The organism is Paenibacillus xylanivorans (genome assembly GCF_001280595.1).
Taxonomy (GTDB): domain Bacteria; phylum Bacillota; class Bacilli; order Paenibacillales; family Paenibacillaceae; genus Paenibacillus; species Paenibacillus xylanivorans.
Window position 1 is genome coordinate 1 of sequence record NZ_LITU01000023.1, and the last position, 57,671, is coordinate 57,671.

51 protein-coding genes and 1 pseudogene (1 of these 52 running past the window's edge) are annotated in these 57,671 nt (G+C 45.8%); 14 read left to right on the forward strand and 38 right to left on the reverse strand.

All coding sequences use genetic code 11. The annotated features are described in order from the left end of the window. Positions 1 to 987: 987 nt before the first annotated feature. A complete protein-coding gene (locus AMS66_RS02190; RefSeq protein WP_053779237.1) occupies positions 988 to 2,754 on the forward strand; it encodes a methyl-accepting chemotaxis protein in 1,767 nt (588 codons plus the stop codon). Positions 2,755 to 2,982: 228 nt separating this feature from the next. Here the strand turns inward: AMS66_RS02190 and AMS66_RS31485 are convergent, their stop codons facing one another. Next, positions 2,983 to 3,150, reverse strand: coding sequence for a DUF3934 family protein (locus tag AMS66_RS31485; RefSeq protein WP_082350522.1), 168 nt, complete (start codon positions 3,148 to 3,150; stop codon positions 2,983 to 2,985). Positions 3,151 to 3,461: 311 nt separating this feature from the next. Here AMS66_RS31485 and licT point away from each other — a divergent pair, with 311 nt between their 5' ends. The 3 genes from licT to AMS66_RS02205 all read left to right on the forward strand — a co-directional run bounded on the left by licT (position 3,462) and on the right by AMS66_RS02205 (position 7,857). After that, positions 3,462 to 4,322: a BglG family transcription antiterminator LicT gene (gene licT / locus AMS66_RS02195; protein WP_053779238.1), complete on the forward strand. Its 861-nt coding sequence runs from the start codon at positions 3,462 to 3,464 to the stop codon at positions 4,320 to 4,322. A 184-nt stretch (positions 4,323 to 4,506) separates the two neighbouring features. Then, a complete protein-coding gene (locus AMS66_RS02200) occupies positions 4,507 to 6,405 on the forward strand; it encodes a beta-glucoside-specific PTS transporter subunit IIABC (protein WP_053779239.1) in 1,899 nt (632 codons plus the stop codon). 42 nt (positions 6,406 to 6,447) lie between these two features. Then, complete coding sequence (locus AMS66_RS02205; protein WP_053779240.1) at positions 6,448 to 7,857, forward strand: glycoside hydrolase family 1 protein; 1,410 nt, start codon at positions 6,448 to 6,450, stop codon at positions 7,855 to 7,857. A 94-nt stretch (positions 7,858 to 7,951) separates the two neighbouring features. On the opposite strand, the gene AMS66_RS02210 is transcribed toward AMS66_RS02205, so the two are convergent. The 5 genes from AMS66_RS02210 to AMS66_RS02230 form a co-directional block, all read right to left on the reverse strand. Continuing rightward, positions 7,952 to 9,187 carry an MFS transporter gene (locus AMS66_RS02210; RefSeq protein ID WP_053779241.1) on the reverse strand — a complete coding sequence of 412 codons (1,236 nt, stop codon included), beginning with the start codon at positions 9,185 to 9,187 and terminating at the stop codon, positions 7,952 to 7,954. Positions 9,188 to 9,220: 33 nt separating this feature from the next. Next, positions 9,221 to 9,820, reverse strand: a complete 600-nt coding sequence (locus AMS66_RS02215) for a TetR/AcrR family transcriptional regulator (RefSeq protein ID WP_053779313.1) — start codon at positions 9,818 to 9,820, stop codon at positions 9,221 to 9,223. Between the two features lie 122 nt (positions 9,821 to 9,942). Further along, entirely contained in the window at positions 9,943 to 11,091 is a 1,149-nt protein-coding gene (locus tag AMS66_RS02220) for a S1C family serine protease (RefSeq protein WP_053779242.1), read from the reverse strand. A 14-nt stretch (positions 11,092 to 11,105) separates the two neighbouring features. Next, entirely contained in the window at positions 11,106 to 12,101 is a 996-nt protein-coding gene (locus tag AMS66_RS02225; protein WP_236703087.1) for an FxLYD domain-containing protein, read from the reverse strand. Positions 12,102 to 12,567: 466 nt separating this feature from the next. Then, on the reverse strand, positions 12,568 to 12,987 hold the full coding sequence (locus AMS66_RS02230) for a VOC family protein (protein WP_053779314.1): 420 nt from the start codon (positions 12,985 to 12,987) through the stop codon (positions 12,568 to 12,570). 257 nt (positions 12,988 to 13,244) lie between these two features. Between AMS66_RS02230 and AMS66_RS02235 the strand changes: the two genes are divergently transcribed. Further along, a complete protein-coding gene (locus AMS66_RS02235) occupies positions 13,245 to 13,694 on the forward strand; it encodes a class I SAM-dependent methyltransferase (RefSeq protein ID WP_082350523.1) in 450 nt (149 codons plus the stop codon). Positions 13,695 to 13,800: 106 nt separating this feature from the next. Here AMS66_RS02235 and AMS66_RS02240 read toward each other — a convergent pair whose 3' ends face one another. Then, positions 13,801 to 15,933, reverse strand: coding sequence for a penicillin-binding transpeptidase domain-containing protein (locus AMS66_RS02240; protein ID WP_053779245.1), 2,133 nt, complete (start codon positions 15,931 to 15,933; stop codon positions 13,801 to 13,803). A 147-nt stretch (positions 15,934 to 16,080) separates the two neighbouring features. Between AMS66_RS02240 and AMS66_RS02245 the strand changes: the two genes are divergently transcribed. The 5 genes from AMS66_RS02245 to AMS66_RS02265 all read left to right on the forward strand — a co-directional run bounded on the left by AMS66_RS02245 (position 16,081) and on the right by AMS66_RS02265 (position 23,094). Further along, a complete protein-coding gene (locus AMS66_RS02245) occupies positions 16,081 to 16,485 on the forward strand; it encodes a CBS domain-containing protein (RefSeq protein ID WP_024631266.1) in 405 nt (134 codons plus the stop codon). Positions 16,486 to 16,876: 391 nt separating this feature from the next. Beyond that, on the forward strand, positions 16,877 to 19,156 hold the full coding sequence (locus AMS66_RS02250; protein ID WP_144424389.1) for a glycosyltransferase: 2,280 nt from the start codon (positions 16,877 to 16,879) through the stop codon (positions 19,154 to 19,156). An 18-nt stretch (positions 19,157 to 19,174) separates the two neighbouring features. Next, positions 19,175 to 20,326: a hypothetical protein gene (locus tag AMS66_RS02255; RefSeq protein WP_053779246.1), complete on the forward strand. Its 1,152-nt coding sequence runs from the start codon at positions 19,175 to 19,177 to the stop codon at positions 20,324 to 20,326. 114 nt (positions 20,327 to 20,440) lie between these two features. After that, positions 20,441 to 21,862 (forward strand): MBOAT family O-acyltransferase, encoded by a 1,422-nt coding sequence (locus AMS66_RS02260; RefSeq protein ID WP_053779247.1) that lies wholly within the window; start codon positions 20,441 to 20,443, stop codon positions 21,860 to 21,862. A gap of 20 nt (positions 21,863 to 21,882) precedes the next feature. Then, entirely contained in the window at positions 21,883 to 23,094 is a 1,212-nt protein-coding gene (locus AMS66_RS02265) for an alginate O-acetyltransferase AlgX-related protein (protein ID WP_053779248.1), read from the forward strand. A gap of 77 nt (positions 23,095 to 23,171) precedes the next feature. On the opposite strand, the gene AMS66_RS02270 is transcribed toward AMS66_RS02265, so the two are convergent. The 4 genes from AMS66_RS02270 to AMS66_RS02285 form a co-directional block, all read right to left on the reverse strand. Further along, positions 23,172 to 23,618 carry a hypothetical protein gene (locus AMS66_RS02270; RefSeq protein ID WP_053779249.1) on the reverse strand — a complete coding sequence of 149 codons (447 nt, stop codon included), beginning with the start codon at positions 23,616 to 23,618 and terminating at the stop codon, positions 23,172 to 23,174. Continuing rightward, positions 23,615 to 24,064 carry an SMI1/KNR4 family protein gene (locus AMS66_RS02275; RefSeq protein ID WP_053779250.1) on the reverse strand — a complete coding sequence of 150 codons (450 nt, stop codon included), beginning with the start codon at positions 24,062 to 24,064 and terminating at the stop codon, positions 23,615 to 23,617. Before AMS66_RS02275 ends, AMS66_RS02270 begins: the two co-directional genes overlap by 4 nt. A 109-nt stretch (positions 24,065 to 24,173) precedes the next feature. Further along, the gene (locus AMS66_RS02280) at positions 24,174 to 24,653 is read right to left on the reverse strand and encodes a GyrI-like domain-containing protein (protein ID WP_053779251.1); all 480 of its coding nucleotides are present in this window, start codon (positions 24,651 to 24,653) and stop codon (positions 24,174 to 24,176) included. Positions 24,654 to 24,694: 41 nt separating this feature from the next. Then, entirely contained in the window at positions 24,695 to 25,369 is a 675-nt protein-coding gene (locus AMS66_RS02285; RefSeq protein ID WP_053779252.1) for an Imm41 family immunity protein, read from the reverse strand. Positions 25,370 to 25,606: 237 nt separating this feature from the next. Here AMS66_RS02285 and AMS66_RS02290 point away from each other — a divergent pair, with 237 nt between their 5' ends. Beyond that, positions 25,607 to 26,176: a hypothetical protein gene (locus AMS66_RS02290; protein ID WP_236703089.1), complete on the forward strand. Its 570-nt coding sequence runs from the start codon at positions 25,607 to 25,609 to the stop codon at positions 26,174 to 26,176. A gap of 121 nt (positions 26,177 to 26,297) precedes the next feature. Then, on the forward strand, positions 26,298 to 26,510 hold the full coding sequence (locus tag AMS66_RS02295) for a DUF6366 family protein (RefSeq protein WP_053779254.1): 213 nt from the start codon (positions 26,298 to 26,300) through the stop codon (positions 26,508 to 26,510). A 101-nt stretch (positions 26,511 to 26,611) separates the two neighbouring features. Here AMS66_RS02295 and AMS66_RS02300 read toward each other — a convergent pair whose 3' ends face one another. The 18 genes and pseudogenes from AMS66_RS02300 to AMS66_RS02390 form a co-directional block, all read right to left on the reverse strand. Beyond that, positions 26,612 to 27,115: an MgtC/SapB family protein gene (locus AMS66_RS02300; protein ID WP_082350525.1), complete on the reverse strand. Its 504-nt coding sequence runs from the start codon at positions 27,113 to 27,115 to the stop codon at positions 26,612 to 26,614. Positions 27,116 to 27,148: 33 nt separating this feature from the next. Further along, complete coding sequence (locus AMS66_RS02305; protein WP_053779255.1) at positions 27,149 to 28,180, reverse strand: LacI family DNA-binding transcriptional regulator; 1,032 nt, start codon at positions 28,178 to 28,180, stop codon at positions 27,149 to 27,151. A gap of 87 nt (positions 28,181 to 28,267) precedes the next feature. Further along, entirely contained in the window at positions 28,268 to 29,314 is a 1,047-nt protein-coding gene (locus AMS66_RS02310; RefSeq protein WP_053779256.1) for an ABC transporter ATP-binding protein, read from the reverse strand. After that, a complete protein-coding gene (locus AMS66_RS02315) occupies positions 29,311 to 30,354 on the reverse strand; it encodes an ABC transporter ATP-binding protein (RefSeq protein ID WP_053779257.1) in 1,044 nt (347 codons plus the stop codon). Before AMS66_RS02315 ends, AMS66_RS02310 begins: the two co-directional genes overlap by 4 nt. A gap of 32 nt (positions 30,355 to 30,386) precedes the next feature. Continuing rightward, positions 30,387 to 31,532: an ABC transporter permease gene (locus AMS66_RS02320; protein WP_053779258.1), complete on the reverse strand. Its 1,146-nt coding sequence runs from the start codon at positions 31,530 to 31,532 to the stop codon at positions 30,387 to 30,389. A 2-nt stretch (positions 31,533 to 31,534) separates the two neighbouring features. Further along, on the reverse strand, positions 31,535 to 32,533 hold the full coding sequence (locus AMS66_RS02325) for an ABC transporter permease (protein WP_024631276.1): 999 nt from the start codon (positions 32,531 to 32,533) through the stop codon (positions 31,535 to 31,537). Positions 32,534 to 32,629: 96 nt separating this feature from the next. Beyond that, positions 32,630 to 34,576: an ABC transporter substrate-binding protein gene (locus tag AMS66_RS02330; RefSeq protein WP_053779259.1), complete on the reverse strand. Its 1,947-nt coding sequence runs from the start codon at positions 34,574 to 34,576 to the stop codon at positions 32,630 to 32,632. A gap of 406 nt (positions 34,577 to 34,982) precedes the next feature. Beyond that, on the reverse strand, positions 34,983 to 37,097 hold the full coding sequence (locus AMS66_RS02335; RefSeq protein ID WP_053779260.1) for a DUF5054 domain-containing protein: 2,115 nt from the start codon (positions 37,095 to 37,097) through the stop codon (positions 34,983 to 34,985). Between the two features lie 106 nt (positions 37,098 to 37,203). Then, positions 37,204 to 38,694, reverse strand: a complete 1,491-nt coding sequence (locus AMS66_RS02340) for a Vps62-related protein (protein WP_053779261.1) — start codon at positions 38,692 to 38,694, stop codon at positions 37,204 to 37,206. 387 nt (positions 38,695 to 39,081) lie between these two features. Beyond that, positions 39,082 to 40,257: a GntR family transcriptional regulator gene (locus tag AMS66_RS02345; protein WP_236703091.1), complete on the reverse strand. Its 1,176-nt coding sequence runs from the start codon at positions 40,255 to 40,257 to the stop codon at positions 39,082 to 39,084. Between the two features lie 100 nt (positions 40,258 to 40,357). Next, entirely contained in the window at positions 40,358 to 40,888 is a 531-nt protein-coding gene (locus AMS66_RS02350) for an HAD family hydrolase (protein WP_053779262.1), read from the reverse strand. Positions 40,889 to 41,122: 234 nt separating this feature from the next. Further along, the gene (locus tag AMS66_RS02355) at positions 41,123 to 42,103 is read right to left on the reverse strand and encodes a phosphotransferase enzyme family protein (protein ID WP_053779263.1); all 981 of its coding nucleotides are present in this window, start codon (positions 42,101 to 42,103) and stop codon (positions 41,123 to 41,125) included. A gap of 388 nt (positions 42,104 to 42,491) precedes the next feature. Continuing rightward, positions 42,492 to 43,058 carry a hypothetical protein gene (locus AMS66_RS02360; protein WP_053779264.1) on the reverse strand — a complete coding sequence of 189 codons (567 nt, stop codon included), beginning with the start codon at positions 43,056 to 43,058 and terminating at the stop codon, positions 42,492 to 42,494. Positions 43,059 to 43,063: 5 nt separating this feature from the next. After that, complete coding sequence (locus AMS66_RS02365; RefSeq protein WP_053779265.1) at positions 43,064 to 44,647, reverse strand: glycosyltransferase family 39 protein; 1,584 nt, start codon at positions 44,645 to 44,647, stop codon at positions 43,064 to 43,066. Positions 44,648 to 44,906: 259 nt separating this feature from the next. Next, a pseudogene (locus AMS66_RS02370) lies at positions 44,907 to 45,056 on the reverse strand (helix-turn-helix domain-containing protein); the annotation flags it as partial. An 85-nt stretch (positions 45,057 to 45,141) separates the two neighbouring features. Then, positions 45,142 to 45,351 (reverse strand): helix-turn-helix domain-containing protein, encoded by a 210-nt coding sequence (locus AMS66_RS02375; RefSeq protein WP_053779267.1) that lies wholly within the window; start codon positions 45,349 to 45,351, stop codon positions 45,142 to 45,144. A gap of 707 nt (positions 45,352 to 46,058) precedes the next feature. Then, positions 46,059 to 46,445, reverse strand: coding sequence for an iron chaperone (locus tag AMS66_RS02385; RefSeq protein ID WP_053779269.1), 387 nt, complete (start codon positions 46,443 to 46,445; stop codon positions 46,059 to 46,061). Between the two features lie 43 nt (positions 46,446 to 46,488). Continuing rightward, a complete protein-coding gene (locus AMS66_RS02390) occupies positions 46,489 to 47,151 on the reverse strand; it encodes a M48 family metallopeptidase (RefSeq protein WP_053779270.1) in 663 nt (220 codons plus the stop codon). A 169-nt stretch (positions 47,152 to 47,320) separates the two neighbouring features. Here AMS66_RS02390 and AMS66_RS02395 point away from each other — a divergent pair, with 169 nt between their 5' ends. Then, positions 47,321 to 48,085: a GNAT family N-acetyltransferase gene (locus AMS66_RS02395; protein WP_053779271.1), complete on the forward strand. Its 765-nt coding sequence runs from the start codon at positions 47,321 to 47,323 to the stop codon at positions 48,083 to 48,085. A 54-nt stretch (positions 48,086 to 48,139) separates the two neighbouring features. Here AMS66_RS02395 and AMS66_RS02400 read toward each other — a convergent pair whose 3' ends face one another. After that, positions 48,140 to 48,559, reverse strand: coding sequence for an ester cyclase (locus tag AMS66_RS02400; protein WP_053779318.1), 420 nt, complete (start codon positions 48,557 to 48,559; stop codon positions 48,140 to 48,142). 182 nt (positions 48,560 to 48,741) lie between these two features. After that, a complete protein-coding gene (locus AMS66_RS02405; protein WP_053779272.1) occupies positions 48,742 to 49,644 on the reverse strand; it encodes an SDR family oxidoreductase in 903 nt (300 codons plus the stop codon). Between the two features lie 178 nt (positions 49,645 to 49,822). Between AMS66_RS02405 and AMS66_RS02410 the strand changes: the two genes are divergently transcribed. Next, positions 49,823 to 50,806 carry a MerR family transcriptional regulator gene (locus AMS66_RS02410; protein ID WP_053779273.1) on the forward strand — a complete coding sequence of 328 codons (984 nt, stop codon included), beginning with the start codon at positions 49,823 to 49,825 and terminating at the stop codon, positions 50,804 to 50,806. 26 nt (positions 50,807 to 50,832) lie between these two features. On the opposite strand, the gene AMS66_RS02415 is transcribed toward AMS66_RS02410, so the two are convergent. The 7 genes from AMS66_RS02415 to AMS66_RS02445 all read right to left on the reverse strand — a co-directional run. Beyond that, positions 50,833 to 52,293, reverse strand: a complete 1,461-nt coding sequence (locus AMS66_RS02415) for an alpha/beta hydrolase family protein (RefSeq protein WP_053779274.1) — start codon at positions 52,291 to 52,293, stop codon at positions 50,833 to 50,835. 265 nt (positions 52,294 to 52,558) lie between these two features. Further along, entirely contained in the window at positions 52,559 to 53,938 is a 1,380-nt protein-coding gene (locus AMS66_RS02420) for an amino acid permease (RefSeq protein ID WP_053779275.1), read from the reverse strand. 150 nt (positions 53,939 to 54,088) lie between these two features. Continuing rightward, positions 54,089 to 54,610, reverse strand: a complete 522-nt coding sequence (locus AMS66_RS02425; RefSeq protein WP_053779276.1) for a GNAT family N-acetyltransferase — start codon at positions 54,608 to 54,610, stop codon at positions 54,089 to 54,091. Further along, positions 54,607 to 55,815, reverse strand: coding sequence for a Gfo/Idh/MocA family oxidoreductase (locus AMS66_RS02430; protein ID WP_053779277.1), 1,209 nt, complete (start codon positions 55,813 to 55,815; stop codon positions 54,607 to 54,609). Before AMS66_RS02430 ends, AMS66_RS02425 begins: the two co-directional genes overlap by 4 nt. Further along, positions 55,812 to 56,666: a metallophosphoesterase family protein gene (locus tag AMS66_RS02435; protein WP_053779278.1), complete on the reverse strand. Its 855-nt coding sequence runs from the start codon at positions 56,664 to 56,666 to the stop codon at positions 55,812 to 55,814. Before AMS66_RS02435 ends, AMS66_RS02430 begins: the two co-directional genes overlap by 4 nt. 14 nt (positions 56,667 to 56,680) lie before the next feature. Continuing rightward, the gene (locus tag AMS66_RS02440; protein WP_053779319.1) at positions 56,681 to 57,460 is read right to left on the reverse strand and encodes a carbohydrate ABC transporter permease; all 780 of its coding nucleotides are present in this window, start codon (positions 57,458 to 57,460) and stop codon (positions 56,681 to 56,683) included. 152 nt (positions 57,461 to 57,612) lie between these two features. Then, positions 57,613 to 57,671, reverse strand: the 3' end of a protein-coding gene (locus tag AMS66_RS02445; RefSeq protein WP_053779279.1) for a carbohydrate ABC transporter permease. It continues 832 nt past the right edge of the window; 59 of the gene's 891 nt are visible here — the last part of the coding sequence; its start codon lies beyond the right edge, outside the window — the gene reads right to left on this strand; it ends in the stop codon at positions 57,613 to 57,615.

The following is a 57,671-nucleotide window of genomic DNA, read 5'->3' on the forward strand; positions in this document are numbered from 1 at the left end:
GTTCAGTTTTCAAAGATCAAACTCGTTTCGTTGCCGCGGTTGTTTTCTTCAGCAACTCTTATATCTTATCAGATCCGAACCAACTTTGCAAGCACTTTTTTTAAGTTTCTTTCGAAGCTTATTTCATTCGCTTGCCGCACCGTATTTCTCGTGTTTTCTTGGCCGGATTAATAATATATCATGTTCTATTATTAATTACAAGCTATATTATAATTATTTTATTTCAATACAGGTAGTTGTCCTACTCTCCTTCTTAACCCAGAATTTAAGCCCTTGGCGCTGAAAGTCTAACTTCGCTTTGTTTTGATTCATTAATAAGGAAACCTCCTCAAGTATCCCTTTCTCTTCACTACAATGACTATTGATTATAAATGTACTCCAGTGATTATTACACTAACGGAATTTCGCGATATGCTCTAAGAGTTCTATGGGATAACCTTCATTGGCTGTAATCCCAACGCCTAAGCTCTAATGGATAGTTTAACTCAGAGGGCCGTAAAAACTTTTCTTCATTAATGTCACTACTTATTAAGTTAGCTTCATCTATATACTGCTCTCTTTCATAATAGTAATAGGATATCGTACAGTGATCTTGTCGCTTCACCAAAATCTCGCCTAGAGTCATTTTTGCGTGTTAATGTATTTCATATATGCGCATATCTTTATTTCAAAATAAATCCCTGTTCCCTTTATGTATATACATGTTAGGCAGCAATTCACTTCTCAAAATGAAGGAACTTATTCTTCTTGGCAATTAATTTCCCCAATCTTCAATGAAATTGCCGTTATAGTTTTGCGCATTTTTCTTTTATGAACACAATAATGAAAGAAATGAGAAATATTCTGAAAACCTTGGTCCTAAAGCATCATTTTCATTCCGAAAACTAACATTAGTCTAGCCCTATTACGATATATCACATGGATACATAGCACCAAACGCAGAGCAACACGCATCCAGATGCTCACAATTAGAAAAAGGAGTGAACTATGTTGTTAGATAAGATACGGTGGAGTACTCTTCCCTTCTTTGCTAAAAATCTCGTTATTTCATTCGGCAGCATTATGTTGATTGGGGTTATCCTGATTACAGCGGGATATCAACTGCAGAAGAATATTTTGAGTCAACAATTGTACGAGCAGGCTGAGGTTACGACTCAGAAATGGTTTGATGATCTGGATACAGACAAAGTACTTGAAGCAGTAAAAGAGAAAAGTTATTCCGGACCTGTTCAGAAAGAATTAAGAGAATACCTGGATTCCATCCACGAGCTATATCCCAATATTGCACAAACCTATATCTTCGGCACTGAACTGAAGGAAGGAAATCAGACGTCCATCATTGCGATTCCTACCAACCTGCTCGGGCCTTTTGAAGAAAGCAATATGGAAGCAGGTTCAATGTATCCATTACCACAGAAAAATGTTATAGCTCTTGAAGGTATGAAAATAGACGAGAATCCTGCATTAAGCAGCTTTTATACGGACGAATACGGTACTTGGACTACCATTATGTATCCTATTAAAAATGCCGAAGGAAAAATGTACGCTGCACTTTACTTCGACGTTGATGCAAATGCAGTTCCAAAAGGACTCCATAAGCTGATTACATACAGTAGTATTTTCCTTATCGGTTTCCTGATTCTGTTTATGGTACTGCAGTATATTCTATTAAAGAAAACACTCAAGCCAATTCGCGACCTCATGAAAGGTATTGAGGCTGCGAGCTCAGGTAATCTGGATGTAACGATCCAAACCGGACGAGATGATCTAGGAATTATCAATCAAAAATTCAATACGATGATTCAGCGATTCAATGACACGATGTTCAAAGTCCAAGCGACATCCTATCACCTCTCTGACTCATCCAAGAAATTATTAGATATTTCCGAGAAAAATAATGATAACATTCAGCTGATCAGCAGTAATATCCGGGACATTTCTCACGGCCTTCGCTCTCAGGATCAGGCCAGCGTGGAAAGTGCCCGAGCAATGACGGAGATGTCTACAGTTGTACAGACAATAGCTACCAGTTCTGCAGATGTAGCGGATGAAGCCCTAAGCATGGAACAACGTTCTAATTCAGGTCATGAGATTATGCAACAAGTGATTGAGCAGATGAGACTGATCTCCGGTGCGGTGAAGCACACGTCGGAATCTATACAGTCTTTGGAAAGCCGCTCCAACGAAATTAGTAGCATCGTAAATATGATTACGCAGATTGCAGAACAGACTAATTTGCTCGCCCTGAATGCTTCCATTGAGGCGGCTCGTGTTGGTGAGGAAGGAAAAGGGTTCGCTGTGGTCGCAGGGGAAGTACGCAAGCTCGCTGAACAGTCCCAAGACTCAGCCAAACAGATCCGTACCTTGATTGACGGAATTCAACGCGATATCCTCCAATCTGCCGAAGCTATGCAGCTTGGCTCTCAAGAAGTAGAGAAGGGATCTCATGTCACCCTGGAGACAGGTCAATTCTTTGAAGATATTCTGACAGCTACGAACAAAGTCGCCAACCAAATTCAGGATATATCCAGCTCTACCGAAGAAATATCCGCCAGCACACAGGAGATGTCGGCTACTGCGGATGAATTGTCTGCGAGCGTCAGCAAAGCAGCACATAGCAGCAAACAGATTGAGCAATCTATTGCCGAACAGGAATCGTCCATGGCTTCCATTGTCGCTGCTTCTGATGAACTCTCAGCTGTATCGGGGCAATTGCAAGAACTGATCTCATTTTTCAAAGTAAGGGCCAATTAGGTCTTTACACCAAATATCAATAAGATCATTAATAACGATGAACCAAGATGTTAGGGTAGTTCCTTGCGTCTTGGTTTTTTGATATTCGGGGATGGTATAACACGCTGCGAAAACTTACCTCTCTATTCTTATTTTCTTGGTCTCTCTTCAATATATAACTTGTGAAATAAAAAAGAGACCCTCCCTGTATTTAGGTCAGATCCCCTCTCCACTCTATCTTGTGCCCATTTACTGGAGCTTGTCACTTGAAGTTTCGGTGTCGTCCTTCTTCTTCGTGCCTTTACTTTTATAAGGTTTCGGGGCACTCTTCGCCCGGTTAGCGGCGGCTTGCCAACGGTTCCAGCCTTTTTTTCCGGTGCCGCGCCCAGTACCGCCATTACCTTTTGCTTTACTCATTTTATCACTCCAATAATCCTGTATATGCTTAAAAATGACCGTCCTCGGTAACTTGTTATGCAACCCAGCCCTTATTATTCACTTCCAGCATTTCTTATTATAACAAAAATTGACGTCTTTACGTTCATTTCCATAAATCATTGTATTGTTATTCTGTTATGAAAGCGGTATAGTGGACATAATTAAAAGAGGAAGCTGTGTCTTCTTCGGGATTGTTACTGGTAAGCAGGCGATACCCAAACAAAGGCTGTCTAACATGCCTTAGTTTGGGTTTTTTGTTATTATTACGAGCTATTGAGGTGAACACATATATGATCATCCGACAGATTTTTAACAACAATGTAATCCGGGCAGAAAATCAGGTTGGCCACGAATTTGTTGTCATTGGCAACGGTCTGGGCTTCAAAAAGAAAAATGGACAGCCCGTGGATGAGGATAAAATCGAAAAAACCTTTGTGCTGAAATCGGATAAAATACCGCAAAAATTGATTGACCTGATCGGTGAAACATCGGTTGAATATTTAAAATTGGCTGATGAAATAGTCGCCTATGCCAAAAAGGAAATGGGCGATATTTTTAGTGATAATATCTATATTTCGTTGATTGATCATATTCAATTCGCCATTACACGGTACCGCAAATCCGTCGGGCTGAAGAATTCCCTTTTGTGGCAAATCAAGAAGTTTTACAAAAAGGAGTTTTGGATTGGCATGAACGCAGTCGAACTGATTCAGGAACAATTCGGCATTCAGATGGATGAACATGAGGCGAGCTTTATTGCCATGCACTTTGTCAACGCCCGCCAAGATGGTCAGGGTATGAAACAAACGGTTGAAATTACCGAGGTTATTGATGATATTTTCAACATTGTCACCAATCATTACCACATCGCCCTGGATGAAAATTCATTTAATTATTCCCGGTTTATTACCCATCTGCAATACTTTGTGCAGAGAATGTTGAGTAATGAACAGGAGCAATTTGCTTCGGGAGATAACTTCCTTTATGAGCAGGTTAAAGACAAGTATGCCAAGGCTTTTCAGTGTACACAAATGATTAATCAATACCTTGAAGAGAAGTTTGAAAGCGCCATGTCCATTGATGAAAAAGTCTATTTGACGATTCATATTCACCGTGTCACTTCCCGTAACGAAATGCTGGACGCTGAATAAAAAAAGCTTGCAAACGATTTCGGCGTCATTTATAGTAGGTCTCACAACTTAACGACAAGGATTGTTACTGGTAAAGCAGGCGATACCTAAATGATTGGCAACGGGTCATCTTTCCGATGATCATAGCCATTCGTTTAGGTATTTTTTTGTTTTCAGGCAATCTTAACAACAAAGGAGAATGAACATGGATCATAAAAAAATGGGGGATGACATCGTTCGCCTCGTCGGCGGTGAAGCTAATATCAACGGGCTTGTCCACTGTGCAACCCGGCTGAGATTCGACCTGAAGGATTCGAAAAAAGCAGAACGCGAAACACTTGAGAAACACGACGGTATCATCACCGTTGTCGAAAGCGGCGGACAGTTCCAGGTCGTTATTGGCAGCAATGTGGCTCATGTATATGCAGAGATCATGAAGAACAGAGATTTTGGAGGGGATTCCTCCTCATCTGCCGAGTCCACAGGAAAAAAAACCTCGGTATTATCCAAAGTTTTTGAAATTATATCCGGAAGTTTCTCACCGTTAATCCCGGCCATGGCAGGCTCAGGTATGTTAAAAGCTTTGCTGACCGTCCTGACCATGCTTGGATGGATGTCTGATACAAGTGACACGTACCTAATTCTATCCGCTGCCGGCAATGCTGTCTTTTATTTCTTACCGATCTTTCTCGGTATTACACTCGGTATGAAACTGAAGGCCAACCCTTATGTAGCCGGTGTAATTGGTGCCGCTCTGATGGAGCCGAACTTCACTGGACTGATGGATAAAGGCTCGGATGTATCGTTCCTGGGCATACCCGTTGTCATGATGAATTATTCAGCCAGCGTGTTTCCGATCTTCATATCCATCAGTATCTACGCTGTACTCGACAAGCTTCTGAAGAAAATCATTTTGAAAGACCTGCAATTGTTCCTTGTACCAATGATTGCTCTGATGATTATGGTTCCTCTGTCTGCAATGGCCTTTGGACCATTCGGCACCACGGTAGGTGACTGGATCTCCTCCGGCGTAACTTGGCTTATTGGTGTCAGCGGCATTTTGTCAGGTATTGTCCTGGGTGGATTCATGACCTTCATGGTAATCTTCGGACTCCACTGGGGGTTCACACCAATTACGATTCAGAATATCGGGGTAGGCGGTGATCCGATTGAAGCCATGGCTGCTGCAGCCGTGTTTGCACAAATCGGTGTCGCATTTGGTATTTTCCTGAAAGCCAAAAAGAACAAAACCCTGCGCACCCTTGCAGGTTCCACCAGCCTTACCGGTTTACTTGCAGGAGTAACTGAACCGATCGTATACGGTCTGATCCTGCGTTACAAACGAGTGATTCCTATCGTTGTCATTGCAGGTGCGATCGGCGGCGCCATTAATGGTCACTTTGGAGTTAAAATGACTGCTTATGTGTTCCATAATATATTTGCCATTCCTGTCTATACACCAACAGTTGTCTACGTGATTGCAATTGCTTGCTCCTTTGCTGTAGCGGCGGTATTAACCGTGATGTTCGGATACGAAAGCAAAACCAAAGACACAGCTTCCGAAAAAAATGAATCTGTCTCCAACACAGCGACTGAAAGTACACCGGAAGAACTTCCTGTCGTACCTGAGACCAAAACAACTGAAATTAAAAAGGAACAAATCTTTAGCCCGCTTACAGGTAAAGCTGTAGCCTTGAGCACCATAAATGATCCAGCCTTCTCAACAGGCGCTATGGGTAAAGGTTTGGCGATTGTTCCTGAGATTGGCGAAGTTGTCGCTCCGGTGGATGGTGTTGTAACTTCACTATTCCCCACTGGACATGCCATTGGATTAACGACTAACGCAGGTACCGAGATTTTGATTCACATTGGTATTAACACGGTAGCGCTGAAGGGAAAACATTTTAATCCCGTTGTTCAGGAAGGCGACATCGTTAGACAAGGCGATCTGTTGATCCAATTTGAAATCGATAAAATCAAGGAAGCCGGATACGAGACCGTGACTCCTGTCATTGTTACTCTTACACAGCAGGAAGTGGATGTATTCGAAACGACTCAAAAGAATGTACAGAAAAACGATGTCCTGTTAACTTTGGTTGTCTAACTCAACTTATAACCTATGTATTCAATTTAGGAGGAACTAACAATGAAGCATACTCAACTCAAACCATTTCCCAAAGATTTCTTCTGGGGAGGTTCAACCTCCGCCTATCAAATTGAAGGAGCCTGGAATGAAGATGGCAAAGGCCCTTCTGTCATCGACATGGGAAACCATGTGGAAGGCGTAACCGACTTCAAAGTAACCAGTGATCACTATCATATGTACAAGGAAGATGTAGCGCTAATGGCCGAAATGGGCTTCAAAGCCTACCGTTTCTCCATCGCCTGGACTCGCATCTATCCGCAAGGAGCAGGTGAAGTAAATCCGAAGGGACTCGCATTTTACGATTCCCTCATTGATGAGTTAATTAAATATGGTATTGAGCCCATTGTGACCATGTATCACTTCGATCTTCCATATGCGCTTGAAGAAAAAGGGGGCTGGTCCAACCGTGCAACGATTGATGCCTTTGAACAATATGCCAAAACACTTTATGAGAACTATGGTGACCGGGTCAAATATTGGCTGACCATCAACGAACAAAATATGCTAATCCTGCATCCCGGCTCTCTGGGTACATTGGATACAACGCTTGTTGATCCGCAAAAAACGCTGTATCAGCAAAATCATCACATGCTGGTCGCTCAAGCCAAAGCCATGGTTCTGTGTCATGAGATGCTGCCTGAAGCCAAAATCGGCCCGGTTCCCAATATCGGAGTAATCTATCCCGCGAGCTCCAAACCGGAAGATACGCTCGCTGCTGATAACTATGCTGCCATTCGCAACTGGCTCTATCTCGATATGGCGGTATATGGACGCTACAATCATATTGCCTGGAGTTATCTCGAAGAAAAAGGATATACTCCAATCATTGAAGACGGAGACATGGACATCCTGGCTCAAGGAAACCCTGATTTTATTGCTTTTAACTACTATACATCACAGACCGTTGGTGAAAGTCTGAATGATGGCAATGACTTCTCTCATACCGGAGACCAGCATGAAATCGTTGGTGAGCCAGGAGCTTACAGAGGATCTGTAAATCCAAATTTGCAAAAGACCCAATTTGGTTGGGAAATTGATCCCGTTGGATTCCGTTCAACTCTGCGCCAGATCTATTCCCGTTATCATCTGCCATTGATCGTTACCGAGAATGGTCTGGGTGCATTTGATAAGCTGGAGGAAGGCGACGTGGTCAACGACCCGTACCGCATTGAGTTTTTCAATAAACATATCGAACAGATTCAACTGGCTATTACTGACGGTGTAGATGTATTCGGCTTCTGCCCTTGGTCTGCGATTGATCTGGTCAGCACACATCAAGGATCAAGCAAACGTTATGGATTCATCTACGTGGATCGGGAAGAATTCGATATCAAGGAATTAAGACGCATTCGTAAACAGAGCTTCCACTGGTATCAAAAACTGATTGAAACCAATGGAGAAATCCGTTAACATCATAAAATAAAAAAACAGTCGTTTACACATGAATCATGTGTAAACGACTGTTTTTTGTGTTGATACTCACGCACTGTTATTCAAATCAGAATTACATTTCAGCCTTGGTATTGCCTGTTGTCGACTTTACACCACCTCTTAGTACTCTCAGAGATAACAGGAAACAGATCGCCAGAACGGCAGCTGCCGAAACGTAAGGGTAGTTAATATTCACATCGAATAGCGCCCCAGCTACGATCGGACCTGCGATATTCCCCAAACTTGTATAGGCCGAGTTCAATCCAGCCACAAAGCCCTGCTGTTCTTGTGCCAGTTTCGACATCTGTGTACTGATTGCCGGACGCAAAATATCCATGCCTAGGAAAACGATAAATGTAACGACCAGAATCATCCAGTACGTGTTCACAAACAGGGTCAACAGTACAAATACCGCTACGAAGAGCAAGCAGATCGAAATGACTTTTTTCTCACCAAATCGGTTTAACAGCCAGCCAATCAGTGAGACCTGCACCACGGCTCCCGCAATGGAACCAAACGTTATAATGAATGCAATATCCTTGGTGGTGAAGCCAAATTTGTGATCCACGAACAGAGAAAAGACTGTCTCATAGTTAGCCAGGCCAAACGCCATAACAAATACGATAATCAAACTGAAAAAATAGGGCTCCCGGTACGAATGCAGCAACTGGGTAACCATGCCCGTGCCTTTGACCTTCGGTGCACCCGCAACAGGTTTGGTTTGCTCGGTTTGCTCTCCGGTAATTCTGGTCGATTCCGGCAAAATAATCAACGTAATGATGGATGCCAGCAAACCCGCAATACCTGCCGCATAGAAAGGAATCCGAATACCAAAGTCAGCGATATATCCACCGATGCCCGGACCAATGATAAAACCTGTAGTAATTGCCGCATTGATTAATCCCATGCCTTTACCGCGTTCTTCTTCTGTCGTAATATCTGCGGTATAGGCCATTACTGCTGGGAAGATCATCGCTGCACCGATCCCTCCAAGCATCCGGGCTGCGAAGAGCAGCGATGGTGCATTCACAGCACCAAACATAAACTCTGATACAGCAAAGATTAACATGCCGCCAACGATAATTTTTTTACGCCCCAAGATGTCAGACCAACGGCCCGCAACTGGAGAAAACAGAAACTGCGTGAAGGAGAATGCTGCTACCAACAAACCAACCGTGAATCCGGTGATTTGTAGTAGATCCATATACGCAGGCATAATAGGTACCACAAGACCTATACCTGTAAAAACGAGAAAAATATTAAACATTAACAGCAGCAATGCGCCCCTGTTCCGTGTAAGTAATGCCATGATTCCATCCTCCGTAGTTGTCAAAATGTTGCCTTAATCTTTATCTTTTGCAATTCCATACAAGAATACGCTAGCGGCTTGGCGGTATAAGGCAAGAGCCTGATCTGGCTCCATGCCGCGCGACAGCTGACTGAGACCAATAATGGTGCTTTCCAGAATGAGGGCAAGATTATCTGCGTTGTCTGCCTTAAACTCTCCGCTCTCTATCCCCTGTTCCACCAATTGTTTGTTAAATTGAATATGCCGCTCAAACATCAAAGCTATTCGTTCTTCAATATCATTTTCTTTCTTTTCACCGGTGAAAAACTCATCTGCCGCCTTGGTCAGTGGGTGATTCATGTCATCAAGGACTAATTGTTCCGTCAAGCCGTAAATCTTCTCCGTAGAAGTATGATACAGATGTTCCTTGGCTGCCCAATTCTCTTCCCACTCCCGATCCCACTCATCAATCAGATACAGAAAGAGACCTTCCTTACTTTTAAAATGGTAATATATATTGCCTTTGCTGCTGCCCGTCGCAGCCACAATATCTTCAATGGACGTTGCTTTATAGCCTTTTTGCACAAAAAGGGCTCTTGAGGCATCCGCAAGTTTCTTCTTGGTCTGCTCGGTTTGTAGTTGCTTTTTATTCAAACTCATACATTTCACTCCACCTCTTGCATACTGAACGTTCGTTCTGTATTTTAACAGATGAATCGAACATAAGCAATCAAAAAGGGGAGTTAGCAGATTTGCCAGCTCCCTCTCCCTGCGCTTTATTTCATCTTCTTGCCCTGGCCATGCAATATTTTCAGCTGGCCATTCTCATATCCTACCTGATACGTAACTTTGTATTTCGTTGTTACATACTCGCCATCTCTACGCTCATCCGCTGTAATGACCGCCGTCACTTCCATCTCTTTATTTCCGTTGGTTGTAGAGGAAATATCACCGATAGTTACATAGCTCGTATTTATATACCCTTCGCGAAACTTGGCATATGTCGTCCCACTCTGCCAATCGCTGCCGAGCAATGCATAAGCCGTGACATAATCGCTCAGATTCAGGCTCATATAAAAGTCCGTCACCAGCCCTTCTGCTTCCAATGATGCTGAGGTTGATCCCGAATGCGTATCCCCTGCCGTCTTAACCGTTGCTCCAACTGAAGGATTTTGGGACCACGCCTGCACCTGCTTGAGCACACTGGTCATAGGGATGCTGAATCCAATTCCACCCTCCTGCTCCACCACAGCTGAATTGATGCCGAGTACTTCGCCAGTCTCCGCACTAATCAGTGGTCCACCACTGTTACCATGAGTTATAGGAGCTGATATCTGATAAAGATTGCTATAAATATAAGGTGCTATTTCAAAGCTACGTCCTACACCACTAATAATTCCCGTAGTTACGGTATTCTCCAGCCCGAGCGGACTGCCCAGCGCCAGGATCTCGTCTCCAGTCTCGGCTTTGGATTTGGCAATGGATAGTGGTTTGACCTTTTTCAGATCCGGCACCCTGACAACTGCCACGTCTGTCTCTTCCCCTATACCAATGACTGTTCCTTTATATTCCTCATGATTGAGGGTACGGACGGTCACTTCTTTTGAGCCTTCCACCACATGTGCATTGGTTACGATGTCCCCTTGGTCATTGTAAAGAAAGCCAGAGCCCAATCCACTGCTGCTCTCGATCGTAACCACTTTCTTCTGGCTCTCTTCAATGATCTGTTTGCGCGTCTTCTTCTCAGGCTCCTTGGAAGCAGTCGTCACTACCGCGCTTTGCGTTTCCTTCGCAGCGACAACAGCCAGTCTGGGCCCATCCTGCAACTGATCTGCTGAATGCTGATGTATCCAGAACACGCCTCCTGTTCCAGCACCAATAATCATGGCACTGGATATGATCATACTCCATGTTCGTTTGGCCATTCCAACCTGTCCCCCTATTCCAGATACCACGTTGCATTCACAACAGAGACTTCTGCTTCCTGATAAACACCATAATAATAGGTTTCAAAGAAACCTTCTTCCCCCACTTCCAACCAGCTTGGATACACATCTACATAAGTCTGGCCCAGATAGCTACCGTCTGTACCATAAATGTCAACCAAGACAGTGATGGAAGAGATCGGCCGGGTCGCATTGTTTACCATTGAACCGCTAATATAAAGGTCACCATATATATCGAGTGCTGCTTCAACGTTCACTATGCTTACTGCCGCCGTTCGATTCTTCAGATCTTCCTCCGCAGCCTGTTGCTCCGCCAGTTGGATACGTTCCGCTTCCGCTTTTTCAAACGCCTTTCTTTCACTGAGCACCCTCTCACGGTAAGCAGTCAGTTTTTCATTTTCCGGCGCATAGGACAATCCCTGATCCACAGTTTGTAAAGCAGCTGTGAAATCCTTTTTCTTCACTTGCTGTTCAGCTTGCTTATAGCTAAGGCCAGCCAGCTTGTCGATAATTTGTTTCTGAACCGCTTCTGCTTCCTTGCCTTTCAATTTCGATACTGTGTCCAATTTCTCAGCAAGTGCCTGTACGGTTGTCAAACTATCGATTTCCTGCTTTACCTTCAGGACAGCCAGTGTCACCTTATTGTTGTTTAAAGTCGTGCGCACCTTAGCAAAAACCGGTTCTTCTCGCTCTTTCAACACTTTCGCTACAGCCTGAAGTGTCTTGTCACCGGCAGCAAGTTTCCCAGTTTTCAAACTTGTCGCAGCTTCGTTCAACTGATTCATCAGATTGAAGGCTTTGGCTGTAATTTGGCGATCCTGCAAAAATCCATCAACGTTTGGCCGCTTCGCAAGAGCCGAGTCCAAAAGTTGAAGCGCCTCTTGATATTTTCCATCCAAAGCCGCCTGCTCCGCCTGTTGATGCAGTGATTTTACCTCTGCATTTATACCCATTTCCTGCTTGTAATAGTAAGTCAACAAAGACCCCATTACCGCTGCCAGTAGCAGTGGAATAATCCAGCTAAATGCACGACCTTGTGCAGTGTTGCTCTGCTTCGGTGCAGACTAATGCTGTCTGGATAACTGATCTAATGCTTTTCCCGTTCCACTTTCCAGACCAACTGCTGTTTCTGCCCAAATCTGCTCATCTGTAGAGCTTGAATCTTTTAATTTCGTTCTACACTTTCTACATGTGCTGTCCCCTGGACTGCTTTTGGTCCCACATACGTGACAATACACCCTGATCCCTCCATCAAAAAGAACGTATGTATACTATGCTATTTTTAAATGAATCGACACTTATCATATAGTAAAAAGGTAAATTACACCATATGTTATCAGGATAAATCCAGTGCCTATTCCTCCAAATCGAAATGGATGTGTGAATATGTATGATTCGGATAAATGAACGCAAAAAGTGCCTCCCTGTTCATAGGAAGGCACTGACAAACGTATTCTATTCTTGCGTAGGAAAGCTACTTAGATCCATATAGGAAACTTCCCACAGATGATCATCCGGGTCCTGAAAACTCCACCCATACATAAACCCATGATCTTGGGGATCATTATACGGCTTGCCTCCGGCATCCAGGGCAGCTTGTACAATCAGATCGACCTGTTCACGACTCTCCACCGACAAGGCTACGATGACTTCCGCCGTCTCCGCCGCATTGGATATTTTTTTCGAAATAAAAGATTGAAAACGATCCTCCACCAGCAGCATCGCATAGATGTTGTCTCCAATGATCATGCAAGTCGCAGACTCGTCTGTAAAATTTACATTGAACTCAAACCCTACTTTGGTAAAAAAATCAACGGACCTCTTCAAATCCTTAACGGGCAAATTAACAAAAATCTGCTTAGCGCGAACAGCCACCATCGATCACCTCAATTTAATAGAATGGATTTCACCTCAAAATAACATCTCGCGTAAACGCTGTCAATTCTTTATAATAACGATATTCCAAACTGTGAGGTGAAACTGATGTTGCTTCCGAATCGTCGAAGTAATTAGTCGTCGGGCTGGATCAAAACGCGTACCAGCTATCATGGGATACGTCTGCCCTTTTGAGCCTGTTCGGCATCTATTCGTAACGATTCTGCATAACATCTGACTAGAATCAAGAACTCACATTGGAGGAAACACGCTGCACCGAACCGTCTGATCTATTGCTTGATATTGGCACAGGTGGTGGAGAAGCTGCTCTTTCCGTTGCGCATGCCGCACTGTTATTGGTTGGAATCGACCTTTCCCATGGCATGATTGAAACTGCCAGGCGTAATCTGGTGAATACAGGTTCAGATTCAAATGTACGTTTTATGCATATGAATGCAGAGAAACTGACATTTCAAGATCAATTCTTTAATGTGGTATCCTCCAGACACTCCGACTTCTGCGCTACAGAAGTATTCAGAGTATTGGGAGATGGGGGTATATTCCTTACCCAGCAAGTCAGTGAAAATGATAAATGTAACGTCTCAGCGGCCTTTGGCCGTGGGCAAACCTCAGATGTTCAACCGGGCACATTAATGGAACGATACAAACGTGACTCGGCACGTTTTATGCTGACTGCCCGGAAATAAATCTATAACCTAAAGGCAAAAATAAGAGCCCATCAACCATTTTGGTAACATGAATGGAGGATGGGCTCTTCAAATACTATTTTAGATCATCGTATAGCGTATCAAATTACTGCGTGACTCCCTTTTTCTCCAGGAAAGGCTTTAATTTATCCAAAACATGATGACTGCCACCTCGTCCGTTCACTTGTTCAATGACCGCGGCTATAAGGAAAGATGGTGATTCCGTATCAAACACCACGACAAAACCGTTCTCCTGCCCTTTTTCTCCCTTCTTTGCCTTCAGCTCGGCAGTCCCTGTCTTGGCCGCCAGTCCTTCAGGAAGTGAGTTCAAGGAATGGGCCGTTCCTCCCGATCGAGTCACAACCTGCCCCAAGGCATCCTTCACCGTATTTGCGACTTCAGGCGTAATCACAACTTCCGGTTGGGCGGTTTCCTTTTCCTCTATCAGTACAGGCTTCACCATTTTCCCTTCATTAATAAAGGGGGTGAAGGACGACGCCAGATGGATCGGCGACATCAACATTTCTCCCTGTCCATAGGATGTGTCAGCGAGCAGCACCTCGGATGACAGATCAAGATGAGCCTCGTTCGCATACTGACTTGGTTTCAAATACAGTTCATCTAGTCCAAAGTTATCTCCAAAACCGAACTTCTGGATACCATCTATAAACTTGGCACTGCCCATCTCAACAGCTTCCTTCGCAAAATAAATATTGTCCGAGTAGACCAGCGCATCAACCATGTTCACCGGGGATACACTTTTCACACGCTTCACATAGTAACCGCCCCAGCTCTCATCCTTGCGCCATTGCAAACCAGAGATATCATGCGATTTGTCCGCTGTGGTAACCTTCTCCATCAGACCTGCCGCTGCCGTAATGGCTTTGAAGGTTGAACCTGGTGCATAGCGATTCGTAAACCTATTGATAAAAGGAAGCTTCTCATCTGCTGAATATGCATCCCACTCTGCCTGAGTCAGTCCCGTAACCATCTTGTTCGGATTATAGGAAGGCGCACTAACCAGTGCCAGCAGATTACCATCCGTTGGATTCATCATCACCATCGCTCCGGCGTCACCACCACTCGAGAGTGTCTTATACAACTTACGTTGTTGCTCGGAGCTGATTGAAAGTTGAATATTCTGTCCATCCACTGCATCCTTGCGGATAAGCTCTGAGCGAGTGTTTCCAGATTCATCGGTGATCTCGATCAGGCCACCTCGTTCGCCGCGAAGCTGTTTCTCCAGTGATTGCTCCAGTCCAGCTTTTCCAATCCAATCTTCCGCACGATAGTAGCCTTCCGTATCTTTCTCCAGATCTTCTTTGGTGGCCTTACGAACGTAGCCGATCAGATGAGCAGCAGCCTCGCCAAGCGGATAATATCGTATTTCTTTGGATTGAACTTGCACACCAGCCAGTGCTACAGGGACCCTGGAGTCCTCTGTTGAAGCAATCGGAACAAAATATTCCGGCTTCACCCATTTCTGTGCAAGTGCGGTGTTAATCATATCTGCTGTTACTTTGTAATGCTCCGCAATTCGGACGATCATCTTCTCCGGATTTTCTCCCAGCTTGTCAGGTATGATGCCCCATTCATATATATTTCCCTTTGTTGCTAGGGGTAGCCCTTCACGATCAACAATGTCTCCACGTTCCGGGAAAAGCGTCCTCACCCGAACTTTGCTCCCCTTGACCATGTCGGTCAGAATCATGGATGGCTTCCAGTTAATCCGCCAGACTTTCCCTCCGTCCTCAAGCTCTTCACGCACCAGTTTCAGTGTATGTGCCTCATTCAACTCCCCAAGGAAGGTCGTTAATTGCAGACTGTAGTCCACTTCATAGACATCCGGGTTTTGATTTTTATTTCCACTATTAGTCCCATTCTTGTTCCCTTTATCACCGTTATCCTTGCCTTGCTGTGAGTTGCTGTCTGTTGTCACTTCGGTTACTTTCGGTTTCCACTCTGCCTTAATTGAGGAAACCTCCATGCCTGAATAAATCGCGTTGTATTTTTCTACAAATTGCTCACGGTTCATACCAGACTCATTCAATGAAGCAGGCGTCATCAAGGTGTACAGTTGATCGAATTCTTTCTTTTGCAAATGCTCTATGTATTGATCAACGGTTGCCTCGGGTTTCACTTCCTCTGTTTTGCTATTCTGCATGTATAAGTACATTCCGATTCCACCAGCAAATAAGATGGGAAGCAGTCCATAAATAATTTTACGTTTCGATTTCATGATCATATCACCTCTAATATACACTATAGATTTCCAGCCCCAATTAAACAATGGAACAAATCTGACGAATTTATCATTAAAAATAGCCGAAAGCTCACATAATATGTTTAAATAAGGAGAGTGAAATTACAGTAAAGGAGCCCGATGATGGAAATCAGCTATTTTTTACTCCCCAAAGCCGAAGTGGCCTATATCAAGTCTTCCGCTTCCATGAAAGATGCGATCGAGCAGCTTGAATTGCAGCATTATACCGCCATTCCCGTGATTGACCAGGATGGAAAATATGTTGCCACCCTGTCCGAAGGCGATTTGTTATGGAAAATGCGGAGCACCCCCGGACTGACATTTGAGACGATGGATCAAGTCCAGGTGCACGAGATCGACAACCGTGTATATAATGAATGTGTCTTTATTAAGGCCGAGATGGAGGATATGCTGACGCTGGCAGCAGACCAAAACTTTGTGCCTGTGGTGGATGTGGACCGTGTCTTCCTCGGTATTATCCGTCGCAAGGATATTATTGAGTATTATACGCGTAACATCTCTGACTAAGTTTGAATTGAATATATGCCTTTTGCAGATCACAATGGCAAAAGACTGAAACAGAAATGACGAGTCCTTGGGGCAATATCATTAAGTGTAACTTAACTTAATGGCGTTGATCCTTGGGCTCGTCATTTTTGTGTTTTCAGATCACATTGAAGCTCCGTTTTCATCTTTGCGAAAATAATAAATAAACATATTGCGCAAATTTCGACAAATAACTACAATAATTATTGTGATACGACAAAATTACCCATCGAAAAATTGAACCGTTGGCTCTATATTTATCGAGGTCCTATCTCTTTTTTCAGAATTTGTTCAGAATCGTTTAGTACAATGATCACATTCTTTTTATTCCGATAGGCGGCACTACTCAGAAAAATCAGGAAGAGGTATTCTCTTGAACTACTTAAGTACACGCAACAAGATACTTGTCACGGCTACTGTGATTATGTCTTGTATTTACGTCATTTGGCGTACATTCTTCACCATTCCATTTGGACATGGCCCTCTCGCCGTGACCGCAGGTCTTGCCCTCCTCATTGTCGAACTCATTGGCATGTTCGAACTGGCGGTCCATTTTTATAATATGACCCGGCTGGAATATCCCAAACTTCCCGTTGTTGACGAAGCCTTATATCCGGATGTCGATGTATTTATCGCAACTTATAATGAACCCACTTCGCTTCTGTTCAAAACGATTAATGGCTGTCTGAACATGGATTATCCTGATCGCTCCAAAGTACATATCCATCTGTGTGATGACTCTAACCGTCCCGAGATGCGGGAACTGGCTGCGCACCTGGGCATTAACTACCTTACGCGAACGGAGCATGTACACGCCAAGGCGGGTAACCTGAACAATGCCATGAAGCATACGTCCTCCCCGCTAATCGTCACCTTTGATGCCGACATGATTCCGAAGCATGATTTTCTGACGTCGTGCGTTCCCTATTTTCTGACCGGAGAAAAAATTGGTTTCGTGCAGACACCACAAAGTTTCTATAATCCCGATCAGTTCCAGTACAATCTGTACTCCGAGAACCGGATACCGAATGAACAGGATTATTTCTATCGGGACGTGCAAGTGGGACGCAACAAGTCCAACTCCGTCATCTATGGGGGAACCAATACTGTACTCTCCAGACAGGCACTCGAAGACGTCGGTGGTTTCTACACCGGCTCCATTACAGAGGATTTTGCTACCGGTATTGAAATGCAGAGCAAAGGGTATCGCTGCTTCGCCACCAACAAAGTACTGGCCTCTGGGCTTGCTCCCGGTGATCTGAAAAGTCTGATCAAACAGCGTCAGCGCTGGGCGCGCGGTTGTATCCAAACAGGAAAAAAGATGAACCTTCTTTTCAAAAAAGGACTTACCTTTGCCCAAAAACTGAACTACATCTCTTCTATTACCTACTGGTACTCCGGGTTAAAACGATTGCTGTACATCATGTCACCTATATTGTTTGCCGTGTTCGGCGTTCTGGTAGTGAAATGTACCATTCTGGAGATTCTCGTGTTCTGGTTGCCGATGTATCTGTTGACTAACACCTGTCTGCGAATGCTATCTGGCAATATTCGGACCACCAAATGGACCAATGTATACGAGACCATTTTGTTCCCATCCCTTCTGCCAGCCGTCATTCTGGAGACACTGGGCATCACGATGAACAAATTCGTCGTTACCCGCAAAGACGGTGCGCAAAATGATGATCGGAACTATCAGATTAAACAGATGATTCCTCATCTGATTCTGGCGGTGCTGTCCATAATCGGAATCGTGAATTGCATTCATTGGACATTCAGTCAGGGAACGATTGGTTTCCTCGTTGTCCTGTACTGGTTATTGATTAATTTCTACAACATCATGATGTCGATCTTCTTCCTGACTGGACGTAAAGTATTCCGCAACCACGAGCGCTCAATGGCTGCCGTGGATTGCACGCTCACAACGGAAGGCGAGACCATCTCCTGCATTACTCATGATCTCTCGGAAGGCGGCATTTCCGTCATGCTGGATACACCGAAGTACATTCCAAGTGATATCGAGATTGGCATCAAACTGGTGAATGATCGATATTCAAGCGAGTTTACAGGCAAGGTGGCGCATGTCGCTTCGATCGGAAATCGCTGGAAATATGCTTTTACCGTCAAGGAGATCACGGAAGAAGAGCAACGCCAACTGCTGCATATTATCTATGATCACGAGCCTACACTGCCTCAGAAGCTGGACAAAGATATCAGTACATTTGAAGACATTCGCCTGAATTTTGTACGCCGGGGTCAGAGTGATTTTATGTCTAACCGGAAGCTGGCAAGAATTGCGCTAAATCGCAAATTACAAACGCCGGATCATGGAACCGTGACATTGCTGGATTTCAACTATGAATTCGTTCTGGTGGAGATTGAAACTCATGATTTGGCCAATGAAATCCAACTTCCGCTTGGCGAAGATATCTCACTCGAATGCGTGTGGGTGCAATCCCTACGTGACAAACGAGGGGATCTTTACCGTGTGACCAATATTCGTGATATTGCTTGCAAGCATCAGATACCAACCTTGGAAGCTCTGCTGAAACAGTGGAGTAAGGAACGTATCCAGCAGAATAAAACAGGCCCTGCATCCCAGGGCAAGAACAACATCTCTCCAGACGAACTGAACGAGATGGCTTATCTATAGAGCGGAGGCAAGTGAAAAATGATCAAGAAGTGGAAACAACTGACGCTTGTCGCCAGTCTTGTTGTGTTATGGAACGTGTATCCCATTCAGGCTGTTCAGGCAGAGCAGCTCAAGGTGAGCGGGACTACACTCCATGAATGGAACAACGGAGCCAAGGTAGACGCAAGTGTTGATAACAAAGGCAGTATTCAGATTAAGACCTCCACACAGGGACTCAAAAAAGGATACTATTCGGCCTACGTCTATGAGCTGCAGAATCGAGACTGGTCAGGCTATGGGGCCTTGACCCTCTCCATCCGCAATGAATCGGACCGAAAGCTGCCTCTTAATATCGTACTGACCCGATCGGATAAACTCTCCCTTACTGTATCTGATGATCGAAACGTCATTGTAGTCGAGAAATCAACCGGGCAGGCTGAACTGGTTCACCCGGTATCGGGCCTGATTGAGTTGGAACCGGGATTTGTCGGACAGATCCGTATCCCCTTTTCCAGCCTAATGGTCCAGAACAAAGCAAACACGGCAGGTCAAGTGAACTTGAGCAAAGTCATTGGCTGGGGCATTACAACTACAACTCCCGAAAACGCCAAGCTGAGCTTCCGCATCGGCAATATCAAGCCTATATCCAGGAAACAAGCGATGGTGGAAAACGATCTGACCACCTTGCAATTGACTGGTGACGAGCGTGTAGTGAAGCCTGTAGCTGGGGAATCCGTTGTCCAATACAATGTTCAATCCTCCTCAGAAGAAACGCCCGATGTAAAATACCAGCTCGACAGCCCCGTGCAGGGAGTATCCATTACACCGGATGGACTGCTGACGCTGCATACCGATGTCGAAGCGGAGCGAGCGACCATACGTGCGATTGTAAATGGCAAATGGAATCTGACAACCACCGTTATGCTGGATCGCTCCTCGGCTATGAATGTTCAGGAAAACGACGGGACGCCGCGTTCTATTCCTGACCCATCTGAAGTTACCAAGGTGCTCAGCCCTGCGGACCCACTGATGAAAACCTCGGTGGGATGGTTTATTCGCATCTTGTTAACAGCTGCCGGAATCCATGGACTCATACTCTACTGGGTGTGGAGAAGACAACGTACTAGACCTGGTACCAAAAAACGACGCTCCCGGGAAGATCGACGGGCTAGGCGTCCCTTCAGTATGTAAACAACTCTTGCAGACCAACTTGCATCCTGAGATGCGGGGGTCTGCTTTATTTGAGCGTGTTGAATTCAGTAGTTACAATATGCTCCCTTATATGATCCTCAAGGAGGAAAGGCAGTGCTCTTTTCCAGTGTAATCTTTCTATTTTATTTCCTGCCGCTTGTGCTGGGACTGTATTACATACTGAGATTCTCGGTTACGGCCAAAAACATGCTGCTGCTTGTTGCCAGTCTATTCTTCTATGCTTGGGGTGAACCATGGTTTGTCCTCATCATGCTGGCTTCCATCTGTTTCAACTATATCTTCGCCCTGCTCGTGGACAAGTTCAGAGAACGACGGAATGCCGCATATACCATCATTACATTGATGCTGATCGTCAATCTGGGTATGCTGTTCGTCTTTAAATACATGGCTTTTGCACTGCGTATTGTGAATGAAAATACCGGGTTTGGCTTAAATATTCCGAATATTGCGTTACCACTGGGTATCTCGTTCTTCACCTTCCACGGAATTTCATACGTGATCGACGTGTATCGTGGACATGGTGCGGTGCAGAAAAATCTCTTTTATGTCGCGCTATATATCTCCTTCTTCCCTCAGCTCGTTGCCGGACCGATTCTGCGCTATAACATAATTGCGGATCAGATCGTCAACCGAAAGGAGAGTTGGGACAAGTTCGCACTGGGCTGCTGCCGCTTCATTGTGGGTCTGGGTAAAAAGGTGCTGTTATCCAACAGCATGGCGATTGTCGCGGATCACATTTTTAGCATGGGTGGCACCTCGGATATTCCGGCAAGTCTGGCATGGCTTGGAGCCATCGCTTATACGTTGCAGATCTATTTTGATTTCTCAGGATACTCCGATATGGCGATTGGTCTGGCCCTCATGTTCGGTTTCAAATTTGAAGAGAACTTCAGATATCCGTATATCTCCCGATCCATCACTGAATTCTGGCGCCGCTGGCATATCTCGCTGGGCACCTGGTTCAAGGAATATGTCTATTTCCCGCTCGGGGGATCACGTGTCACCAACAAGGATAAAATGATTTGCAATCTGCTCATCATCTGGGGATTGACTGGCGTGTGGCATGGTGCGGAGTGGACATTTGTAGTCTGGGGATTAATTAATTTCGCATTCATTGCGCTGGAGAAAATCTCTAACTTTGATAAAGGTACACGCTTCAACCCGCTGCGGCATCTCTATGCCATGTTTATTGTGGTCATCGGGTGGGTTATCTTCCGTTCACCGGATCTGCTGCAAGCTGGTAACTATCTGGGCAACATGTTTGGACTGTACGGCAATGGATTCTGGAGCGATACGACATGGATGTTCCTGAAGGAGTACGCACTCTTCTTCATCCTCGGTATTCTGTTCTGCATGCCTATTGCCACGCGAATGAACAAACTGATGGTCGACGGCGCACGTTTCAGCAAGCCACTGGAACTGGTGTATCCAATCACTATCATCGTTTTATTCCTGGTCTGTGTATCGTATCTGGTCAAAAGTACATACAATCCGTTTATTTATTTCAATTTCTAATTCTGAGAGAAGGCACAAGCATGCACAACTTTTTTGCCAAAAAGAGAATCACGGCTTTCCTCTTCATTCTCGTGCTCGTGACATTCTCTGTCCTGAATATCATCCAGTCCTTCGGGCCGATCCAAAAGACGCTGGCCTCAGCGGACTACCATTATTCCGAAGCCAAAGAACTGATTCACGAACTGGATGACGACATTAATGAACATGTCTTCGACAAATTCGGCTTCGTGGAAGCCTACGGATATATGCAGTCACTCATGTGGAAGAACGAGGAGGACAACTTCGAGGTCGTGAAAGACATGGAGGGCAAGCTGCACTATACCTACTTTGCTACAGGGCCGACGTATACAAAAGATCTATCAGATCGGATTGCTGCGCTGGGAGCACATTTGGACTCCAAAACGAAGCTGACCTATGTGATGACACCAGACAAATACGTACGGGGATATACGCAGTTCCCGGAAGGCATTCCGTACAATTATAACAACGAAACAGCCGATGGCTTTTTGGCCAATCTCAAGCAGGATGGCATTGATACCGTCGATCTACGGGAAGGTTTGTTGGAAAGCGGTATTCCGGCGAAGGATCTCTTTTTCACCACGGATCACCACTGGAAAATCAAGACCGCGTTCTGGGCCTTCGGCCAGCTCGTGAATCATCTGGACGGCATGTACGACAAACCGCTGGACCCGGATCATTATTTCACGGACTTAAATAACTATAATGTGGTTCCGTATCAGGATATTTTTATTGGATCACAGGGTCGAAAAGCCGGGAAATATTTCGCTGGTGACGATGACTTTGACCTAATCTATCCGAAGTTCAAAACGGACTATTCCTTCTACTTCAAGACCGGCGAGACGGAAGCCACACTGAACGGCCGCTTCGAGGATGCTCTGCTCACGACCCATCCGCTGAATGTGCAAGGAGCCACCTATGATCTGACCGCTGACAAGTACTTTACGTACCTGTACGGGAATCAGGGGATCGTTCATGTGGTGAACAAGGACAAACCGAACGGACTCAAAGTGCTGTTCATCAAGGATTCTCTCGCAGTGCCGATGATCTCCTTCCTGTCGACTGTCGTGTCCGAGATTTACTTGATCGATCCGCGGTATTACACGGGAGACATCATGGATTTCGCCAGCAAAACCGACCTGGATCACGTCTTTGTGTCGATATCACCGCAGGATCTCGTAGATGAATTTTTCCCTTACGGATCGAAAGATTAACTCGGTGAAGGATCATACTTTACCACTACAGTAGTTAAACATAAGACAGGGTACCCTTTTTTTGTAATCCTATAGAATCAGTTTCGTTCACGCTTCGCCTTTTGTTCCTTATAATATTGTAAAACGTCCCGCGGGCTGCCTTGAAACGCTCTTTCCTTGCCATATACATACGCCTGCTCCAAATAAGCAAAAGCCTCATCATGCTGCTCAAGTCGCATGCAGACGATGCCAAGATCAATTACAGGACCGGTATTAATATCCGAACCTCGCGTTTGCAATGCTATTTCAGCCCACGGCTTCGCCAGTGTGAACTGCTCCAGGTCCATATGTGCATTCACATGACAGGAAGCAATCCAGCTCGCAATCTCCCAGTCCGTCTTCGGCTCGGGCAGCATCCCCCAAGCCTGATCATAATAGATCAGGGCTTGCTCATGCTGCTGCGTTTCATTGAGAACATTGCCTGCTTCTACCGTTCCAATAATTTCTCTCTCCAGTTCAGGATGCTCCGGCGTCAGTTCCTTCATTCCGTACCCCCCTCCTCCAGTTCGAAATACCACTCCAGAAACTTACTGAAACTCGCCCACTGCGGTGTACTTTCGCCGCTCAGGAAACGCTCGATCGACTCACCAAGTTCGACCAGAGCCACTTCACCCGTTTGGCGGTTGTAAAAGAATCCACCCTCGCCCTCAAAGCTGTCCAGCGGTATGTAGGATTCTGGCAATCCCAACGTGAGTTGAGCCACTGTCATGTCCTCCAAATATACGGTGTTTTCCATAACCCAGCAGATCTGATAGATCTCTTGATGCCTGCTGTAAAAGGTGGGACCATCATCTGCATGCAAATAAAAATGTGCAAAATCAGAATCAAGATCAATACCCAGTTTACGTAAAGCATCTTCGTACTCTGCTGGCACATCTTCATGCCACCAGCCCTGATTTTGACAATAATCAATCACTTTATTGGATAACATATTAAGCCTCCTAATGAATCGAAGATGATGCAGTCATGATGAGTAAACCCTCTGGTACTAGTTTATCTGTACCTATATAACGATATAACCTAGCCTGTTATCCGTTAAATCACGAAAAAGGTTTAACAGGTATCCATACTTGGGGAGGAAGCCCCTGACCTCTATATACCTCAAGTTCCGGAATCCCCGCGTGCTTGTAAGGGGTGGCTGCGAACCATTCGTTCATAATATACTGCCACAACTGCTGTATCGCTTCTGGCGCCAGCTCATCGGCTTCAAACACCATCCAATGGGACGCAGGAATCTCTATTGAAAACAAACCCTCAGGTACTCCCCCAGAGTGTGAAGTTGCGATCCAGTATTCCATTTGATCGCTGTGCAGTTCTCTCTGATCTACACAAATACCGACCAAACCGGAGACGGCCCCGTTATTAAACTCATTTAAACGATCTTCAATCCCGTCTGCCAGAGCTTCCTGCCACATCTTTGGAATCTCTCTCAAATTCTCGCCATCCACACAAGAGAAAGTTCTTTTAATGCCTACGAAAGTTAGGGACTGCTGTTCAATCACGTTATTACTCACATTCATGGAATGGGCTCCTTTCAGAAATGAACGAATTATTTAGCTGGCTATACATCATCTTCAGAAGACAGATTAATTGCAGAACGATATGGAGTGTGGTTTCCCATCACCCATTCATGAAACAATTGGTGAGCGCTGCTGGCATCCGGAGCCATGAAGAGATACGTCCCCTCCACCTCACGGCGGCTCAGCCTGGAATCAAAAAGCTCCCGATCCTCTTCTTCGTTCAAAACAATTCGGTACGTCCCATCTTCCTCACGGAATCCGATCGCGTGCACATTCGTATTTTGTTTATAATAACCCAGCTGCAACATCACTGGTTGCTCTTCTGCCATTTCCCCTGTAGAGGTCGGGTTAGAAAACTCCTCGTCAAATCTCTCTTCTTCCAGCACGATGCCCTTAAAGAAACCATCAACCACCCTGCCCAGACGATCCACGATGAAATTTGCATATTCATAGGGAAACTGTTGGATCTCGTACACATCCCGATCCGAATGATGCCATTGCAGATGCTCCATGATTTTGGAATATGTGAAGCTAACTGCGCTTGCCATTTCCCGATCCAACGGCTGGTCTGCGGTGAGACGGGTCAGTTCCATAATACTGTTCACATACTTCCAGAATAACATTTGGTCGAAGCGCGCCTCCTCGTGCAGCATGTACAAAAAGGTATTCTCCTCCGCGCGCGCATTGCGCATCAGTTCTTGAAGTGATTGTTCCATATACAATATATCCCCCTGGGTTTTACTATAAATACTGTATCAAAAGAGCAAGACGATTGGAAATGGAGAGATTTCTATTTACCCAATTCAAAAGCCCACGATGAGCAGGATACTTCGCAGCTAAGCTTAATTTCCTTATTTTGGTGCAACTTCCCTCTCATTCTTTCGTCTAATGATTGACTAACAACGAAGGAGATGACTATGCGAATAAGTTGCAGTCCTGGTTTCCCCGGAAGCATGATTGGTTCAATTGATCTTCAGCCTACCAAGTTTAATACGGGCGTTTCCAGCAAGAGCGAGATTATCCATCATGTTGATCCTGAACTCATTGCTATTCCTTACATCGAAGACCCCGGATTCGGTTCAACCTTTGATGTGATGAAGATCATGAAGGGAACGTACCAAGAGGAATTTCAAGAGAGCTATGATGTGGAATTTACGATTGATGTGGATAAAAAGGGGTACATTACCCAGTTCGAGCATACCTTTGCTCTGGAGCGTTATCTTGATCTTGTGCGGACGCAGTCCTATAAAGTGATCAAGACGAATTGGAAGGGACGTTCCTTCCATGTCATGACTTACAGTTATATGGAGGAAGTGTGCAACCCGGATAATTTAATCTTCAGATGTGACCCTGCAGAGGATGTTTTCGTCGTAGCAGAACTTGTTCCCTATTCTGTCGGTGGTGTTGTGGTGCAGCCCAACAATGTATACCTTCACCTCCGTGCATTAATCTCGGCAAGAGATGATCTCTACCCGATCGACTATATGTGTGAACCTGATTTCGATCTAAGCATCGAAGCCTAAGTTCTACTTCATTTAAATACAGCAAAGAGCACAAAGCGTTCCTGACTTACTCCGGATCACCTGTGCTCTTTTGAATATAGATTCGTTTCACCGAAAAAAATCAAATCTCAGAGGTGGTTAAATGGATTTTCGAGAAGAAACACCCGAAGCAAAAAGAGAACGTTTGAGACAAGAAGAATTAAAAGGAAACCCCATGGGAACGTTTGGTAATGGCATAAATCGTGCTCAATTTGGAAGCTTATCCGATTTAGTTGGCGGTTTGGGATGGAAAGGCACTGGAATCCTCATTATGTTATTGCTAATTGGGTATGTCATTTATAAATTAGTGTTCTAAAAAGGATAGGGACAACTATGCACTTTTCGCTACTTGAATAAATAAGCGTATTCCAAACTTTCCACCGAATACGCTTATTCGTTTGCAAAATTACTCAACCATTAGGCACTCAAGTCCTTCTTTTCTTCCTTTGCCACCAGCTTCCTGTGCTCCCACTTCTCAATCCAACCCCCAACCCGGATGAAAAAGAAAGCCACCGCCATCGAGAAGGTCACAATTCCATAGAAACCGGCGCCCGTACCAATACCTACCCCACCTGCAAATAGAATCATCGCTGCAGATGTCAAACCTTTCACTTCGAATCCGGCCTTCATGATCAGTCCTGCTCCGAGAAAGCCGAGGCCCGAGACGATCTGAGCTGCCAGGCGCATCGGGTCCATCATCGTTCGGTTATGCAGCTGTCCGTACACTTCAACGCTCTCAATGGATACGATTGTAATCAGCGCAGAAGCAACCGTTACGAACGTATACGTCTTTACACCAGCCGGTTTGTTCTTATGGGTCCGATCGAATCCGATTAATAGCCCCAGAACCGCACTGATTAGAATTCGAACATAATATTCAAAAGGCACTGAATTGCCCATCCAGGATGTAAACGTTATCATATTTAACCTCACTACATCCGAAACTCATCTTTGTTAATTCTGGATCGAGGAACACGAGTTTCTCTCTATTATTTTGCTTGGAACGATCCTGTTATTCTCGTACGATCCCTCCAAGATACCCAGCTTATGCATGAGCAGTCTTACCGACTGAACACCCAGTTCGGATGGTTGCAGATCCATTCCCGTCAAAGAAGGCCTTACCTGGTGCATCATGGACTGATCGCCGCAGATGACAAACAAAGAGATATCTTCCGGCACACGAAGACCCGCGTCGTTGATGGCATTGAGAGCGCTAAATGCAGTACGGTCATCGTCTGCAATAATGGCCGTAGGCCTCTCCGTGTGGTTCTTCACACTATGAAGTGTCTCATCATAGCCGTATTTAATATATTTGTCTGAATGGATACCCGGTTTATAATGGATCATTCCGGGCTGGATCATAACACCATGCTCCTGCAGCACCCGGACGAACTCTTCCGTACGTTCAATGGAAACGGTCATCTGCTCCCCGGCGTTCAGGAACATGATGTTCCGGTGCCCAAGTCCAAGTAAATAATCGCAAATATCGCGGATAACCTGCTTATTGTCGTTATTGACCGTAGAGACGCCCTGGAGTCCCTTGTTAATGATTTTGCCAATTGTGACGAACGGAATTTCATTCTGATACAGCAGGTTGATCCGGTCATCCTCTTCCGTAGGTCCCAGCACAATGGCTCCGTCAATAGGATAACTTGCCAGTGAAGGTGTCTTTACCTCTTCCGCAGCAATCATGTCCAGAAGCACCCGGTATCCGTAATTGGAAGCTTCCAGAATGACGCCGTTGATAAACTGATTATGGAACACGCTGAAAAAGAATTTTCCGTGCGGAATCGTAAGCCCGATCGCCATTGTTTTCTTGGTGACCAGGCTTCTTGCAATATGATTCGGCACGTAATTCAATTCCTTCGAGATTTGCAGCACTTTCTCGGTTACCTTTTTGCTCGTTGGCCTTTTCTGGCTGAATACGTTGGATACCGTTCCCTTCGATACACCCGCCAGACGGGCTACATCGTCAATCTTTGCCATTAGGAACAACCTCTCCTCAACACTAGTTCGATTTCGTCCTCGCGAGTTCAAAGATGACTGATTGTATCATCAGGTTCATGTCGATGGTTAGGATGTCCTGGATTGCACCTCATCCTCAGTCTCGATTGGAACGCCGCGAAGCTGAAGCTGCTCGGCATAATGACAGGCAGCAAAATGATTATATCCTACTTCACGGAGTTCAGGAACTTGCTGGATGCATTTATCCGTCTTGTAGGAACATCGGGGATGAAAATGACAACCGCTTGGCGGATTGGCCGGATTCGGTACTTCCCCCTCCAGTATAATTCGTTCTTTTTTGAAATCCGGATTCGGTTGGGGCACGGCTGACATTAGCGCTTCCGTATAAGGATGCTGAGGATGCGAGAACAGCGATTCCGTTGTCGCCAGTTCCACAATTCTGCCCAGATGCATCACCGCTACCCGGTCAGAAATGTTCTGTACGATGGAAAGATCATGCGAAATGAAGATATATGTGATCTTGAATTGCTCCTGCAAATCCTTGAGCAGGTTGATAATCTGAGCCTGAATCGAAACATCCAGGGCAGAGACCGCTTCATCACAGACAATCAGTCTGGGTTGTGTAATGAGCGCACGCGCAATAGCTATCCGCTGCCGCTGTCCTCCCGAAAATGCATGTGGGTATCGTTTCAGGTAACTCACATTCAGACCTGTTTTCTCGGCAATCTCCATCACCTTCTCTTCCACCTCAGCCCTGCTCAGCTTAAAGTTCGCAATTAGCGGTTCGGCGATAATATCGAATACGCTCATTCGGGGGCTCAGTGAGGAATACGGGTCCTGAAAGATCATCTGGATGTCCTTGCGATATGCCTTGATCTCTTTCCCCTTCAAGTTAAGGTAATTCACTTCTTTTCCATCTTCCGCATGATAGACTACATCGCCTGAAGAAGCATCCACACCTCTGACGATACAGCGTCCAAGCGTCGTTTTTCCACAGCCGGATTCTCCGACGATACTCAAGGTTTCCCCTTCAAGGAGTTCAAATGAAATTTCGTTCAGAATATGAATGGGTTTTGGCTTTTTGAACAGGGCTTTTTTGGATTTGACCTGAAAGCTTTTGTTCAGGTTGAGGACTTCAAGAATGGGTTTGGTCATTGTGCTTCTCCTTCTCTCTGGTCCGTGTACAGAAAACATCTGACCATATGCTGGTCGGAGATCGCGGTTTTCGGTACAGCTTGTTGATTGCATACACCTTCAATCCTGTCCTTGCAGCGATCATAGAATCCGCACATCGGAGGCATGTTGATTGGCATCGGAACGGAACCTTCGATGGAATCCAGCCGTTTGCTTTTATTCCCTCCCAGTCTGGGCATCGATTTAAGCAACCCTTTCGTGTAGGGATGCTTCGGATTGTTGAAGATTTCCCTCATCGGTGCCTGCTCAACAATTCTTCCGAGGTACATCACCGCAACCTCATCACACATCTCGGCGATAATACCCAGATCATGGGTCACCAGCAGAATGGCCATGCCAAACTCCGCCTGCAGGCTTTTCATGAGTTCCAGTACTTGAGCCTGAATGGTCACATCGAGCGCCGTTGTGGGCTCATCGGCAATCAGAATTTCGGGGTTACAGGACAGCGCCATGGAGATCATCGCCCGCTGACGCATACCTCCTGAAAATTCATGCGGATATTGATCGAAACGCTTGGCCTGATCGGAAATACCGACTTTGCTCAGCATCTCTAATGCAATTTTTTTGGCCTCTTTTTTGTTCTTCGTCTGATGAATTCGGATGGCTTCCATGATCTGATTCCCGATGGTATACATCGGTGAAAAGGCCGTCATCGGCTCCTGAAAGATCATCGAAATTTTGCGACCGCGGATGGAGCGGATCTGCTTGCCCGTCGGTTTCAGAGATAAGAGATTCATACCATGGAGGGCCAATTCCGAGTCGGAATTGTAAGTGATTGTTCCACTCGTTTCACATTCCTTGGGATTGATACTGATGATCGATCGGCTTGTCAGGCTTTTGCCGCAGCCCGATTCCCCGACAAGCCCAAGGGTTTTGCCTTTGTATATATTGAAGTCGACTCCATCCACGGCATTCATGACGCCGTTTTCCATCTGAATCCGAATCTTCAGGTCTTGAACGGACAGTAAAGGTTGCTCCTTATGAACGGCTTGAGTTGCCATGCTATCCCCTCGCTTGCCTAGTATTTGGACAATTATTTTTTGTACGGATCAGCCGCGTCGCGCAAACCATCGCCGATAAAGTTATAGGTCAATACAGTCAGAATGACAAAAGCGAGCGGAATGAGCTTCCATGGATACAGGGCCACATTTTCAATCTTTTGAGCCTCCTGAAGCAGTACGCCCCAACTGGTTGCCGGCGAACGGACGCCAAGGCCGAGGAAGCTCATCGCCGTCTCACCCAGAATCATGCTGGGAATCGCCAGGGTTGTCGCCACGACCAAATAACTCATGAAGCCTGGCAGCAGGTGTTTGACGATAATCTTGGCGTCACCTACACCAGCAATCTTCGCAGCAATTACATAATCTTCATTCTTCAACGAAATGAACTTGCCTCTGACAACCCGTGCCAGATCGGTCCAACCAATAAAAGCAAAGATGATAACGATGTATAAATACATGGTCACTACCGGAATACGTGGTGGAATTGCAGCAGATAATGCCATCCAAAGCGGCAGCGTCGGAAAGGAACGGATGATTTCGATAATGCGTTGTATCAAGGAATCAATCCAACCGCCGAAATAACCGGAAATGCCTCCAATAATCAAACCCAGGATAAAGCTAATGCCCACGCCGACCAGCGGAATGCTGAGTGAAATTTGACTTCCCAACACGATCCGGGAGAACAGGTCACGACCCATCCCGTCCGTGCCTAGCAAGAATATTCTCCCTGGCTCATCTACGGCGAACAAATGTGTGGACATCGGGATCAGGCCCAGAAACTTATATTCTTCTCCCTTTACGAAGAATTTGAAGAAGTGCTTTTTTTCGGTATCCGGGACAAACATCTTACGCAATGTTTCGGGGTCACGCTCGCTCTTTAACTCATATACAAACGGCTTGATATGAAACTTGCCTTCCGCATCGACAAATCGAAGTCCCATTGGCGGTGCATTAACGTATTTGCTGTCATAGCTTTGCAGTCCGTAAGGCGCGATAAACTGCGCGAACAGCGCGATGATGTAAAATGCGCCCAGAATGTACATGCTGATTCGGGCCAATTTGTGTTTCTTGAATTTCTGATAGATCAGTCGCCACTGCGAGCTGTAAACAGTATCTTTGGGTGCTGCTGTAACTGGGACTGCCGGCCTTTGACCTTTAAATAACGGTAGTGGTCTCATAATTAGGATCCTCTGAACTCTGTACGTATTTTGGGATCAAGCCAAGCCAGCAAAATATCGGAAATCAGTGTTCCGAGAACCGTCAGCAAAGCCATGATCAATAAAAAGGTTCCAGCAAGATACATGTCCTGACCGAGCAATGCATTATGCATGACTGGCCCTTGAATCGGCAGGTTCAATACGATGGCTGTAATCGTAGCGCCGGTAAAGATGGAGGATAATGACCAGCCAAAGGTACTCACAATAGGATTCAAGGCTGCACGTGTTGGATACTTGAACAGAATTTGCATCTCTGATAACCCCTTGGCGCGGGCTGTGATAACATTCGGTTTGTTCAGCTCATCAAGCATTTGTCCCCGCATGATCCGAATCAGATCCGCAGTACCCGAAAGTCCAATAACAATTACCGGAATGACCATATGCTGCATCAAGTCTTTTACCTTGTCCATGGACCACGGTGCATTCACGTATTCGTTGGAGAATAAGCCGAGCAACGGATTGCCGAACCACTTATAGGAAAAAAACATGAGAATGATAGCTAACAAAAAGTTGGGCGTTGCCATTCCGATAAAGCTCAGGCCGGAGAAGAAATAATCGCCCGCAGAGTACTGCTTTACCGCCGTGTAGATACCGACCGGAATCGCGATTATATAATGGAAGGCCATCGTCACCAGCGAGACGACCAGAGTCAGCCCCATATACTGCTGGATCACCGCCATCACCGGTTTGTTGTAGTTGAACGAGAAACCAAAGTCGCCATGCAGTATTATTTTCTTTACCCAGACGAAATATTGTTCATAGATTGGCCGGTCCAACCCCAGATTCGCCCGCATGTCATCCATCTCAGCCTGGGTCATGATATCGCCGGAAGCGGACATCTTGGCCGAGTAGGAGGATACGTAATCACCAGGTGGCAATTGAATAATGTAGAAGACGATAAAGGAGATCACAACAACAACAGGAATGGCCAACAGAATTCGTTTTAAAATGTATTCAAACATCTATTCCTCTCCTCTGCACCGCATGAATGATACAAAAGGAAACAATAGCAAGGATAAACCCCCTCCTCACTATTGTTTACCTGACTGTTTCACCAGCTATTGCTTGATGAAAAATTGTGCTGGATGGCCTTGACCCAGCGAACGATACTCATCGGACCAGATGAGATCCGTAGGGATATTATGAATCTTATTCGAGGCCGTAATCAGCACCGGAGTTGGTCCCGCATATCCGATGACCCATTGATTCTTCTGGTGCAGTTTCACGATTTCATTGCTATACTGATTGATTTCATCCAGTGTCTTGCTTGCTTTGACTTTTTCCCAATACTCAAGGATTTTAGCGACATCACCTTCAGGCTTGATGCCTTCTTTGCCGCCAGATTGGGAGTACAAACCGTAATGGCCGAACCATGGAGTGATTACACGGAGCGGAACCATGGTATCGGGCCGGAAGGCTACGTTGACAACAGAAATATTCTCGGTAGTCATCGGAATCTTGTTAGCATATTTCATATCAAAATGAGTGCCTCCGTCAACCACTTTCAAGTTCGTTCGCAGCCCCATATCCTCGTAGTATTTCTTAAGCAATTCAAGGAATGGTGCCGTATCGGTCGTGCTCTCAATCACGGTAAGCGTTAACTCGGAGCCGTCAGGGTTCAGACGGAAGTTGTCTTTATCCCTCTTGTTCAAACCTAACTCGTCAAGAATCTGGTTAGCGCGTTCAGGATCGTATTCCGCCCACTGCTGGGCCCACCCTTCCTGATAGCCCATTACGCCTTCCGGTACGGAAGCTTGAATTGGTTCTCCCATTCCGCTGGTGACAATCTCAGACACCTGGTTACGATCCACTCCAATGGAGAGTGCTTCCCTGAACTTGATGTCCTGGAACAGTTTGCGGAGATTCGGATCTTCCGTAGTCTGGTTTAACTGTACTCCCGCGCTGGACCAAGCTGGTTGTGTCCAAGGGATGATACGGAAATCACCTTTTTTCTCATTCTCTTTCAGTACCGTGAAGTCTTTGGAATCAAAGATCACCAGGTTGTAATCACCGGCAAGCGTTCCAAGTACCTTTTGGCTCGGATCTTGAATCTTGGTCGCTACAATCCGGTCAATATACGGAAGCTGTTTGCCTTCATTATCTGTTTTCCAGTAGTACGGGTTGCGCTCCATGACAAACTGATCGCCATTCGGATCATTGGTTGGCACCCATGCCCGGAGTGTAGGAATCTGGTAATGCAGCCAATCCGTATACCCGGTTTCCATCAAGAATACTTTGGGATCTTCATAGCCCCACTGCTTGGTGATCTCCAGTGTTTTAGCATCCCCAACGAACTCAGGAAGGATAGTTTTGTGAAAGTGTGCAGGAGCGAAAAACCACTTGTTATCGATAGCCACACGTTCCAGGAAGAGCACACTTGGATATTTGTGAGTTACGGTAAACGTGTAATCATCCACCTTTTTCACCTCAGCCAACGCTCTATCCCCGGTAACAGGGTCAACGGAATAATAAGCGTCATAGATCTTTTTGCCGAAGGTCTCTTTGGTCAACATATGCTCCCAATAAAAGAGAACATCATCCGCTGTGAAAGGAACACCATCAGACCATTTCATGCCTTCTCGCAAATGGATGGTGAATACGGTGGAATCTTCATTCACTTCATAGCTCTTGGCTACGTTTGGCTCAACCTTGTTTCCTTCCTTATTGAAACGGAACAGCGCTTCCTCTGTCGGTTGGCCTATCCCCCACTTGTCAGGAACACCAGTCCAAGGCATGTTCCAATCTCCACCATATTGCCCGATTTCCTCAACGACCTCTTCAACCATAATGTCTTTGGAAGCTGGCAGGCGCTCAGCCAGGGCAGGCAATTTGCCTTCATCGACAAGCTTTGCCAGCATCGGTGCTTCTTTTGCACTGTTGTCCGTAACGACAGGTTCTTTTACTGTGGATTCCTCATTATCGTTGTTAGACGAAGATGCAGAACATCCTCCCAGTATTGTCGTGATTAGGACAAGAACAATTAACAAGTTGCTTTTCCTTTTCAAGCTAAACCCCTCCACGTTTGGATTTGCCATTAACTTGCCTGATTATGCTCTGGTAAGGACTCACCTCCCTGACGAAATAAACCTTTAAGTAAATAAGTAGGCATTATTAAACCGGTTTAATAATGAGGTAAAAAAGAAGTTCTCGCTGGGAAAACACCACATAAAATTAAACCGGTTTAATTGCCATATAAGAAAATGTAAACGCTTTATTTGTATATAATACATGGCTGATTACGTTCAAGCAATAGGAATTTAACAAAAAATTTCTGTTTTTTCAAATTCATTTCGGGAACAGCTTGTTTCAGTTCAAACCCTATCCTCACTCACAAATCCAAGTATAGGTTCCAATTGTTCTTAGATTATTATCCAATCATCAATTTTTGGTAAAATTCCGTAATATATTCTTTTATTTGCGGTTTGCAGCTGTAATTAGTCGAAAGCGGAATTTGGCATCCTCGCCGTACCACATGGGGAAATTGGTGCCCCAGATATTGTTATGCAGATTAAAATGCCATCCAGATTCAAGCGAAACAAACGAGTTGTCGAATTGCAGCAGTCTTCTCTGTCCAGGTGCGACCAATGCGGAATCCAGTGCTTCAATAGAGGCCTGGCCATCTGAGCCCTCATAGAATACTCCCCTGTCTACAGCATGTAGATTGCGATTGCCGTCTTTTACAACATTCAACGGAGAGATTCGTCCGCCAAGTTTATCCATCATCCATAGATTGGGGTTATCCACCTGAAGTCCGCATCCAAACCAACTGGCCTCTGGAAGACGATTGGCTTCTTTTCCAAACCATTGTAAGCTAACCTCTACCGCTCCTGCCTTTGAAAAAGTGTATACCAGCTCCAGTTCCTTGGGTGCTCCGTATAATTCATGACTTTCTGCAGGCATGGACAGCCGGAACCCGTACGTATCGCCATGAGCACTACCTGAAATGTTCAAGTCGGTCACGATTGGCAGGTACACCTGATGGCTTGGCAGCGGGCGCACAAATTCAAAGCCAGGTTTGCTGAAGTCGGCATCTGCCCAAGGATGGGTCACAGGCAGGTTCTGCATATAGGTACGGAAATACCTATTGTAATCCTCCGTCCCGAAGGTTTCATAGACATAGGCTCCGAACGGATGCTTCACGTCCACCCAATTCTTTCCCTTCTCGTCCGTCAGCTGAATCAGGGCCCCATTGTTATTGAAGGCCAACTGATATCCGCCACTGCTATAAACTTGATGGGTTGCTGCAGATACGTTGCCGGAAAACACACTTTTAATCGGGTCCAATTGTTCAAAAGCTTGCCGTGCTTCCTTCTGTTTATCATCACTCAGGCACGCCACAGCCGTGTCCAAATATCCTCGCTGTTCCGCCCAAGAGCTCTCTATCATGGAATAAGTGCGACGGCTCATCTCTGAAGAAAATAGTCCGCTGGAATGACTGTCGAACTCATCCATGGCGAATGCACCGATATATTGAAATTTTGCCGGGATATCTTCCACGTCGACATCGTTAATTTCCCGTGCCCGTTTGAAGTCAGGCTTGGCATAATTCCGGAAATCCGGAAGCCATTTCTTCACATCAAGCCCCCACGTATGTTCCACAACCAGCAGCATGGCATCACTCATGCCTTTATATTCAGCGCTTGCCGGATCGATCCGGCCTTCGGTCAGCCACTTGTCTCTTAACCGCTGCAACTGACGGAATCGGGCTATTTTCAGTGGGTCGGTACCGCCTCCGTGAATCCAGGTATCCCCGAGCTCTTCACGTACAACAGGTAATTGGTCCCGAACCTGATCAAGATGCACTGCAAATGCATCCAGAGACGAAGCCATAATCTGTGCATCGGGGTAACGTTCCTGGATATGCTGGAACTGTTCACGAATCTCTTCTGCGCTTGGCGGTCCGCAATTGTCGCCCGTATGAGCAAACAACAAGATATCATCGATACCTTCGATTTCGACCGCCTCCCCGTAGGTATCCGCATAATTGACGATGATCTCACTGCCATCCGTTGCCTGCCACCTGAACAGTTTAGGCACATCCGGGCGCATGGAAGCTGGATTAACCCCCAGATGCATATACCGGATACCCGCTTCACTCATCAAGGGCACCATGGACAGGGTATGGCCAGGTACATCGGTCATTTTTGCTGCAATGGTTGTTTTACCAAATTGTTTGTCCAGATCCAGCCCGATGGACAACCCGTAGCGAAATAATGAGGCGTCCATCAGTTCGGTATGCGTCGTGAACGGCAGACCGTGCCACACGATATGACCTTTGCGAATCGCCTGTTCCATGGCCTGTTTTCCCTCTTCGAACGCATGATTCAGGTAATGGCGGATCAACCAAGAGCCGGTGGTCCATATGAATCGCTCCCGTCCCCCCTCCGCTTCCAACTGCGCGGAAAGAGCGATTGCCTTGGGGACATATTCCTCCATGTACTGCCTTACGACGTTTTCCGCCAAGTGGGTAAATCCGATATCCAGGTGAGTTTTGAAAACGACATGTACTCTTTTTTGGTTAGTCATTGTTGTCTGAGCCTCCGTTGTTAGATTCACAGTTAATACTGTTTATTTGAACAATAAGCATGGGAGACCCGCCTCATGTGAAAGCGAGTCCCCTGTTTGATTTCGTTTAATCTAATATAACGTCATTCGTTAGTGCACCTTTCTCCTGCGGTCCTGTTGGTCCCCCTGCAAGCAGCGGCTGACCAAAGAAGGAGCCTTGTGACGGATTTCCGAATCTATAGACAGACAGGCTGTTCGGATTACTGTAATCCCTGTCCAGCCATGACGGCCAAGCATTTCCCAAACCATTGCCTGTTCGGGTATTCGGATCATACTGAAATGTCTGGATATTGTTCCAGGTATCCCATGCCGTTCCCTGATTGGTTACATCAATCAACTGAGTCACGACAAGTTCCTGATAGACATGATTGCCAGGATCTTTCCACATCCCATGGGAACCAAACGCGGAATAAGCGACAGCATGTGTATTGTTTATTTTGTCCACTTCACCCCAGGAGTAGGTTGTACCGAAAGAGTGCGCGCCATAGTAAACTTGCACCGGCTTCACATAGTTACTGTTCTGATCGGTGAACTTTGCCAATCTGACCGTGACCCGCTCCCAGTCTCCGACATGATCTCCCACTTCTGTGCCAAATACCGTTTTCCCAAGATCATAGGGACTGAACTGGAAATATACCAGATCGACGTTGTTATACTCTTTCTCCACCCAAAACGCGTAGATTGGTGCATTAGCCAGTTCGCCCGTAAAATACGGAAGTTTCAGGGTATAGGGATTCAACTCCGTTTTGGTCTTGAATTCATACAATCCCGAATCTGGGTTCACATACCGATCCACATGAGGCAGAGTATGTTCTACCGAGGACGGAAAATAGCTCTCGCCTTGGGCAAACCAGATTCTTGGCGCAAAGGTTTGCAAAATTTCACGTTTGGCTGCATCACTGTAATTGTTGCCCGGAACGGCAACCGATGTGTTGTCCAACGGAGAGATGGCTTCAACCTTCAGGCTGGATACCGAATCATTGATATCACCGCCAACATAGATCGCATCTGCGGTCAGTACCTTGGAGTAGCCGCCGAAATTGTAGTCTTTGTACAGTGTTACCTTATACCCGGGGGCAACGCGGAGTGCAGAGATGGTGTCATTCCCCACTCCATTCTTCAGTTCGTCCACATTATAGCTGCCAATATCAAACTGCTGCTCAAAACCTCCATAAGGCGAATTGGAATACGCGATAACCGGTTTATTGGGGCCTCCGATCTGCTCGACTTTCAGGCTGGAGGTCGCGTCGTTAAAATCATCCAGCCATCCTGCGTCCCCGGTCAGCATTTTGGTACCTCCGGAAAAATCCTTGTCACGATATAAGGTTAAACGATATCCCGGGGCTACCTTTACCGAGGATATTTTATCGTTGCCCACCACGTTAAGCTGACTCACATTGAACAGGCCAACCCCAAACTGTTGGGAGGTGCCTCCAAAATCTCCATCCTGGTAAACCGTTACGGCATTGTCCTCTGCCGCCTGCGCAGGCTGCGCCAGTGGAATGAAAAGAGATACTGCCAAGAACGAAGCTGCAAGCAAGGATTTGATTGTCATCATCGGGCTCCTCTTCGAATATTGATTTCGTTTATTGCCAACACTCGTACGTTCATTTCTTTTGGCCCTGCAGGTCATTTCCCAGGATGTATGGTGGCGCTTTCCGGAAGGCCCCCTTTCATTCTTTAAGATAAGTGGCATATCTTCACACTAATATATGTCATTGACATATACAATGATATAAAGTGTAAATCTTTCTCAGAAAAAACTTCATATAACTACTATAATTTACAATATATTTGCATAAAAAAACGACGAATATAACATATCATGTATTCTCAGAGTTTGAACAAGATAACAAATTATATATGTCACTGATATACAAAGAAAACCTCCCTTATCATTAAATCAAGATAAGAAAGGCTTAAATGAGCGGAACCATATCAATGTTTATGGATTAAGATTTCGTACGGAGCTTCGTTCGATAATGGTTGTGTTTACCTTGATTGATAGCGCTCCTTCTCGGGAATTCTCCATACGTTTGCACAGCAAATTCACTGCTGCTTGTCCAAGCTTCTCTGTGGTTTGTCTTGCCGTAGTCAGCGGAACGGGCAAAAGACTCGCCAACTGGATATCGGAAAAACCAATAATGGACAGCTCTTCAGGTACCCGCTTGTGGATGGACAAGGCCGTATACAAACAGGAAGTCGCGATATAATCATCCGCACATACAACAGCTGTCATTGCGGGATTACTTTGAATGAAATGCTTGAGCTGGAGATTCGCCCCATTCAGGTTAAGCATGTAATCCTCTGCACAATCCAGGCAAATATTGCGACCATTGACAGGCAGTGCATAGTCCAACATGGCTTGTACATATCCCTTATAGCGGTCCTCCCGGCTCGTCACTCCATCAAACGGCATGGAGATATATCCAATCTCCCGATGTCCTCTATCGATCAAATATTCCGTCAAGTTATAGGCTCCCTGATAATGGTCATGGTACACACAATCAATATTGACCTCACGGAAGATTCGATCGATGATTACCAGTGGATAGTTTAGCAGATTAAGCTCCAGCACCTTTTCGCTGCAACGAGTTCTTCCCCGGGGGAACAGAATAATTCCATCGATTCCTTCTTCGTACAGCTCTTGCAGGCAGAAGCTCTCATCCTCTTTATCCGTAGTGATCCGAATGAGCAGCTGACACCCGCATTTACGTGCTTCCTGCTCGACGGATGCTATAATTCTGGCCACATAATCATCCATATTGGGGAACAATAAGGCAATTTTTCGCTTTATAATCTTCTCGTCTGTAGTTATATTACCCGTTAAGAGCTCCTTGGGCGGGCCGCCTAAATAATCACCCGATAGAAATGTGCCCCGCCGAGCCAACCGATAGACAATGCCTTGTTTCTCCAAAATTTGCAGCGCAAGCTTGGCCGTCATACGACTGACCGAATACAGTTTGGCGAGCTCGCCTTCCGACGGTACGGGATCATGTGGCTGCAATTTCCGGCTACGGATTTCTTCCATCACCAAATCGGCAGTTTGCAAGTACAACAACGGCTTCCGATGTGGTTCTTCCATGTGAACACCTACCCCAGTTCCGGATTTTACGATCATTCTATCATTTTCTCATGTAAAAAAGTAAAAATAGCCCTGGAGCAGAAGGTTGAATGACATTCTATCCTTCTGCTCCAGGGCATGGCAATCACACATTTATTTATTTGACCTCGGCATTCAGCCGTTCAATAAGTTCAAGCAACTCCAGCGGTTCACCGACCGTGTGAGTCGGACGTTCTGTCTCATCCACCGGCTCATGGGGATAACGCGGCGTCCAGCTCTGAAAGATGCTGGTGATGCCAAGTGCGTTGGCTCCCTTCATATCACGACTCAGGTTATTGCCAATCATCACTGTTCTGGAAAAATCCCCTTCGGACAAATCAAGAGCTCCAATTGCTGCCTTGAACATCCGCGGGCTTGGCTTGCTGGCTTTAATATTTTCCGAAATAATCATTGCGCTAAAATAATCATGAAGTCCATGCTGCTTAAATACGTTCTTGAAGGATTGTGCATCGCCGTCAGCAACCAGAGCTAGCGTGTACCCTTGTTCATGAAGCTTTTGAATCGTGATATCCGCACCCGGAATCAGATCCGCAGTGAGAACAATTCCTTCTTCGTCCCGAATCTCGGTCGATTCATCAACGATGGTATCGCCGCTGTCAAAAAAGATAATTAGCTTTTTGTCGTCCATGTTCGTTATGACCTTCCTCTTCATTCAATTGGTGAAACTGCTTGCCGGTTTCCACTTGACCATGTAATCCAACATTGATGTTCTAATAAAAGGTATAGCGCTTAATCTAATGTTACAATGGAGACGAATAAAAAATCAATCATTATTTCGTTGTGCTTGTGTGGATACCTGATTTAAGCTTAATCATCTCGACCGAAAAAGTAAGCAGGGTTAATTGGGCGGTAGTTGTAGGTTCTACTGCTTACCGAATTGCTTTGCTTTTTCTGCCATCGCTATATCCAACCTTGCTCTTAATCCACTCATCCATTCCGGCTCATGCGCCCATTGTTCTGCTCCAGATCGAAGCACACGTACGTAACCGTACAGATTGGCAAAGCGACGGCATGCAGGGAACATCGACTCCATATCATAGGTGTCTCCTGCTTCTGCCCAATATCCTTGCAGGAATATTCGCTTCTTCTTCTCCCATTGCTCCGGCTGGATTTCCTCCTGTAAACTATCGAGACTCTGCTCCACATCCATTGCGTACCAGTGGTACATAGCGTCATCGAAGTCAATGGCGTAACAGGAATGACTCTCCTCGTCATAGAAGACATTATCCAGTTCAAAGTCATAATGAATTAACCCGAAGTTCTGCTGTGTAATGGGCCAATCTGCAAAACAATCCCGGAGAACTTCTACCTCATTGAGCGCCGCAGTCTCGCCGGGGAACTCCTCCAGCACGTCCTTAATCCAATCCAGTACGTCGGTATAAGTCCAGCGTGTCGCCTGTTTGGGTCTGTATTCGCGGGATAAACCATGCAGCTTACCCAATGCCTCACCAAAGCTATACACGATCTGGTCATTTAAATCGATACTACCTATCTGGTTACCGGGAACTCGTTTGAATACGGAGGCATAATACATTCCCCAAGGCGTATGAGCCTCTACCAACTCTTTTCCTGCATGGGAAGCTACAGCTTCCATGACACCATATTGGTTTAGTTTAAGATAGGACAGAAACTCCAGCTCCGCTGCAAGATTGGTTTGATTTTTCTCCTCTACCGGGGCAAAACGAAGCAAGTGAACCTTCCCCTGATCCCTGAACGGATACACGGCATTGGAGGATATACGATAATACTGGAACATGTCCAGTGACTCCGGATCATAACTCCAGTTTTTCAAAATCATCTCGGCGAGATCGTTATTATGGAATAAATATTTCAGTTTTAACATGGGCATATCTCCTTAGTGGTCGTTTAATGTAGAACGTTTTTAGAGTTCCGAATCCTATTTTTGCGCGCAAAAAGCCGCAGGCTATGCCTGCGGCTTTAAAAATTCTGGATACACGGGTTTACTTGCATAAGCAAATAAACCTCGTGCATGCCAGGAAAAATGAGCAGTTATATCCCTATATGTCGGCAGAAATCAGATCTTCACATAAGCAAACACCAAATGCTTCGCCATGTGTCCGTTGCTCTGCCGGATCTATTCAGTTCGTAATCACCTTAATTGTTGTTGTAACGCTTTGCATCATCTTAGCCCGTCGTTTCATGACGCTCACTCCTTCCGAAAAACAAGTTATTTCCATAATACTCCATCAAGTAATCATAGGCAATGAAAATCAAGACTGTGTAACAACCATTCGCTCTACGGTCTCGGTGTTCTCCTTATACCAAACCATAATGACATCTCCCTCTTTCAGATCAGACACCTGAATAGATGAATTAGCACTCTGATTGTTACCCGGGGCACCCATGCCCATGCCTTCCGTGATATCCACATCCTCACTGATGTTCAATATCATTTCGATGCCCGTATCTGTCATGTCTGTACTCCCGCTTCTGGAGGCGCTTGGTTGTCTTCCATTTCCATTAGTCGAGCCTATGGATGAGTTGTCCTGCACCTCAAGTAACGAGATCGTGACGGTACTCCCTGTGGCAGAGATCACTTTGCCTGTAAGATCGGCATTCATCATCCCCCGCATCTCGTCCGGGCTGCCTGTTCTGCCATTCATCCCTTGCCCTCCACCTCTCTGTGCTCCTCCATTCATCATTCCGCCACCGTTCATGCCTTGTGCAGAACCGGTATTCGTTATGTTCTGGGCAGTAATAGCATCACAAGCAGAGAGCAAAACTGAGCAGGTCAGCAGCAAGAGCATAGCCGATGTGAGATAACTATTTTTTCGCATACGGATCACCTTTTTCTCAGGGAAGAACGTTCCCAGCCAAGTTTTCTATGAAACATGAAGTTATACGCATCTTTGAATCCCATGTACGACAATACAATCAGCAGCGGATATACGGGGTAGATATACCTCGATTTAATCTCCCACAAAATATAGAACCCGATAAATCCGAGAATAACCAGAATCAAAGAGATTTCGTCATACCTCTTTCCACGAATCCCACCGACCAAGCGAATGAAAATAAAACAGTACATCATGAAATTCATCACATAAACAATCCAAAGCACCCCCGTCCGGTAGACGGAATCTCCCTTGAATAAGTCTGTTACCGCATTGGTATAACTGTAGGAGCCGGCAATTCCGCCACCTCTTCCTCCTCCCATACCCGAGGAGCTTTCGTTGCCGATGCCATATCGATCCATTTGGTAGGTACCTTCGGTCCAGGTCCAAATGATCTTTTTGTAATACATCTGCGCCAAGTCACTTAAGCTGGCTTCCGACAGCTTGCGTTCAATCTCCTGTTTGTACAGTTCTGTACTTTCAGCTTTATTATAATTGGCTTCTCTCTGATAGATCTGGTAGCTCTCCATATTGTCCCAGAAGCCGAATCGTTCCAAATTAATACCCATGTTCAGCCACATATAGACCGGTGCCGAATTTATCCCAACAGGCTCACTTACAGCACCTGAAGATTTCAAGACAGCATTCTGAGTCCACCCTGGGACGTTAAACAAAATAGCTAGCACGAAAATGGAGGTAAATAATTTCTTAAATCCAATACTTCTCATATTCAGTAGAATGGTTAAAATGGCGGCGATCAGCACAATCACGCCGACGCTTCGGAAGTAGTTGCCAATCGCGAGCAGAATGGCGGCAATTATGATGGTTTGCCAAGATTTTTCACGTATAAACCGGATCAAAAAGTATAAACAAGACGTGAGAAATGCCGTGGCAATCACATCGTTATAGATCAGGTTGTTCAGGAACAGGGATGGCAGATACGTCGCCGCGAAGATCAGAACCCCGTAATCACGTTCCGTGGACTTGTTATTTAACTGTTTATAAATGAGATAAATCATTAATGTCGTTACGGCTGAGAACAAAATATTGGACAGCTTGATCACCAGATAATTATCCAGGAACAGGTACAGCAATGTTTTTAGATACAAGACGGTAGAAAAGTTGAACGGGAACATGTGCAGATATCCTCCTGTTTCAAACGAAGAATAATCCTGATCGTAGAGCATGTTCATCGCGAGCGAAAGCACCGTCTGTGAATCATCCGTGGGCACTCGTGGAAATACAAAGATAATTACGACTTGAATGGCCATAGAACATAGCAGCACTACCGGAATAACAACCTTCGGGTTAAATTTGTTCAGCTTCAAGCAAAGGCGGTATAGCAAGACACCAGATACAAGAAGCAATGCAATCACCGGGATAAAAATACTCCACTGCTGCGTGCCCAGAATCGGATTATCCCCGTACAAGGTGTAGTTGTACTGTGCCCGGACAAACAGAGACGAAACGATAAACATTCCGACAAAAACAAGCAGAATGAGATAAAGCGACTTATGGATCACCTTAGACATGCCAAAACTCCTTTTCCAGTACAGGATTCGGGAATAGTATAATGCCTCTACCTGAAAAAAGGCTGAATTCAGATTCGTGATTAAGAATGCTCATTGGGGGATGATTTCAAGCACAAAAAAGACCGTCCCTTGGATAAGGTAACGGTCCGTATGTCTATTTTTCAAAAAGAGTATATGGGCTTAAGCTAATCGTTGAAGATCACTTCTCTTCCTTAATAAACTCAATAATATCCTGGATCTCACAATCCAAAGCCTCTCAAATTCGATTCAGCGTATCGAACTTCACGCCATCTGTTTCCTCATTATATAATTTGGCAATCCCATTTCTATGTAGTCCGGTTAGTCGGGATAAATCGGCAATGTTAATTCTTTTCTCTGCCATAATTCGAGATAAATGAATCTTAATCATACATGTTCTCCTCCAAACAAACAGGTATAACGCCATGATTGTAAAAGTGTACCCCCAGCCTGGTATTGCCTATTAAACATGACTTCTAGTCAATATACTTGATTAGGTCGCCTGGCTGACATTCCAGTGCTACACAAATTTTCTCAAGGGTGTCGATTGTGATCGACTTGACTTCAAAACCGCTATCCGTTACCCATTGTCCAATGGTATTCGGACGAACTCCTGTTTTTTTAGCCAAAGCATACATAGACATACCCTTATCCTTCAGAACTTGTTCGAGAGTGAATTTGATCATCTGAAAACATCCCTTAACATAAAATATAGTAACTCTTTACGTTAATAACTAATCGAGTTATCATAACTATATGAGTTATTAAATCTCTATAGTTCAATTCATAGAAAGTAGGAGAATGCATGATAGAATCTCTGGAATCTTTGGCAGAACCGTTAATCCGAACGCGCTTAGAGTTATTATACAACAATTTGTCTCACACGCAGCCTGATTATACCCAACTATCTGAAGAATCTGATCATTATTTTCATACCATTCGCCAAGCTTTACCTGAACATCTGAATCAGACCATTTTTTTATATGAAGATACTCAATTTTCTATGCAAACACTTCTGGAAAGAGAGATTTATTTACAAGGGCCCTGCAACTAATGAGCGAGTTACATATACACAGATTCTGACGCCATAGCTTCTTACATTCTAATGCTTACCTTCGGTACGCTCATCGTTGCCATTCTGTCCGATAAACGCAAATAGACCGCCCCCCATAGCAAGGAATGCGATCTATTTATGGTCATCTATCTAAGCGAAGCCCACCGCCCTTAAAAGCGGCTATTGCTCAGAGAGTCGTGTTACCAGCACGGCTCTCTGAGCATTTTACGTCTAATCTGCTCTAATTATACCATACTCAAATCTTTGAAGTCACATATAAAACCGTGTTAATCCTCATACAATTCCTTATACTCGTGCATATATTTACGGTACCATCCACTACTTCTTTCGTTTCTTTTCCCGAGACTTTTCCACATTCGCTCGCACCCGAAATTCCACGATCCGGCGAATCAATTCTTCTGGCAATGGTTGATCCAAGGGAAATTGCACCGATCCTTTGGCTCCTTTATACCGTGAGAGTTCTTCCTTAAACGCTTCGATCCCACTGGCACCCGGATAAAATCCGATATGCTTGGAGTAAGCTGCAAAATGAACCAAGTTTCCGTGCTCTGCATACGTTGGCATCTTGTAACTGATCTTCTCCACGGCATTCGGAGCGGAATTGCTAATAATCTGTCTTAATGATTGTAATTTGACCTGTACATCCGAAGGAAATTGCGAGATATATTTATCTACCAGCACATCAAAAGAGGTACTCTCTGACATCTTGAACTCCTTCCACCACGTCCATTCGTGGTATGGGCATTTTTCACAACGTCATGGCTCGGCCATTTCGCATTAGATAATCCTCCTTGGCTTTGTAGTCAGGCATAATACTGCCCACTCGGCGCCAGAACGAACGATCATGATTCATATGATGGATGTGGCATAACTCATGAATAATCACGTAATCAATCACCTCTAGTGGAGCCATCGCCAAGCGGTAGTTAAACGTCAGCTTTTTATCCCAACTGCAGCTTCCCCACTTGGTCGCCGATTCCACGATATCCACAGACTTCGGCTTTACCTTCAACGCCTGCTGGTAACGGCCGATGCGTTCGCCGATCATTCTTTTACACTCGGCAAAATAAAACTTCTTCAGATTCGCACGCAAATCCTCTTCCGAACATCCCTCTACGTCAATTAACTCATGCAGCGCATGTTCTTTGCCAAAGAGCAGAAACTTTCCTTTGCCTGCCTCTTCATATTCTTTCGCTTGAGGACCGTCCAACGCCTGCTGCATCAGAGCTGATTTTGTCAAAATTACTTCCCCATGCTGCTCCACAAGTTGTTGAATCATTTCTTCACTGGTGCCATTGGGAGCCTTGATTGTGACCATATAAGGCAAATCCATTGTGATGGAGACTTTCTTGCGTTTACCATATTCAATATGACAGGTAATAGGATGATTGTTTATTTCAATAGTTAGCATAACCTGCTCCACTTCTTCCAATATTTCAATGTCAAAATTCTGATTTATTCATTCAGATTGTAACCTATTCAGTAACTCCATGCATAATGTTCAGCGAATTATAATTCTTTTATTGAATTTTTATTCATAAATATGTATTATTATCAAATTATAAGATAGGAGGATAGATATGACCCCTACATCGAATCCGGATTATAAAACCATTGAGGAACTATCGCTCAACCATTGGCAGCCCTTATCCACCTTGCTTTTTGACGGATGGGTACTGCGTTTTGCACAGGGATACACGAAGCGTGCCAACTCCATTCAACCTATCCACTACTCTACCCTGGATGTTCATGAAAAGATCGAGCAATGCGAGCTTATCTACGCTTCCAATCAATTAAGTACCATATTCAAAATTACGCCGTTTATCCAGCCGGATCATCTCGACCAGCTTTTGCATGACAAGGGGTATGATGTTGTGGATCTGAGCCGGGTTCAAACCCGGAGCCTGGAAACCATTAAGGAGCCTGAGCACTCTGATGTAAAAATGGACGAACAGTTAACCGGAGAGTGGCTGGATCACTTTTGCAGATTGAATCAGCTGAATGATATGCATCGGGAAACGATGGAACTAATGTTGAACAATATCCGTACGCGCACAGGTTTCATCTCGCTGTTCATCGACGGACAAGTCGTTGCTTGTGGATTCGGTGTGGTGGAACGAGGCTATATTGGATTGTATGACATCATTACGGACACTAACTTTCGGAATCGGGGATTGGCCGAGCAAATGATCCTTCATCTGTTGCATTGGGGAAAAGAGAATGGCGCTACCTCCAGTTACCTGCAAGTAGTTGCTAATAATGTACCCGCATTAAAACTGTATGCCAAGCTTGGCTTCTCGGAAATCTATACCTACTGGTATAGATTCAAGGAATCCAAGGTCTGATCTAGATCGGACTTTGGATTCGAGCAATATAAATAATAAATTAATAGCTGGTTCTCAGCTCTGATTGCGCTCCAATTGTTTTTCGATTCCCAGCCTGTCAATCTGAATCCAGTATTCTGCAATTCGCTCATTCTCCACCCGATATACCGCACTCGCAATTTCAATCACTGGCAGGTGGGTGGGCGCATATCCATCCACTTCTCCGACATGAGTACCCACTTGTCTCCAGCGTACATAAACTTTATCTCCCTGTGCAAGCAACTCCTGAATCTGCAGCGAAAAATCTCCGTACGCCTCCATCATTTCCCTCACAGGATCCGCGTAGACGGAGGGCGTTCTTGTGACTGTCACTTCCTCTTCCGAGATAACCTGGTGAGCCAGTACCTGCTCGGCCATCAGTGTATTGGCATAATCAAGATTGCGACCCGAGCGCACTTCTTCAAAAAAAGTTCTGACAATCTGTTCTCGCGTCATCCGATCCACTCCATTTTTCGTTTTATCATGCATTTTACCAGAAGGAATTATCATTTACTAATTTTTCCGCAACTTCAAGTACGAATTTAATTTATAATAGTGAGTCGACATTTATTAAATTTTTCATAAAAAAAGAAGGCACTCCGCCCTTTCTGGACGTAGTACCTTCCTATATCCCAATATTACGGACTAACTGTACCGCCATTGGCGTTCAATGTCTCACCGCTCACATAGCTGGATTCCTGGCTCGCCAGGAACACAAACGCAGGCGCCATTTCCGCAGGCTGTCCTGCACGACCAAGCGGAGTATTGGAGCCGAAATCAGCAAGCTTCTCTACGGGCTGTCCACCAACGACCTGCAGTGGTGTCCATACCGGACCTGGTGCGACGACATTCACACGAATGCCTTTGCTGCCGACTTGTTGAGCCAGCGCTTTGCTGAATGTGTTGATTGCTGCCTTCGTTGTCGCATAATCCAGCAGGATTGGAGATGGCTTGTATGCTTGAATAGAAGACGTGTTAATGATGGAGCTGCCTGCTTTCATGTGTTTTACAGCTGCTTTACAGAGCCAGAACATCGAATAGACATTGGTTTTGAATGTCGCATCAAATTGTTCTGTGGTCAGGTCGGCAATCTGTTCAACAAACTGCTGTTTCCCTGCCACGTTGGCAAGAATATCGATCCCGCCGAGCTCTTTTACAGCAGACTCAATGAGTTCTTCGCAGTATTTCTCATCCTTGAGGTCACCTGGAATAGCAACAGCCTTGCGGCCTGCTTCTTCGATCAGCTTAACCACTTCCTTCGCATCGGCTTCTTCCTCAGGAAGGTAAGCCAGAACGACATCCGCGCCTTCACGAGCAAAAGCAATGGCTGCTGCCCGACCAATTCCGCTGTCTGCTCCGGTTACAACAGCTTTGCGTCCGGTCAGACGCCCGCTGCCTTTATAGCTTTTCTCACCCGCATCAGGAACAGGAGTCATTTCCCGCTGAAGCCCCGGCTCCTCCTGCTGCTGTTTCCAATCTGGTGTTGCCTTCGGATATTGTGTCGTCGGATCTTGCATGGTGTGCTGGTCTTGATTAGCCATGTTCAATTCCTCCTCGGAATTATTTATTTTATTATGTTGTTTTCATAAAAGTTGCACTCTTTCCTTTGTAACCGAGATGGGCGGAATTTAAACTGGCTCTGAACATTTCCATGTCAAACCTTTCGACTTTGAATCTCCAGTGGCTGGAGGTTGTATAATAGATGCTGAGGTGATTTCATTGAATCAAAGCAAAGATACTTATTCAATCGGTGAAGCTGCCAAAATGATCGGCTCGACTGTCAAAACGATTCGTTATTACGATGAAATCGAGTTGCTCCGGCCCTCTTTTCATACGGAAGGCGGTCACCGCCTCTATACACCGCAAGACGTGTGGCGCCTGGAGCTGATCACAACGCTTCGCTATTTGAATTTTGGCATATCGGATATTCGCAAGCTGATGTCCGGTGAACTTGGAGTGTCACAGGCGTTGGACTTACAGATCGAAGCCTTGGAAACCCAGATCGGAACAATGAATTCTATGCTCTCCATTCTGCAACAAGCCAAACAGCATGAAGCAGAAGATACTCTCCATTCCGGACAGTCCCTTACCTATGTTTCAAGTCTGGTGGATTCGCTGACCGCCAATGCCCAAAAAAGAAAACAATTCGTTTCCACCAAAATGGAAGAATCTCATCTGCTAGACGGCATTCCGCACGAATGGAGAATTTCGTTTCTGCATTTTTTCGACAAATACATGATGAAAGAAACGAAGCTGTCTGCCCAGCAAACACTGGCATGGAAGGAAGTCCAGGAAATCATCAACGATCCCGCCTACATCGCCGATCTGGCCCGTCTCGAACTTCCCTTCTTCACTATGGCGAATCATCCACAGATTGAGGCAGACGCCTGGGTGAAAAAAATGGAGACCCTCCGCATTCGTGCCACCGAAGCTATGGAGAAACGTTGGCCGTTAGATAGCCCTGCAGTGCAGAGCATGGTGTGGGATTTTGTGATGATGTACGCCAGTATTGAACATGCTGGAGATCCGGAAGCATTTTTTCGCAAACAGGCTCGATATATGCTCGACTCTGTAACAGAGCGCATCCTTCGTTTTAACAAGCTCTGCAAGACCGTGAATCCCGAATGGAGTCAGATCGTAGACGGCATTAATCTATTGCAGGAAGGCATGCGTCTGCGATTAAAACAAATGGAAGAAGACTGAATTTCAGTCTTCTTCCATTTGTACGTTCAACCTTTTTTCAATGAATAGGATGTATGTTCTCCCACTTCACTGTCCAACTGGAGCGATTGTCCTTTCAGATAGTGGTTGAAGAAATCGATCGTTGTATCGTTTACGATATGGTGTGCTCCCTTTGCATCTACACCCTGTGACCATTCGAGAATGGGAGATATCAGATAGAGGTCCGAGAAGCTCAGATGTTTGGTATTCCTCAGCTCCATCCAGTAGTTTCCTCCCGCGGTCAATGGTTCATAACGTGCATACACTTCTTTGTAGTATTTCTCGGCTTCCGGACGGGTGGTGCCCATTGCTGCAATCTCGTCGTCACTCATGACACTTGTACCTGCAACGGTTGTATCCGCGCTCATCATGAGAAACGGTTTGCCCACACCTTCAGCAGGGATGCGCTTCTCACCAAACAATACGCCGTCCATGTTCATGCCTGCTTTGACACGAGGATCATCCATCAGTATCTGTACTGTTGTTGCCCCGCCAAATGAATGTCCAAACATGCCGATGTTGTCCAGATCCATATGACCTTTAAAACGCCCGTTTGGATCATTTGCAGCCAGCTTTTCCACTTCATCCAGCACAAATTGCGCATCCTTCACCCATGTCTCGTTGAGCTTGTCCATATAACTGAATTGCAGCTGATCGAAACCTTCCTTGCCCTCGGACTCAAACTGCGCCACACGCCCATCCGGGAACACGGAGACAAGGCTGCTGTACGTATGATTAATGCCCACAACTATATAACCTCGGCTGACCAGCTGCTCCACCTGGAACGTATTTTGGTTTTCATAGCCATTCAGGCCATGAGAGAAAAGGATGACCGGATACTTGGCTTCCGCATCAGACAATGATGCCTCCTGAATAGCATGGGTTTTGACTACACTTAGGCTCGAAAATAAAAGCTTTGGCAGCTTCAGCACATCATTAAAGGCTGTTGCATAGACTTTCGGATCATTCACATACGGAGCCGTTGTTCCCTTCGTGTCTTTATCCGTCGGGTACCAGATCTGAACCATGAGTTCCCTTTTGTCCCCGGCTGTACTCGTCAACAGTTCCTCCCGGCTCTCATCCGTCCAATCGTAGGATACTGTACCAATCCCGTAAGGTCCTGTTGGTTTATCAAACGAAAATACCGGGAACAGAAGCGGTAGCCCAATGGTCGCAGCAGCGTATACCAATACCAACAGGGATGTTCCAATGATTCGAACTCGTCCGAATTTCCGCACCACGGTTGATGTGGACGCCTTAGCGAACAACACAATCAGTGGAACCAGTGTGAGCAGATACGCCGGAATCATGGGCCAACGCAATCCCTCAATCACCCCATGAACCAACAACAATACGCCCGATATGATCAATCCTCCCCACACCATGTTCCGAGGTTTATTCCGTCCCCCAATCAACCACACCAGCATTACGACATTGAAAATAAGATAAATCCATTCTAATGTCCTCATCTTTCCTTGCCCCCTTCTCTGCCACAATTGAATTTGAACGATATCGTGTAGCAGCTCTTCTATTCCCAATCATAAAACCTCCAGTAACAGGAGATTCAAGTATAAATTTTGAAAAATAAAAAAATGCACTCCCTGTATGACACTGGATCTCCCGAAGGTCTCCGATGTATTCAAGGAATGCATGTATGATCTTACATATAAGTTGACAGGGAAATTATACACCTTGCCATTACGAGTACAGTACCCTCTTATCTTTGAGTCGAGGCTAGTGATCTTCGCCTCCATCTACCCGCTGTTTTTTCCCTATGCCAAATACGAAATATCCGATTACAACGATCGCCATAAATGTAGCCCCGACAATCAGCGGTAACCGCGTATCCGGGTTAAATGCCATACCAATAATAACAAGTGTCAGATATACGATGATGATGTAGTTGCTTATTGGGAACCATTTGGACTTAAAGGTGTGGTCTCCCATCTCGTTGCCCCAACGCTTACGAAATCTGAATTGACTGAAAGCGAGTGCGAACCACGGAACCATACCCGGAAGCACACTTGCACTATAGATATACAGGAACAGTTTGGAATCCGGCATCAGGTAGTTCAGCACCACACCGATCAGTAACAAAGAAATCGTGATGATAATACTGTTGCGGGGAACCCCGCCTTTGGACAGCTTTTTGAAAAAGGCCGGTGCTTGTCCATTCTCCGCAAGCGTATAAAGCATGCGTCCTGCACTATAGATTCCACTGTTACATCCCGACATCGCGGCGGTAAGCACCACGAAGTTTATAATCCCCGCAGCAGCCACAATTCCGACTTTAGCAAACGTCAGTACAAACGGACTTCCCGTTTCTCCAACTTCATTCCAAGGATACAATGTCACGATGACAAAGATCGCCCCGACGTAAAAAATGAGAATACGCCACACGATGTTTTTGATTGCTTTACGCAGCGTGACCTTCGGATTCTCCGCTTCGCCTGCCGTAATTCCTACCATTTCGACGCCCTGATAGGCAGCCGTTACGATACACAGGGCAAATAAAAATCCTTTAAGACCCCCGGGGAAAAATCCTCCGTGACTCACCAGATTCGACAATCCAATCGGCTCGCCGCCATTTCCCAGACCGAAGAAGATCAGCCCGGTTCCGATTACGATCATAAAGACAATCGCTGTCACCTTAATTAAGGCAAACCAGAACTCAAACTCGCCGTAAAACTTCACAGCTGCCAAATTCGCCGCCGCAATAATAAGCACGCCAGCCAATGCAGGCAGCCATTGTGGTATATCGGGGAACCAGTAGCCCACATAAATCCCGATTGCCGTGACTTCCGCCATACCAACCGTAACCCATAGAAACCAATAGCTCCAGGCAGTCAGAAACCCCGCAAGCGGGCTAATATATTTATGAGCAAATGTGGCAAACGAACCCGTTACAGGTTCCTGTATCAGCATTTCCCCCATAATCCGCATGACAAAAAAGATAATGATTCCAGCCAGCAAATAAGCTAACAGCACCGAAGGACCTGCCCACTTGATCGTACTTGCCGATCCCATAAACAATCCAACACCGATGGTGCCTCCAAGCGCAATCAGTTCAACGTGCCTGGGCTTTAGCCCTCTAGATAGCTGCTTTGATTCCAAACGACATTCCCCTTTTCGTGTGTACATCTTCTTGTTGTAAGGTTACAATTCCACATGCACATTAACGCAATGCAGAATTACTTCACCAAATTGTACGAGATGCGTCGAAAAAATACAACAAGGAATGTGAGGAAGCGGATTCATTATACACTAACTCATCAGTTCGTTGAATATCCTTTCCCAACGACCACTATGCTCTTCCTCCACAAGTAAAGGAACAAATCCCAATCGGAGATAAATAGAAATGGCCGGGAGCCTGAAGTCATCGGTTTCAAGCAGGGCCGCTTGTTTACCCTCTTCTCTCATCCGGTGCAAGGCCGCCAGTGCAATGGTATACCCAAGCCCTTTCCCGGAGTGCCCCGGCAGAGCGCCGACCATATGCAGATATCCACAGTTGATATCGCCATCCTCTTTCTCCCAGGCTACAGCAGTGGCGACAGCGAGTCCCTCATAACAGAGAAACAGAATCTTCTCCGGCATAAATGGCGGCTGGAAACCAATCTTGTCACCGAAGGCAATTTCCCTCGCAAAGGAAATGCGGATCACATGCTCCCATTCTGTAACGTCACCGGGGTGAAATGATCTGAGCTTGTAGCCTTCCGGTATGTCCAACTGCGGCAGATCTGCAAACGTTTCCTTTTTCATGACCAGCTTGGAGCGTTCATCCCTCATCCTTTAGAGCCTGCCTTTACTCTAAAATCCGGAAATGTCACGGTATTCCCGCCCAACTTTACAGATTCCATGGAAAGGAAGAAAACCGAGCTCCAGGTCACGGCGTCATATACATCAACCAGCGGGCTTCTATCTTCCTGAATTGCAGAGATGAACTCCTCCAATACCAGAAAATCACCACCGCCATGCTTCGTGCCCGCCGCTAAGTGCCCCCACTGCTTCCATTTGGGATGATCATATTCCGGCTGATAACAGGACATTTTCTCCCATACTTCCGAGCCATCCTCCCCGTTTACCGGAGAGCGGTTCTGCAGCCATACGAGATCTTCCTCATAGGGATGACGCGCCGACAAGTAAGCCCCCTTGGTCCCCTGAAGCATATAATGAGTTTTATTATGTGGCCGGACGGAGACCCAGTCGATACGCAGCGTAATTAGAACGCCCTTCTCGGTCTTCAGGGCGGCAACGGCTGAATCCCCCTGGCTCCAGTAGCCTTCACGGGCAGCCGGGTGATCCTTGCCAAATTGCTCACTGAAATAATTCTGCAGCGCTCTCGGTTCAGAGACTTGCGCCGAAATGCTTTTAAGCCGATCCCCTCCGGGTTTATTAAGTGCAATCCACTGTGCGGCAGGTCCAATTGAATGTGTCGGATAATTGACTCCGTTGTAATTCTGGTGAAGCTGACCCCGCCAGGTTAACGAGCCGTTCGGGTGATGAATCAGATGACGCAAATCATGAATATAGCCACCCTCCACATGAGTGATCTCACCGAATAGACCTTGCTGCGCCATATGATTAACCGTCAGATTGGACCTGGAGAAGCAGTAGTTTTCCGACATCATATATTTCAGTCCCGTGCGCTCCACCGTCTCAACCAATTCCCAGGCTTCCTCAAGCGACTGTACTGCGATGACTTCACTTAACACATGCTTGCCTGCGTTCAGCGCATCAATTGAATGTCGAGCATGCATATGCATAGGGCTGATTACAAATACCGCATCAATAGAAGCATCCTGCAGCATTTCCGAATAGTCGCTGTACGTCCTGATTCCTGGAAAAATCCCCTTCCACTGCTCCAGCACCAATTCATTCAAATCACAAGTAGCCGTCAAATCAATACGGTCAGCCAGAGAATGCAAAGCATTCAAAAAGCTTGCCCCCCGGTTGCCCCCGACAATCGCCAGCCTGACCCGCCTGCGGCTCATGGCGTCATCTCTTTCTTCCCGGACGATAACGTAAATATCCGTTCTGCGGAATGATTATCGCCTTTGGCATCAGGATGCGGCTCATAGTCATACAACCCTTTGGCAAACGTCCTCGCCAGCTCCTGATAGCACACGCCTTGCAGCTCAACCGTATGAATGCTCATCTGCTGGTCCTGAAGGTTGACAAGCAGCACGGCAGGAATGTCTGGCACAGCCGCCATTTGTACAAAATGCCACTGGTCTCGCTGGATGACAGACTGAACATGATTGTGTCCGTTAAAGTAAACACCCTGACCTTGATGCTCCTTCAAGACAGACCATAGATCGAGTTCCGGATCAATAGACATCATCGGCTCTGTTGATCTGGCTGTTGTATCGTATACAGGATGATGGGCAAATACGAGTAGCGTCTTCTGTCCATACATGTTCATCTGCCCGCGTAGCCAATCCATCTGTTCTTCATCAATCATGCCGCCCCAGTGGTCGGCATTCTCGCCGGCAGTATCCAGCACCAACAGGACCGCCTCGTCTTCTTCAATGACCAGATAACGCTTCTGTCCGGTTGTGGCTTCAAGCTCGGCCTTGGAACAGGCATGGGTATCATGGTTGCCCAGTGCGTACAGAAATCTCCCTTGCGGTAGCACCTTTTGAACTTTGCTCATAATAAAATCGAATTCCAAAGGTTCACCGGCATGTGTCAGGTCACCAATAGATATATGATAGTCAGCCGAGAAGTCCAGAAACTCTGCCAAATACGCTGTATAAAAAGCATCCCTTGCCTCAATCATCTGGTCATCTGCCTCAACTAACTGAGCAGGATAATGCAAATCCCCCATTACAATTAATCTCATCCTCGATCTCTCCCTTATCCTTTGATGCCCGAATGCATAAAACTGCTGATAAATTGCCGCTGGAACACCAGAAAGCCAATCAGCATCGGCGCCGTCACGATTAGCGTAGCTGCACTGACATCCGTCCACTGCGCACCTGCTTCGGTTGATTTCGCAAACATAGCCAGCCCTACAGTCAGCAGACGATTCTCCGAGGAATTCGTCACAATGAGCGGCCAGAGAAAATCATTCCAATGGAAGCTGATGGAAACGATCGCAAACGAAAGGTAGACGGGCTTTGATAGCGGCATGTAAATCCGAAGCAAAATGCCGAGCGAGGAGCAGCCCTCTACGCGCGCAGCTTCCTCTAGCTCGTTGGGAAGCTGCTTGAAGGCTTGCCTTAGCAGAAAGACGCCGAAGGCAGAGGCGAAATAAGGCAACATAATCCCGATCTTGGTATCCAGCAGTCCCAACTCGTTAATGATCTGATAATTGGAGAAAATGAGAACATCCGCCGGTACCATAATCTGCACAAGAAAGAGCATGAATAAAATATGTCGTCCCACAAAGGCAACACGTGCGAACGCATATGCTGCCAGTGTCAATGTGAAAATCTGAACCGCGAAGATTCCTGTGGTTACCAGCAATGTATTCCACATGTATTGTCCGAACGGTGCCCCTTCCCATACCCGACTAAAATTATCCAGCGTAAATTGCCAGGACCAGCCGGCGCCAATGGAAGCCTCTTTGGGAAGAAAGGCATTACGCACCATCCACACCAACGGAATCAACCACACGGCAGCAAACAACAGCATGATCGTATGCCAAAATGCTTGTCCGGCGATTCGGCGGCGGCGTGCGGATTGGAACTTCCGGTCCAACGACAGGTTGTCCTTCTTCTTCATCGTTTTGACGGACAAGGACAGGTCGGCTGTATTCTTCATGATTGTCCCTCCTCCCCCACATTCTACTGGTAATGAATCTTGCGTTCCCATCCGGCAAACTGAAGACAGGATATAATCAGGA

Coding starts and splice junctions, on each gene's coding strand:
- AMS66_RS02190 (WP_053779237.1), top strand. CDS start 988: ATGTTGTTAGATAAGATACGGTGGAGTACTCTTCCCTTCTTTGCTAAA.
- AMS66_RS31485 (WP_082350522.1), bottom strand. CDS start 3,150: ATGAGTAAAGCAAAAGGTAATGGCGGTACTGGGCGCGGCACCGGAAAA.
- licT (WP_053779238.1), top strand. CDS start 3,462: ATGATCATCCGACAGATTTTTAACAACAATGTAATCCGGGCAGAAAAT.
- AMS66_RS02200 (WP_053779239.1), top strand. CDS start 4,507: ATGGATCATAAAAAAATGGGGGATGACATCGTTCGCCTCGTCGGCGGT.
- AMS66_RS02205 (WP_053779240.1), top strand. CDS start 6,448: ATGAAGCATACTCAACTCAAACCATTTCCCAAAGATTTCTTCTGGGGA.
- AMS66_RS02210 (WP_053779241.1), bottom strand. CDS start 9,187: ATGGCATTACTTACACGGAACAGGGGCGCATTGCTGCTGTTAATGTTT.
- AMS66_RS02220 (WP_053779242.1), bottom strand. CDS start 11,091: ATGGCCAAACGAACATGGAGTATGATCATATCCAGTGCCATGATTATT.
- AMS66_RS02225 (WP_236703087.1), bottom strand. CDS start 12,101: ATGGGGTCTTTGTTGACTTACTATTACAAGCAGGAAATGGGTATAAAT.
- AMS66_RS02240 (WP_053779245.1), bottom strand. CDS start 15,933: ATGAAATCGAAACGTAAAATTATTTATGGACTGCTTCCCATCTTATTT.
- AMS66_RS02245 (WP_024631266.1), top strand. CDS start 16,081: ATGGAAATCAGCTATTTTTTACTCCCCAAAGCCGAAGTGGCCTATATC.
- AMS66_RS02255 (WP_053779246.1), top strand. CDS start 19,175: ATGATCAAGAAGTGGAAACAACTGACGCTTGTCGCCAGTCTTGTTGTG.
- AMS66_RS02265 (WP_053779248.1), top strand. CDS start 21,883: ATGCACAACTTTTTTGCCAAAAAGAGAATCACGGCTTTCCTCTTCATT.
- AMS66_RS02270 (WP_053779249.1), bottom strand. CDS start 23,618: ATGAAGGAACTGACGCCGGAGCATCCTGAACTGGAGAGAGAAATTATT.
- AMS66_RS02275 (WP_053779250.1), bottom strand. CDS start 24,064: ATGTTATCCAATAAAGTGATTGATTATTGTCAAAATCAGGGCTGGTGG.
- AMS66_RS02280 (WP_053779251.1), bottom strand. CDS start 24,653: ATGAATGTGAGTAATAACGTGATTGAACAGCAGTCCCTAACTTTCGTA.
- AMS66_RS02285 (WP_053779252.1), bottom strand. CDS start 25,369: ATGGAACAATCACTTCAAGAACTGATGCGCAATGCGCGCGCGGAGGAG.
- AMS66_RS02290 (WP_236703089.1), top strand. CDS start 25,607: ATGATTGGTTCAATTGATCTTCAGCCTACCAAGTTTAATACGGGCGTT.
- AMS66_RS02295 (WP_053779254.1), top strand. CDS start 26,298: ATGGATTTTCGAGAAGAAACACCCGAAGCAAAAAGAGAACGTTTGAGA.
- AMS66_RS02300 (WP_082350525.1), bottom strand. CDS start 27,115: ATGATAACGTTTACATCCTGGATGGGCAATTCAGTGCCTTTTGAATAT.
- AMS66_RS02305 (WP_053779255.1), bottom strand. CDS start 28,180: ATGGCAAAGATTGACGATGTAGCCCGTCTGGCGGGTGTATCGAAGGGA.
- AMS66_RS02310 (WP_053779256.1), bottom strand. CDS start 29,314: ATGACCAAACCCATTCTTGAAGTCCTCAACCTGAACAAAAGCTTTCAG.
- AMS66_RS02315 (WP_053779257.1), bottom strand. CDS start 30,354: ATGGCAACTCAAGCCGTTCATAAGGAGCAACCTTTACTGTCCGTTCAA.
- AMS66_RS02320 (WP_053779258.1), bottom strand. CDS start 31,532: ATGAGACCACTACCGTTATTTAAAGGTCAAAGGCCGGCAGTCCCAGTT.
- AMS66_RS02325 (WP_024631276.1), bottom strand. CDS start 32,533: ATGTTTGAATACATTTTAAAACGAATTCTGTTGGCCATTCCTGTTGTT.
- AMS66_RS02335 (WP_053779260.1), bottom strand. CDS start 37,097: ATGACTAACCAAAAAAGAGTACATGTCGTTTTCAAAACTCACCTGGAT.
- AMS66_RS02340 (WP_053779261.1), bottom strand. CDS start 38,694: ATGATGACAATCAAATCCTTGCTTGCAGCTTCGTTCTTGGCAGTATCT.
- AMS66_RS02345 (WP_236703091.1), bottom strand. CDS start 40,257: ATGATCGTAAAATCCGGAACTGGGGTAGGTGTTCACATGGAAGAACCA.
- AMS66_RS02350 (WP_053779262.1), bottom strand. CDS start 40,888: ATGGACGACAAAAAGCTAATTATCTTTTTTGACAGCGGCGATACCATC.
- AMS66_RS02355 (WP_053779263.1), bottom strand. CDS start 42,103: ATGTTAAAACTGAAATATTTATTCCATAATAACGATCTCGCCGAGATG.
- AMS66_RS02360 (WP_053779264.1), bottom strand. CDS start 43,058: ATGCGAAAAAATAGTTATCTCACATCGGCTATGCTCTTGCTGCTGACC.
- AMS66_RS02365 (WP_053779265.1), bottom strand. CDS start 44,647: ATGTCTAAGGTGATCCATAAGTCGCTTTATCTCATTCTGCTTGTTTTT.
- AMS66_RS02375 (WP_053779267.1), bottom strand. CDS start 45,351: ATGATCAAATTCACTCTCGAACAAGTTCTGAAGGATAAGGGTATGTCT.
- AMS66_RS02385 (WP_053779269.1), bottom strand. CDS start 46,445: ATGTCAGAGAGTACCTCTTTTGATGTGCTGGTAGATAAATATATCTCG.
- AMS66_RS02390 (WP_053779270.1), bottom strand. CDS start 47,151: ATGCTAACTATTGAAATAAACAATCATCCTATTACCTGTCATATTGAA.
- AMS66_RS02395 (WP_053779271.1), top strand. CDS start 47,321: ATGACCCCTACATCGAATCCGGATTATAAAACCATTGAGGAACTATCG.
- AMS66_RS02400 (WP_053779318.1), bottom strand. CDS start 48,559: ATGACGCGAGAACAGATTGTCAGAACTTTTTTTGAAGAAGTGCGCTCG.
- AMS66_RS02405 (WP_053779272.1), bottom strand. CDS start 49,644: ATGGCTAATCAAGACCAGCACACCATGCAAGATCCGACGACACAATAT.
- AMS66_RS02415 (WP_053779274.1), bottom strand. CDS start 52,293: ATGAGGACATTAGAATGGATTTATCTTATTTTCAATGTCGTAATGCTG.
- AMS66_RS02425 (WP_053779276.1), bottom strand. CDS start 54,610: ATGAGGGATGAACGCTCCAAGCTGGTCATGAAAAAGGAAACGTTTGCA.
- AMS66_RS02430 (WP_053779277.1), bottom strand. CDS start 55,815: ATGAGCCGCAGGCGGGTCAGGCTGGCGATTGTCGGGGGCAACCGGGGG.
- AMS66_RS02435 (WP_053779278.1), bottom strand. CDS start 56,666: ATGAGATTAATTGTAATGGGGGATTTGCATTATCCTGCTCAGTTAGTT.
- AMS66_RS02440 (WP_053779319.1), bottom strand. CDS start 57,460: ATGCTGTTGTTTGCTGCCGTGTGGTTGATTCCGTTGGTGTGGATGGTG.